This is a genomic window from Sphingobacteriales bacterium (genome assembly GCA_016700115.1).
GTDB lineage: Bacteria > Bacteroidota > Bacteroidia > Chitinophagales > UBA2359 > UBA2359.
This window is the reverse complement of record CP064999.1, coordinates 1095756-1153426: the sequence shown is the minus strand read 5'-3', so window position 1 is coordinate 1153426 and position 57671 is coordinate 1095756. Positions and strand designations below refer to the sequence as shown.

The 57671-nt window shown below is 43.1% G+C and carries 34 protein-coding genes and 1 pseudogene (2 of these 35 cut by a window edge); 11 read left to right on the top strand and 24 right to left on the bottom strand.

Annotation, left to right across the window (positions count from 1 at the left end):
• The 4 genes from IPM47_03845 to IPM47_03830 all read right to left on the bottom strand — a co-directional run.
• Nucleotides 1-58, bottom strand: partial view of a hypothetical protein gene (locus IPM47_03845; GenBank protein QQS30093.1) — the 5' end (the start) only. 569 nt of this gene lie to the left of the window's left edge; only the first 58 of its 627 coding nucleotides appear in the window; the start codon lies at nucleotides 56-58; the stop codon falls past the left edge of the window.
• Between the two features lie 499 nt (nucleotides 59-557).
• Nucleotides 558-1913, bottom strand: a complete 1356-nt coding sequence (locus IPM47_03840) for a peptidylprolyl isomerase (protein QQS30092.1) — start codon at nucleotides 1911-1913, stop codon at nucleotides 558-560.
• Between the two features lie 89 nt (nucleotides 1914-2002).
• Nucleotides 2003-2893 (bottom strand): hypothetical protein, encoded by an 891-nt coding sequence (locus tag IPM47_03835; GenBank protein QQS30091.1) that lies wholly within the window; start codon nucleotides 2891-2893, stop codon nucleotides 2003-2005.
• A 109-nt stretch (nucleotides 2894-3002) separates the two neighbouring features.
• The gene (locus IPM47_03830; GenBank protein QQS30090.1) at nucleotides 3003-5027 is read right to left on the bottom strand and encodes a peptidylprolyl isomerase; all 2025 of its coding nucleotides are present in this window, start codon (nucleotides 5025-5027) and stop codon (nucleotides 3003-3005) included.
• Between the two features lie 508 nt (nucleotides 5028-5535).
• On the opposite strand from IPM47_03830, the gene IPM47_03825 reads away from it, so the two are divergent.
• From IPM47_03825 to IPM47_03815, 3 genes are read left to right on the top strand one after another with little or no spacing between them, the layout of a single operon-like run.
• Complete coding sequence (locus IPM47_03825; protein ID QQS30089.1) at nucleotides 5536-6975, top strand: tetratricopeptide repeat protein; 1440 nt, start codon at nucleotides 5536-5538, stop codon at nucleotides 6973-6975.
• Nucleotides 6976-7030: 55 nt separating this feature from the next.
• Nucleotides 7031-7546: a hypothetical protein gene (locus IPM47_03820; GenBank protein ID QQS30088.1), complete on the top strand. Its 516-nt coding sequence runs from the start codon at nucleotides 7031-7033 to the stop codon at nucleotides 7544-7546.
• Nucleotides 7539-8612, top strand: coding sequence for a CHAT domain-containing protein (locus tag IPM47_03815; protein ID QQS30087.1), 1074 nt, complete (start codon nucleotides 7539-7541; stop codon nucleotides 8610-8612). The genes IPM47_03820 and IPM47_03815 overlap by 8 nt, the downstream gene beginning before the upstream one ends.
• A 52-nt stretch (nucleotides 8613-8664) precedes the next feature.
• On the opposite strand, the gene IPM47_03810 is transcribed toward IPM47_03815, so the two are convergent.
• Nucleotides 8665-8850, bottom strand: a complete 186-nt coding sequence (locus IPM47_03810) for an NfeD family protein (protein ID QQS30086.1) — start codon at nucleotides 8848-8850, stop codon at nucleotides 8665-8667.
• A gap of 373 nt (nucleotides 8851-9223) precedes the next feature.
• Here IPM47_03810 and IPM47_03805 point away from each other — a divergent pair, with 373 nt between their 5' ends.
• Nucleotides 9224-10324, top strand: a complete 1101-nt coding sequence (locus tag IPM47_03805) for a hypothetical protein (GenBank protein QQS30085.1) — start codon at nucleotides 9224-9226, stop codon at nucleotides 10322-10324.
• Between the two features lie 143 nt (nucleotides 10325-10467).
• Here the strand turns inward: IPM47_03805 and uvrA are convergent, their stop codons facing one another.
• A complete protein-coding gene (uvrA, locus tag IPM47_03800; protein QQS30084.1) occupies nucleotides 10468-13314 on the bottom strand; it encodes an excinuclease ABC subunit UvrA in 2847 nt (948 codons plus the stop codon).
• Nucleotides 13315-13899: 585 nt separating this feature from the next.
• Here uvrA and IPM47_03795 point away from each other — a divergent pair.
• Nucleotides 13900-14478: a sigma-70 family RNA polymerase sigma factor gene (locus tag IPM47_03795; protein ID QQS30083.1), complete on the top strand. Its 579-nt coding sequence runs from the start codon at nucleotides 13900-13902 to the stop codon at nucleotides 14476-14478.
• Nucleotides 14479-14720: 242 nt separating this feature from the next.
• Here IPM47_03795 and IPM47_03790 read toward each other — a convergent pair whose 3' ends face one another.
• The 6 genes from IPM47_03790 to IPM47_03765 all read right to left on the bottom strand — a co-directional run bounded on the left by IPM47_03790 (nucleotide 14721) and on the right by IPM47_03765 (nucleotide 18638).
• A complete protein-coding gene (locus IPM47_03790; GenBank protein QQS30082.1) occupies nucleotides 14721-15338 on the bottom strand; it encodes an IS1634 family transposase in 618 nt (205 codons plus the stop codon).
• Entirely contained in the window at nucleotides 15320-16024 is a 705-nt protein-coding gene (locus IPM47_03785; GenBank protein QQS30081.1) for an IS1634 family transposase, read from the bottom strand. The genes IPM47_03790 and IPM47_03785 overlap by 19 nt, the downstream gene beginning before the upstream one ends.
• 17 nt (nucleotides 16025-16041) lie before the next feature.
• Nucleotides 16042-16404, bottom strand: coding sequence for a hypothetical protein (locus IPM47_03780; protein ID QQS30080.1), 363 nt, complete (start codon nucleotides 16402-16404; stop codon nucleotides 16042-16044).
• A gap of 82 nt (nucleotides 16405-16486) precedes the next feature.
• Nucleotides 16487-16750 carry a rhodanese-like domain-containing protein gene (locus IPM47_03775; protein ID QQS31375.1) on the bottom strand — a complete coding sequence of 88 codons (264 nt, stop codon included), beginning with the start codon at nucleotides 16748-16750 and terminating at the stop codon, nucleotides 16487-16489.
• Nucleotides 16751-16797: 47 nt separating this feature from the next.
• Nucleotides 16798-17340 (bottom strand): DinB family protein, encoded by a 543-nt coding sequence (locus IPM47_03770; GenBank protein ID QQS30079.1) that lies wholly within the window; start codon nucleotides 17338-17340, stop codon nucleotides 16798-16800.
• Nucleotides 17341-17402: 62 nt separating this feature from the next.
• Nucleotides 17403-18638: an ABC transporter permease gene (locus IPM47_03765; protein ID QQS30078.1), complete on the bottom strand. Its 1236-nt coding sequence runs from the start codon at nucleotides 18636-18638 to the stop codon at nucleotides 17403-17405.
• Between the two features lie 632 nt (nucleotides 18639-19270).
• On the opposite strand from IPM47_03765, the gene IPM47_03760 reads away from it, so the two are divergent.
• Nucleotides 19271-19486 (top strand): hypothetical protein, encoded by a 216-nt coding sequence (locus tag IPM47_03760; GenBank protein ID QQS30077.1) that lies wholly within the window; start codon nucleotides 19271-19273, stop codon nucleotides 19484-19486.
• Nucleotides 19487-19533: 47 nt separating this feature from the next.
• Nucleotides 19534-20028, top strand: a complete 495-nt coding sequence (locus IPM47_03755) for a hypothetical protein (GenBank protein ID QQS30076.1) — start codon at nucleotides 19534-19536, stop codon at nucleotides 20026-20028.
• Nucleotides 20029-20144: 116 nt separating this feature from the next.
• Here the strand turns inward: IPM47_03755 and IPM47_03750 are convergent, their stop codons facing one another.
• The 10 genes from IPM47_03750 to IPM47_03705 form a co-directional block, all read right to left on the bottom strand.
• Entirely contained in the window at nucleotides 20145-25322 is a 5178-nt protein-coding gene (locus IPM47_03750; protein ID QQS30075.1) for a VCBS repeat-containing protein, read from the bottom strand.
• 135 nt (nucleotides 25323-25457) lie between these two features.
• Nucleotides 25458-27920: a T9SS type A sorting domain-containing protein gene (locus IPM47_03745; GenBank protein ID QQS30074.1), complete on the bottom strand. Its 2463-nt coding sequence runs from the start codon at nucleotides 27918-27920 to the stop codon at nucleotides 25458-25460.
• 87 nt (nucleotides 27921-28007) lie between these two features.
• Nucleotides 28008-30461 carry a T9SS type A sorting domain-containing protein gene (locus tag IPM47_03740; protein QQS30073.1) on the bottom strand — a complete coding sequence of 818 codons (2454 nt, stop codon included), beginning with the start codon at nucleotides 30459-30461 and terminating at the stop codon, nucleotides 28008-28010.
• A gap of 87 nt (nucleotides 30462-30548) precedes the next feature.
• Nucleotides 30549-33827, bottom strand: coding sequence for a PKD domain-containing protein (locus IPM47_03735; GenBank protein QQS30072.1), 3279 nt, complete (start codon nucleotides 33825-33827; stop codon nucleotides 30549-30551).
• Between the two features lie 23 nt (nucleotides 33828-33850).
• Nucleotides 33851-34156 (bottom strand): hypothetical protein, encoded by a 306-nt coding sequence (locus tag IPM47_03730; protein ID QQS30071.1) that lies wholly within the window; start codon nucleotides 34154-34156, stop codon nucleotides 33851-33853.
• Nucleotides 34153-37707, bottom strand: a complete 3555-nt coding sequence (locus IPM47_03725; protein ID QQS30070.1) for a VCBS repeat-containing protein — start codon at nucleotides 37705-37707, stop codon at nucleotides 34153-34155. Before IPM47_03725 ends, IPM47_03730 begins: the two co-directional genes overlap by 4 nt.
• Before the next feature lie 85 nt (nucleotides 37708-37792).
• Complete coding sequence (locus IPM47_03720; GenBank protein ID QQS30069.1) at nucleotides 37793-39712, bottom strand: PKD domain-containing protein; 1920 nt, start codon at nucleotides 39710-39712, stop codon at nucleotides 37793-37795.
• Between the two features lie 207 nt (nucleotides 39713-39919).
• Entirely contained in the window at nucleotides 39920-42787 is a 2868-nt protein-coding gene (locus IPM47_03715; protein ID QQS30068.1) for a PKD domain-containing protein, read from the bottom strand.
• A complete protein-coding gene (locus IPM47_03710; GenBank protein QQS30067.1) occupies nucleotides 42733-43794 on the bottom strand; it encodes a VCBS repeat-containing protein in 1062 nt (353 codons plus the stop codon). Before IPM47_03710 ends, IPM47_03715 begins: the two co-directional genes overlap by 55 nt.
• Nucleotides 43791-44945 (bottom strand): VCBS repeat-containing protein, encoded by a 1155-nt coding sequence (locus IPM47_03705; GenBank protein ID QQS30066.1) that lies wholly within the window; start codon nucleotides 44943-44945, stop codon nucleotides 43791-43793. The genes IPM47_03710 and IPM47_03705 overlap by 4 nt, the downstream gene beginning before the upstream one ends.
• A 285-nt stretch (nucleotides 44946-45230) precedes the next feature.
• Between IPM47_03705 and IPM47_03700 the strand changes: the two are divergent.
• Nucleotides 45231-46692, top strand: a pseudogene (locus tag IPM47_03700) (IS1182 family transposase).
• A gap of 37 nt (nucleotides 46693-46729) precedes the next feature.
• Here IPM47_03700 and IPM47_03695 read toward each other — a convergent pair.
• Both IPM47_03695 and IPM47_03690 read right to left on the bottom strand, forming a co-directional pair.
• Nucleotides 46730-50812 carry a PKD domain-containing protein gene (locus IPM47_03695; GenBank protein QQS30065.1) on the bottom strand — a complete coding sequence of 1361 codons (4083 nt, stop codon included), beginning with the start codon at nucleotides 50810-50812 and terminating at the stop codon, nucleotides 46730-46732.
• A gap of 93 nt (nucleotides 50813-50905) precedes the next feature.
• Nucleotides 50906-54097 (bottom strand): VCBS repeat-containing protein, encoded by a 3192-nt coding sequence (locus IPM47_03690; GenBank protein ID QQS30064.1) that lies wholly within the window; start codon nucleotides 54095-54097, stop codon nucleotides 50906-50908.
• A 505-nt stretch (nucleotides 54098-54602) separates the two neighbouring features.
• Here IPM47_03690 and IPM47_03685 point away from each other — a divergent pair.
• The 3 genes from IPM47_03685 to IPM47_03675 form a co-directional block, all read left to right on the top strand.
• A complete protein-coding gene (locus tag IPM47_03685) occupies nucleotides 54603-55202 on the top strand; it encodes a PorT family protein (protein ID QQS30063.1) in 600 nt (199 codons plus the stop codon).
• Nucleotides 55203-55281: 79 nt separating this feature from the next.
• Nucleotides 55282-56274 carry a tryptophan 2,3-dioxygenase gene (locus IPM47_03680; protein QQS30062.1) on the top strand — a complete coding sequence of 331 codons (993 nt, stop codon included), beginning with the start codon at nucleotides 55282-55284 and terminating at the stop codon, nucleotides 56272-56274.
• 180 nt (nucleotides 56275-56454) lie between these two features.
• Nucleotides 56455-57671, top strand: the 5' end (the start) of a protein-coding gene (locus IPM47_03675) for a serine hydrolase (GenBank protein QQS30061.1). It continues 1756 nt past the right edge of the window; the window shows 1217 of its 2973 coding nt (coding positions 1-1217); its start codon is at nucleotides 56455-56457; its stop codon lies beyond the right edge, outside the window.

The window sequence follows — 57671 nt, the reverse complement described above, 5'->3', positions numbered from 1 at the left end:
TTGCTGTAAACACTCCGAAAACTAACATAAGCACAAACAAAACTACAAGTCTGTACATTTGTTTTAACATAGCTTTAAAAGTTTAAAAATTATGGAATGAAGTTGAACTTTATGAGAGCAGGGTATTTCCGGTTTCTTTTTTGTTATATATGGTATATGCAATGGAACTACAAACTCGAGGTTAATACCTAAGGCGGGCATATCAATAAAAGACAACGGACAGGTAAATTCTTTAATGGTTGGTTGTTATATTCGTAGTTATTAACAGTTTAAAAAAAACAGAAGCGTTTAAACCGTTGTTTGAGATGATTTTTTGAAAATGTATGGGTTAAAACTTTTTACAAACAATAGACTTAGACTCGATAAAGGTTAAAAGTTTAACAAAAGAATTCACTTTTTTTAACCTTATTTAACAAAAGGGCAAAAAAGGGTTCGTTCGGTGTGGTTAAACCCGAATACGGCAGTTTATTTCCGAATTTGTAAAGCTACAAGCAGATAGTTAACCCCAAGCGAGCAGGGTCAACAATACGGTTGGAAGTAAAGAAAGCACTGTCTGGTTATTCAGAAGTATTGGGGGTCCATTTTTGGACGGTAGGGCAGTCGAGAAACCGCTCATCAACGCGGATATAGGTTTTCGGAATCCGCCGTTGCATCCATTTTAGCATGATTCGTTCTTTTTCTCTTTCTTCCACTATGATTTTTATGCGGTTATAGTCGTCCTGCAGGTTGGCTTTATGGGGTTTTGTCCGGGTTTGAACATAAAAAATGCGGTACCCCTTTGTGCCGTCTCTCATTTCGTAGGGAACAGGCTTGGAAATTTGCCCTTCGCGGATAGTATCAATGGTAAAGTAGATGGTCGGATCTAATTCGTTCATTTCAAAAAAACTGCTTCCTTCGGGACTATACATCAGCCCTCCGGTGGCTTTGCTTTCTTCATCTTCCGAAAATTTTTCTACAGCCTCTTTAAAGCTGAGTGTCGTATCGGTCAAAATTGCAGTTCGGATACTGTCTAATCTGGAAAGGGTAGCTTGTAAATCTTCTTCAGTTACTTTGGGTTTAATCAGGATATGACGGGTATGAATTTTTTCCCCTCTGCGCTCAATCATCTGAATCAAGTGAAACCCAAACTTGCTTTCTACGGGCAGCGATATTTCGTTGTTTTTCAGTTTATAGGCTGCTCCTTCAAATTCGGGCACAAAATCCCCTCTGTTGGTCCATCCCAAATCTCCTCCCTGTTGTGCAGAACCCGGGTCTTCGGAATACAAAGATGCCAACCTCGCAAAATCTTCGTTTTCTTCTTCTATTCGTTGCTTCAGTTTTAATAAAGTTGTTTTTACCGCATCTTTTTGTGTGCGGCTGGTTTTTGGCTGAATGGCCAATTGTAACAATTCAATTTCGGCATTGTAATAAGGAATGCTGTCGGGAGGCAGGCTTTCAAAGTATTTTTTGACCTCGGCAGGGGTAATTGCTACATTGCTCAAAATCTGCCCCTGCATTCTTTGCGCCATTAAAATGCCCCGCACTTCTTCCCGAAAATCGTCTTTTATTTCAAGGATGGTTTTGCCGTAATAGGCTTCGAACTTAGCGACATCGCCCCCAAACATGCTTAAAAAATAGCGCATCCGGTTGTCTATTTCCCGTTCCACCTCTTCATCCTGCACCTCAATACTGTCAATTTCGGCTTGTGTCTGAAACATACGGTCTAATAAAAGCTGATCCAAAACAATACACTTCAGATTTCCGTCATCGGCAGTACCGCTGTTCCGATACTGATTGTACTGATTTTCTATGTCAGAGATTAAAATTATCCGGTCGCCTACAACTGCCGCTATTTCGTCAACAACCAACGCCTGAGAAAAAGCAGGAGTTTGACTAACCAAAAAGAGCGCTATAAAAAAGGTGAAGTATCGCATGTTTGTAAAGGAATTGTATAAAAGAACAAGAATGTCAATGGTTTGAAGCAAAGAGATAAGCTTTGGTATCAGGAAAAAAATAAACAACTTTAAGGTTGCCTGAAAATTTCTATCAGACCTTTGTTTAATGCCTCTTTGTAGTAACGGTTTTTGGTTTGGCGGAGGTATTCAAGGCTGCGTTTATGTACAATTATTTTTTTGATTTCCGTCATACAATAATCCAAAGGAGCCGGTTCGCCGCGGGAAACAACCGCTTCTGCTGAAAGAAAATAGGAGTTGACGGCATCAGAGTTTTGGTAAAAACGATTTCTGGAAATCAGGTTGAAATCGTTGTCTTCAAGCGGAATTTGCTTTTTTAGGTCATCCCAGGTTTTCCAGCTATGGGGTAATGAAGACGGCCATTGATGTTTTTTAGTGAGGTTGTCAAGGGTTTGCTGCGAGAACTCGTCTGTTTTTTTGAGCAAAAGTTTGACCGAATCTTTACGGGTTTCGCCTTTGGGGGTGATCACAAATGCAGCTTTCAGGATATTGTCTTCAAGCAGAAAATTTGTTTTGTTTTGTTCATAATAGCTTGCGATTTCATCCTGATTGATGAGGGTATCTGCAAATGCCCCGAGCATTTGTTGTTCAAAATTATGGATGAGCAGCGACTCTTTATAATCCTGCAATTGTTGTTCAATTCCGGGCATCTGGTTGTTAGGTTCAAATTCGGCTTGCTGTAGTAAAATTTGCCGCCGGACCCAGTTTTCAACATATTGGTTGATGATTTGAATACTGTCCTGTGCCGTTGTTTCCGGATTTACCATTCCGGTTAACTGAGACCGGTAAAGTTTGGCGTTTCCCGAACGTGCAATCAGCAGATCGCCTGCTTTTTTACCCGAAAAATATCCACATCCGTTGAACAGCAACAACCAAACTGCCCCATAGAGCAAGATGGTTGAAACGGTACAAAAAAAAGAAGATACTTTTGGAAAACACATAAGCACAAAAAGTAAGAGAGCCTTGATTACGGAGGGTTAAAAATTAAATAAAAAGCCGTCAAAACAGGGGGTCCGAAAACGGAAAAGACTGTTTTGACGGCCAAAAAATTTACTTGGATTTATACAAACTCTCCTGAACGTCTTTGTTTATTTTAACGGCATATTTGGTGCGCAACTCTTTAACCCATTCAGCCTCTAACTTGCTTTGATAATCGGCAATAACATAACCGCGGGATTCTTCCAATTTTTTAGGACCGGCCGGCATTATTTCGGTAATGACCACAAAGCTATGGGTTCCGTCCGGACTGTCTATCATATCTGAAATCCCCTTTTTCCACGCTATTCCATTGAGTACGGCGCGTTGCCCTTTTTCGTAAGCGCCGCTTTCCACCTTGAATTTTTGAACTTTTCCGGATTTTGCCTCCATTTCCATAGCTGCAAGCTCTTCAGGTGTAGCGTTTTCTGTCTTAGCGCGCAGTTCTTTTGCGGTTTCGGTGTCGGTAAATGTAAAAATATAGGCATTTGCCCGCTCCTTCCATACATATTTGTTGCTATTGGAATTGAAGAAGTTGCGCAAACCAACGGTATCTTCCATCGCTTTGTTCCAGACTTTTTTGCTCATCAGTTCGTAGAGCAAATTGCCGTCTCTGAACTCTTTCAACAAGCGCGCAAATTCGGGATATTTGGTTTCAAGCACCGATTCTTCAGCCGACATGAGCAATTCTTCCATATACAGGTTGTACAACCTTCCGGCAGTTTCTTCGGTGTTGCGGCTTCTTGCACGGAACTGATTTTTTTCGGCAAAGGCAGCGAAATCGGCCACAGTATAGGTGCGGGGATGGTTTTCTTTTGGAAAAGCAATGGTAAACAAAGGTTTGTTCAAAACAATGTTATTGCCTAAACTGTCAGCCTTCCACTGTCCTTTTTGCAAAGAGGGCGATTTGGCCATTGCATAAAGAACGCCGGTTTTTTCGTCTGCCATTTCGGTAAACTGATAATCTTTTTTAAGTCTTGCAACAAAATACTGCTGAGAAACCCGGGATCGGTTATCCCGTTCAATCCGCTTTTTGAGTTCGTCTTTTAGTTCATCATAAGAAGGAACTCCCTTTTTTTCCAACAGTTTTACAATATGCCAGCCCAATTTGGTTTTAAATGGCTTGGTGATGTCGCCGGTTTTTTTGAGCGCAAAGGCAGCCTCCTCAAACTCGGGAAGCATTTTTCCGCTTTTAAACCAAGGAAGTTCGCCTCCGGATTTAGCAGTAGTTTTATCGTCCGATTCGGCCAAGGCAGCCGCTTCAAAAGTTACTTTTTTCTTTTTGAGGCGGTTGTAAACATCCAAAGCCCGTTTTTCGGCTGCTTTTTGTTGTGTAATCGTGTCTTTTTCGGTAGATTTAATCAGGATATGAGCCACATGAACCGAACCGCGAGCGGGTCGAATATCATCTACTTTTACGAGGTGATAGCCAAACTGTGTGCGAACAGGAGGTGAAATTTTACCTTTTGGTGTGGTATATACGGCAGTTTCAAACGGATAAACGGTTTGAAAAGCGGAGAGATATCCCAAATCGCCTTTATTGTCTTTAACCGAAGGATCTTCAGAATACTTTTCGGCGAGTTTGCCAAAGTCCTGACCTTGTTCTGCATAAAGGCGGTAGATGCTCAAAGCTTTGTTGTAAGCTTTCACGGTATCATCGGGCGAAGCCTGTTCGGCAAGTTTCACTAAGATATGAGCGGTTTTTACTTCTGTTTTCATGCGCTCATAAGCCTCCCGCATCAATTGTTCGCTGATGTCTTTGTCGTAGAGGTAGGTTTTTGCAAGTTGTTTGTAATAGTCGCTGATTTGTGATTTTATTCCTGCAAGCGTATCTAATCCCAGGCTTTCGGCTTCTTTTACCTTCAACTTAAAATTGATGAACAATTCGAGGTATTCATCAATAGATTTTTTAGTGAAACGCGCGCTGTCCTGCGCATTGTGCTTTTCATACACATACAAAAACTCCGATTTTGTAACCTTTTCATTGGCATAACTAAACAAAACAGGGTCTGTCAGATTGGACGAAGTAAATACAGCAAAAAACAACATTCCTAAGAAAACAAACAGAAACCTGCCGGCAAGTACAAGATGTTTATTCATAATTTTAACAGGGATAACATGTAAGAATGAAACCAAAATATCAGAACATCAAAGCAATATCCTGATTTGAGGGTGCAAAATTAGTAAAACCCTTTTTATTTATTGTGTTGTTTTGGAAAGGTTGGCAACTGATTGACAAAAAGACCTGGAGGTGCAGGGATATGAGGGTTAAATAAAACGACAAACAATCTTGGATGAAGTTAAGAAATAGAATCTTTCAATTACCTGACTTTTTATCAGTGCAGTTTAGAACATATCCATCCTTTTTTGACCCGCCTCATAGCTTCTTATTAGATAGAATCATTGCGTTTTAGGTCAGAATTTAGAACAGAGTAAAAAATTTAAAGCTGTGCTTTAAAGAATTTTATAGCGGAAAGGATAATAAATCGGATACTTTCATTTTTCTCTCATAGCAAAGAAAAAATGGACAATCACACAAACCAATTTTTTTTCATAAGCGAAACGAAATAGTTGTTTTTTTATTAGCTTTGCAAACAATCTGTTTTACATGAAGGGTGGAAAAAAAATGATTGGGTTGGAAGAAGCCAACCTGCAATATGACAAGGCAACAGAACTGCTTAATAAAGACCTTCTTGCTGATAGTCTTAGTATTTTTGAGCAGATAGAGTTCGTATATTTTCATCACAAAGATTGGGAAAAGTACGCCCTCACCTTAAACAAGATATGCGAGTGTTTAAGGAAAAAGGGGCAAAATGAGATGGCTTTGTCTTATGGAGAAAAAGCATTAAAAATCTGTATAGAAATTTTTTCGGAGGTTCATTCTTTAACAGCAACGTCTTATTATAATATAGGAACTATCTATCGTTTTAAAGGCAATCAGGAAGAAGCATTGTCTTATTACCAAAAATCGCTGCAAATATATATTAGTTTGTATGGTGAATTAAATTTTAATGTAGGCCGAATGTATGGAAATATAGGTTCTGTTTATTTGCAATTGGGCGAATATGCCCAAGCATTAGAGTGCCACAAAAAAAACCTGAATATTGTCCTTCAGGTTACCGGAGAATATTCTTCAAATTTAGGCGATGTCTATAATAACATCGGGGCAGTACTTTCCACAACAGGAAAACATGGCGAAGCATTGCTCTATTTTACCAAAGCCTTATACATCAGAGAGCAGATCTACGGTAAATTAAATAACCTGACCGCTTACAGCTATGGAAATATCGGGGTCTCTTATTACAAAACCGGCGATTTTAACCGGGCAATTACCTATTATGAACAATGCCTTAACATTCAACTCCAATTGTTGGGCGAACTTCATCCCGATATAGCGTGGAATTATAACAGTCTGGGGGCGGTGTATAATAATTTAGGTAAAAACAGCGAGGCCATTGCCTGCTATGAAAAAAGCTTAGATATTTGGAAACATAACTGGGGCGAAACTCATCCTGATATTGCAAAATCGTACACAAATATAGGAATGGTCTATTCCGAAACCGGAGACTACAAAACCGCGTTAACATATCATCTCAAAAGTCTGGAAGTCAGGGAAAAGATATTGATCGAAAAACACCCCGAAATGTCGGTCAGTTTTAACAATATAGCCAATTGTTATCGCCATCAGGGACAATATTCTTTAGCTATGGCCAACCACATAAAATCACTGAATTGTCTGTATAAAAACTATATAGAAGCCGACCAATATTATAATCCGGTGTTGGAAGACTACTCATCGCCGGTAAGACTTTGGGAAACGTTAGAAGCAAAAGCCCGCACACATCGGGCAGCAAAAGAAGCCTATGCTGCTTTTTGTACCTACCAAACTTCTTCCAAACTTTTAGAAAAACTGCTTCCTGACTTAAACGACACTCAAAGCCAGCTCCATTGGTTGGGATTGGGTGCAGATTTACACAATGATGCCATAGAGGCCGCTTTTGAAATGGCAGTAATTCACCATCAAAATGCAACCCAATCAAACCAATAAAAAAATCTGGTTACATCGGTTATCTTAGTCTATTATATTATGAAATAGATATGCTATGCAAATGCCCGATAATGAATTTAGCCGTGCGGCGTTCTCTTTTTCAGAAAAAAGTAAAGCAGTACAATTGTTTCTAAGACTTAGAAATAAAGACACCCTTCTAAGTGCCGGAATTCCCGATGACTTGATTGAGAACGAAAAGCATCTAACCAAAGAAACTGCCGTGCTTGTTCGGAAAGTAAACGACGAAAAAAACAAACCGGTCGAAACGCGAAACACCGAATTAATTCATGAATGGCAAAACAACCTGTTTGAATTGAATCAACAATACAAGACCCTGATCAGGCTTTTTGAACAGGAATTTCCCGACTATCATCAGGTAAAATATCAAACCGCGATAACTTCGGTCGAAAACGTTCAGGAAATGCTTCAAGAAACCCAAACAGCGATGTTGGCCTACAATGTTGGTAAAAAATACATCCATGTGTTCGGCATCACAGCTTCAAAATTCGCACCTTTTCAAATACTAAAACCGGAAAACTTTGAAGAGTTGATAGAAGATTTTTTTGTTTGATATTGAAACTAAAGAAAAGGAAAACTATATACAAGTTGCCCATGAATTGTATCTTTTGTTGCTCGAACCTGTTTTAAATGTCCTGTCATTGCCATCAAAAAGCCGGCTAATCATCATCCCCGATGGAGCACTTGCATTGTTGCCTTTTGAAGTTTTGCTGACCAAATCCTCCAATGTTTATTCCCCGTTCTCAAAATTGCCATATCTGATTGAGTTATTTTTAGTTACTTATCATTCCTCAGCAACTCTTTGGCACTATCACCGCAAAAAAAATCCAACTTGGATTTCCGACATGGAACCCTCTTTTATAGGGTTTGCGCCGGTATATTCCAATTACAGGCAAAACACCATGTCAACCCTTGAAGAAGATCTCTGGGCTGATGGACTTTCTCCCGAAGAAATTAAAGCGGACATTCAACCCGGAAGCAGCAATACAAACTACCGCAAAATATTAGAGACGGATAGCCCTCAGGTTTTTCGGAAAATCACCCTGAATGGATTGGACTATACAGAACTAATGCAAACAGAAACTGAAGTTTGCAAAATTTCGGCATTGTTTTCACAACATCAGTTCAAATCTCAAACAGTATTACATTTGGACGCAACCACCAAGGCCTTTAAGGAGCAGATTTCAGGATATAAGTATGTTTTGTTTGCCGGGCATGGAGATTACAACACAGATAATCCAGAAGAAACCGGGCTGATTTTTTCACCATTACCCGAAACCTCCGGCAACTCGGTATTATATATATCAGACGCTTTCCAGCTAAAACTGCAAGCCGATCTGGTCGTTTTGAGTTGTTGCGAAAGTGGAATTGGCAATCATAACAAAGGAGATGGGATGAACAGCATGAACAGAGGTTTTTTATATGCCGGAGCTAAAAATGTCATCTATACCCTGTTTAAAGTTTTAGACGAACCAAGTTCTTTGTTTACACAGGCGTTGTTTCGGCACATTTTGTCGCAAAAGTCATACATAGAAGCTATCGCAGCCGCCAAAACCGAATTGATAGAACAGGAATTCCCCCCTTTGTATTGGAGTGGTTTTGTTTTGATGGGGAATTAAATCGCTTTGTAGAACTTCTAAAAAAAGCTCACTGAAGAATAGACCTGTACACTTAGACGAGCGGAGAAACAATCAGCTGATTAAACTCTACTTTGCGAACAATTACAATCGTACCAGCTTCAATCCATACCTGTGAACGGGCTACATAACGTTCATTATCAATAATGATATAGCCATTAAATCGTAAAACAGTAGCAGCCGTTCCTGTCAAACCAATAAGTAAGTTTAAGTTTTTCATAGCGCTTTTTTTTAAGTATGATAAGAATATAACACTATAAATTCTCTTTATTTGTTTGTTTGTACTTGCACTTTAAGTCCTGTCTCTGCAATTTGTCTGTTTTTACTTTTTTAAAAAATAGGAATAATACGTTTTTAACAAATATAGCTTTTGTTGAGTACAAAAGCACAAACAAATTGCATTTTGTTTTTACTTTTTTTATCTTTATTCAAACCTATTCTGTAATATTTTGCATTTTTTCGACTTAAATTTGCGGACACAAGTAAAAAAATGCTAAAAAAATGCAGAGAAAGCTGATTGCCTAACAAATTCCAAAGCAATGTGTCGAAAATATTGTTCTTCTTTAAATTGAAACCAACGTAGTTTATTAAGTATGCCAAGCTATCCCATTCCCTTTTTCAGAAAACTTATCAATGATGTCTTTTTAAAATACGACTCTACTCAGTCTAAAAAAAGAGTTGAAACAGGAAAAAACGGTAAAGCTATACTGAAAAATAATGAGCCTATGGGTATTTTTTTTGAAGATTTGGCCGACGATATTTCCAAAAAGGTCAAAGGAAAACAAATTATACCAGAAACATTTCAGAAAAAGTATAATCTTTTACTAAAAGAAGAGTCTGAAAATGAAGAGGGTATGGTAATCGCAAATGCCGGATTTATTGACAAGCTTTGTCAATATGCGGTAAATTTGGACGGAGAGAGTGCTGAAAGGCTATGGTTTGGAACTAATAAGGAGAAAATAATTACGCTATTAGACCAACTGGATGAGCGTAAAATAGAGGGGCTGCTCCGGTTGTCAGAAAAACTTGCAGGCGTAGGAATTAATGTCAATATTAAACCTGATAAAGGTGCAGCCACTTTTACTGTTGCCTTGAACTATATTCTCAACGAGCAATTGGAGATGTTGGATAAAATGAATCAAAACGAACAGATGTTTATTACCGGCAAACCCATGTATGAACTGTATAAATATATAGCTGAAGAATTCGAAATGAAAAGATGTTTTGCTATGAGCTATAAAGATTTGGATTATTGGAGTACTCCCGCTGCAAAACATTGGCTATCAGCCAATGAAAGAATGGTTCAGCGTGGAATTCATGTAGAACGTACTTTTATCATCAGTAGCCGAGCTGAAATAGATCACTCTGAAAAAAACAAATTAGTTCTAAGAAAACATATTCGTGATTTGGGTATTAAAATAAGATTATTGTTAGATTTAGAAGGATTTAGCAGACAATTTTCCAATCCCGGAAAAGAACTTGAATTTTCGGTGTATGATCATAAATTAGCTCTTTATTGGAATCATGAATGGGGCATATATTTAGACGTTTGGTTTAACGAAAGGGAAGTAAAAAGGTGTTTAAAAAATTACAACAATGCAATCGAATATTGCCAATTTGTGCCGCTTAAAACAATTGGCGACAAAAGGTTAATAGAAAGCGAAAAGGAACTGGATGCTTGGCTTAATGGCTAATAATAGGTATTGCAAATTCGTATTAATCCATTATAATTGCTCTATACAGTTCAAATTTTATGCGTTCTAAGATATTTGTTTGGGTTAAAGTAAGCGGATGTTTTATATAACAGAACAACTTGCTTTTTTATGCCGCCATTTCCCTAAACACTTCCTCCCCCCCCTTCCATCTCATACTTAACTTTCAAGTATTTGGCGGTATAAGATTTCGCGCAATGTTGCAGTTCTTCGGGCGGGCCTTCAAATAATAAATAGCCTCCTTCATCACCTCCGTCAGGTCCTAAATCTATCACCCAATCGGCACATTTTACAATATCGAGATTGTGTTCTACCACAACGATGGTATGCCCGTTTTCTACCAAAGAATTAAATGACTGCAACAGTTTATTGATGTCGTTGAAATGTAATCCGGTTGAGGGTTCGTCGAAAATAAATAAGATGGGGGTTTGAGATCTTCCTTTACTTAGAAAGGAAGCCAATTTTACCCGTTGTGCTTCTCCTCCACTTAAAGTACTGGATGATTGTCCTAATTTAACATAACCCAAACCAACATCTGCAAGGGGCTTTAGTTTGCCGCTGATGTCTTTCAGGTCTCCGAAAAAAATCAATGCTTCATCAACACTCATTTCCAGCACATCGTAAACAGACTTACCCTTATATTCCACGTCCAAGACCTCTTGTTTAAACCGTTTGCCATTGCAATCTTCGCAAGTCAGATGCACATCTGCCAAAAACTGCATTTCCACAACGGTTTCACCATCTCCCTGACAAGATTCGCAGCGCCCGCCTTCAACATTAAACGAAAAATGCTTGGGTTGAAAACCTCTGGCTTTTGACATAGGAAGATGGGCAAACAAATCCCTGATCGAGTCATACGCTTTAATATAGGTAATCGGGTTGGAGCGCGAAGATTTGCCCAAAGGGTTTTGGTCAATAAGTTCGATGCGCGAAATTTCGGACAACTCCCCACTCAGTTTTCCAAAAATACCCGGAATATCGGCCGGTTCTTTCAGGGTTAGCTTTAGCGCAGGGTAAAGAATGTTTTTGATTAAGGTAGTTTTTCCCGACCCGCTTACTCCTGTAACAACGGTAATTGCCTGAAGCGGAAAACGTGCGGTGATGTTTTTAAGATTATGTTGCCGGGCTTGTTCAATGACAATAAACCGGTTAGGCACCCTTTTTTTACCGGGCAATGAAACAGTTTTTGTTCCTAATAAATATTGAGCCGTCAGACTCTCGGGATAATTGGGCAATTCCTTTGGCGCTCCGTCAAAGATCACCTCACCTCCTAAATGACCGGCTAATGGACCCATGTCAATCAAATAGTCTGCGGCGCGCATAATTTCTTCGTCATGCTCTACAATAATTACTGTATTGCCGAGATTTCGCAATTGTTTCAAAACTTCAATCAGTTTTTCCGTATCTTTTGAATGAAGCCCGATACTGGGTTCGTCCAGGATATACATAGAATTGGTCAGGTTGCTTCCCAAAGAGCGGGTCAGGTTAATGCGTTGAGTTTCTCCGCCTGATAAAGTTGCAGAAACCCGGTTGAGCGTCAGATATCCCAACCCTATTTCGGTCATTACCTTTAACCGGTTGTTTATTTCCATCAGGATTCTACTGCTGACCACTTTGTCGTGATCGTTAAGTTCTAATTGTTCAAAAAAGGCTTTTACCTCTTTTATTGGCAGGTTCACCAAGCCGGTAATTGCTTTGCCTCCTATTTTGATGTATTGTGCATCAGGCCTCAGACGGCTTCCCTGGCAGTTGCGGCAAACCGTTCTTCCCCGGTATTTTGCCATCATGATGCGGTAGTGTATTTTAAACGATTGTTCCTCCAAAAATCTGAAAAACTGATCTAACCCTTCAAAATATTCGTTTCCGGTCCATAATAATTGATATTCCTGTGGTGTGAGGTCGGCAATGGCGCGGTGGATCGGGAAATCAAATTTATGGCTATGCAAAATCAATTCATCCTTCCACGCTTTCATTTTTTCACCATGCCAGGGGGCGATAGCTCCTTCATAGACCGAAAGGTTTTTATCAGGAAAGACTCTGTTTTCGTCAACCCCAATTACTTGTCCAAACCCCTCACAAACCGGACAAGCACCATAAGGGCTGTTGAAATTGAAAAAGTGTGCATTGGGTTCGTCAAAACTCAGGCCGTCCCGCTCAAAACGGTTGGAAAAACGTTTGGTTTCGCCATTTCCGGTTATAAGAATACATTCTCCATGTCCTTCAAAAAAAGCGATATTGACCGAATCGGCAGCTCTTGTCTGTATGTCGTAATCGTCCGGTTTTACTACCAATCTGTCTATTAAGATTTTTAGATCCGGCATATTAATTTCTATCTGCTCGGGGTCGGTATCTTCTATATTAAGTAATTGTCCACCGTATTGAATCCGGGTAAACCCTTTTCTAAGCAGGAGATCAAATTCTTTTTTAACCCCGTCTTTTGCCTGAGAATGAAGATGCAAAGGAATGAACATCTGAACCAAAGTGCCGGCAGGAAGTGAAAATATATAATCAGTTACATCAGAAACCTCATCTTTTCTGACCGGTTCGCCCGAAATTGGGGAATATGTGCGTCCTATTCTCGCATATAGCAATCGCAGGTAATCGTAAATTTCAGTCAAAGTTCCTACCGTTGACCGGGAAGTGCGGGTAACCACCTTTTGTTCTACCGCAATAGCCGGGCTAATACCTTTTATATAGTCCACATCAGGTTTATTCATCCGGGTCAGGAACTGCCTTGCATAAGAAGAAAGGCTTTCAACATAGCGACGTTGCCCTTCGGCATAAAGCGTATCAATGGTAAGGGTAGATTTACCGCTTCCCGAAACACCCGTAACCACCACTAAACGGTTTCGAGGAATGGCGACATCCACATTTTTAAGATTATGCTGACGGGCACCTTTTATAATAATAAAGTATCGGGGATCCAGGTCTTCGAATTGATGAGTAAGTAGGTTTTCGGGTCGAACGTACATATAAAAAGGTTGAAAACAAATTTTGCCGGTTAGAACTGCAAATAATTAAACGAAAAAACTAAATCTGATAAACCATGATTAAACAATATGGTCTGAATAGGAGTTTATCAATGCTCTGTAAAAGTATAAAGAAAAGCTATTTCTTAGTCAAAGGGTATTTGCGTGAAGACATCGCACTTTTATTTTTTTTAAAAATGAGCAATTAACAGGTTTGGCACGATTTTTTCAGATTGAAACAGCACTAAAACAAGATTTTACGAATTAGCTTTAAAATAGCATATAATGTTTTTCCAGAAATGAGATAGCGGGCAGATGAAGCCCATTTTATCGGAAAATATCCACTCAAACACCCGATACATGTTGTTTTGTTAAGTAAATGACATTAAAACGTTAAAATAATCAAAAAAAAAGAAAAAAAAATTTTGTGCGTTGGATGTTTTTACTAATTTTGTATAACAAAACGCCGATTTTATCGTTTTGCGCTTAATTTTTTTCTTCACCTCATAAAATTACGGTTTATCGAATAAAACTCTACGCCTTCTATTGATTGATAGTCAATCAATTTATGCCTTAAAACAAAAAATTATGACTTTGCAATTATTTGGCGATAGAGTGCTGATTCGGATGTACCGTTCAGGCGATGACAGGGCTTTGTCCGAATTGATCCGCCGCTACAAGGACAAAATCTATACCTCTATTCTCCTCTTTGTGAAAGACGAGGTGCTTGCTGAAGATGTGTTTCAGGATACCTTTATCAAGGTAATTGAAACCTTAAAACGAGGCAAGTACTCTGAAGAAGGCAAGTTTTTGCCTTGGGTGTTGCGTATTGCCTATAATCTTTGTGTGGACCATTACCGCAAAACCAAGCGCACTCCAACGATCACCAATGCAGACGGGCAAGATATTTTTAAGGTGCTCAAGTTTGCAGAAGAGACCGCCGAAGACAGAATGGAACGCAATGAAACCGTTGGCAAAGTGCGGGGCTTAATCGAGAGTTTGCCGGCCGAACAAAAAGAGGTGGTCATTCTTCGTCATTATGCCGATTTGAGTTTTAAGGACATTGCCGCTATTACAGATGTCAGTATCAACACCGCTTTGGGAAGAATGCGGTATGCACTGATCAATATGCGAAAAATGGTAGAAGAAAAACAAATTGTTCTCTGAGCTATAACTTTCTGATAAACACCTGTTACAAAAGGGTATTTAAAAAAGGCGCATTGTTCTAAAAATAAAGAACAATGCGCCTTTTGATTTTACTTAATGATAAGCTTGTATGCCTCCTTTCAGGTTATACAGATGTTGAAACCCTATTTTCCTGACTTTGACAGTTAAATTTCACAAACCATTGATAATCAGCGAGTTAAGTTTTCTCAAAATGGCATAGTTGCCACTACAAAACGGGTTATTTAGTTCGCTGGAGTTAAGTCTTTGAACGGAGGGATACGAAATGCCGAAAGGATTTTGTTGGTTAATGCTGTGTCAGCACCTTTCAGCAAGTACTTTTTATCATCAATTGTTAGTTCAGACAATTGCATTTGATTGAGTTCTTCTTTAATACTGCATGGACTTAAGTTGATGTTTGCAAACTTTAGGGTTAGTTCCACCGTCCGTTCGAGCATGAATGCTAAAAAACAGGTCATGAAATGTCCTTTTATCCTTTTGGGTGTCCAATGAAAAATTGGTCGAGTGGATAGGGTGGTCTTCAATACCCGGAAACTTTCTTCTATTTTCCATAATTGATGGTAGTTTGCCAAGACTTCTTCGTTCGTCATATCCGTTTTACTATACTGTATGCCGTAGTAACCATCCCATTTTGCATCTTCATCTATTCGTTCTTGGTCTATTTCAGCAGCTTTTGTATTGGTACTCTCCGCCATTTTCAGGAATCGGTTAGCCCCCTTTTTGTTTTGCAAGTCCGCTCCGTTGTCTAATTTGACTTTTGCTTTTTGTATTTGTCTTTCCCTGTCTCTTGCGTCTTTGGCTGCCCTTTTGGCACTCCAAGTAATTAGGAGTTTATCTTGCAATTTTTGTTTCTTTTATTGGCATCGCTGTAGGTTGTTTCGTAATCCAACACTTTCCAGCTAAATGTTACTTCACCCGTATCCTCGCACACAGTCTTTGTCTCCATATCATTAGTTGCCAAAATCTTTTGTACCAACTTTTGGGGCATCGATTTTAAGCGGGCACTAACAATGTAGTCATAGCCCGCTTGACGTATTAAATTAAAATTTTCTTTCGAGTTGAGACCTTTGTCGGCTACTACAATGACTTTTCTTATATTAAACTGCTTTTCTAACATTTTCAGCGCATCTACCATCGTCTGACCATCAAAAGTATTACCCGGAAAAAGATCGTAGCCTATCGGTCTGCCTGTGCTATCTATAAATAAGCCCATCACCACTTGTACTTCATTAAACTTTCCAGCTTTGCTAAACCCAAATTCGCGTAAAGCATCTGCTCTGTTTGTCTCAAAGTGATAATTCGTTACATCATAAAAAGCAACTTCGATGGGCTTAGCATAAACGCCTTTTTTATGGTAAAACAGTTGTGTCTCAATTGCCTGCTTTTTATCACACAAAAAATCTAAACTTCGGTAAATTTCTTGCAACCCAATTATGTTTCCTAGCCCATAAAACAATTTCTGATCTTTAAATGCTTGATGTTTTGATTTGCTTTTCAACAGACGATGAATCACACAATAGAAAATCACCTCTTCTATATCGAACTTTATCCTTGTTCCCTTAGCACATTTTTTGATAATTTCTCCGATGCCAAGTTGCTCCCATACTTTTTATAGACCAAATGACCATAACAGAAGCGTGCAGTTTCCTGCAAATTCTCTGCCCCAATGCAAGGCGTGTTATTCAATGACAGCAATTTCTGCCCAACTGATAGTAGGAATCCTGAATCACGCAACTGGTCAAGGCGACCAAAGTTGGCAATTACCTTGTGCTTGGTAGTCTTTCCTTCACGAAAAGATTCCACTAACTGAATATACGTATGGTTTTTAGATTTAGTGGCTTTTACAAACATACCGCAAATGTAAGCATATTGTCTTAAAAACAATAGCCTAAGAAAAAAAGTTGCCACTACAATTGCGGTTTCTTATTTCTTATTATCATTGATTATTAACGGGTTATCTCATTTAACTGTCAAAGTCAGGTGATTTTACTTAATGATAAGCTTGTATGCCTCCTTTCAGGTTATACAGATGTTGAAACCCTATTTTTGACATTAATATACAGGCGTTTACACTTCTTATACCTCTATTACAATAGACAAAATATTTTTTTTCAGGGTCTAATTCTTCAATTTCGCTGGTGAAATCACGGTCTTTGATGTCAATATTTAAAGCGTTTTGAAAATGAAAATCTGCAAACTCAGGATTTGTTCTCACATCAAGCAAAATGCAATTTGCTTGCTGACTTAATTCCATAAACCGGATTAAAGGCAGGTCGGTATATTTATCGGGCATAAGGAAAACTAAGAAGATGGGAAACCGGGCGTGTTTTTTATCCGCTCTAATTGAAAGAGATGATGAGTGGCATGTTCGTTTAAAAAGTCGAGCGTTTGAAAAACGTTAAACTTTCCGGCAACAGGATGTTTAAATACGATATGGTTGAGGTGTTCTGACGGGAAGTCTTGAAAATATTGACGCAATCCGTTTTGAATGTCCCTCCATTCGGCAATAATTTGTTCCCAGGAATGGATGTTTTTAGGATTTAACCCGGGGACATTGGGCACTTTGAATTTAAAGGGGGATTTAAGCGCGAGTGTTAAAACAAGAGATCTGACCACTCCCGAAACTTTGTCGGTCATTTTCACTTGTTTGGGTTGATATTTATTAAAAAACCGTAAGGTTCCGTTTTCAGACCCGATGATATGTTGAGCCACTTCCAACATACACCATTTGTCTGGCGCAGGTTTAAAATGGCGTTGTTCTTCTGACGCACCGTCAATGATTTGAAAATAGTTTTGCCAGATTTGTTCTAAACGGGTAAACTTTTGGCTAATTTCGGGAAGCATGTATTTAAGTTGTTTATCGGTGATTTGTGAAACTGGGAAAACAAGGCCAAAGAAACAGCGTTTTATTCATATCTCAAAGCCTCAATCGGATCTACACTTGCTGCTTTTATGGCCGGATATAACCCAGAAACAATACCTACAATAAAACAGATAACAATTCCACCGGCCATCCAGAACCAGGGAACGATAAAGGGCCCTTTGATAAGTAAAGATACACCGTTGCCCACAAAAATTCCAAACACAACTCCTAATAATCCGCCTATCTGACAAATAACAATTGCCTCTACCAAAAACTGGGTAACAATTGTTTGCCGTTTAGCTCCAATTGCTTTGCTGATGCCGATTTCCCTGATTCGCTCAGCAACGGACACCAACATGATGTTCATCAATCCTACAGCACCACCCAACAAAGTAATGATTCCGATAATAGTGGCTGCAGTGGTAATGTATTCTGACTGTTCGATGAGAATGCTCGCAAGTTTATCGCTTTTTGACACATCAAAATCTTCTTCGTCTCCTGCCCTGAGTTTTCTGATACTTCTCATCAAACCGGAGGCTTCGGCAATGGCTTCTTCTATTTGATAAGCGTTGTTTACACTAACCGTAATAACATAGGTGCTTTCGGATGTTGCAAACTCCTGCCGGGCATTCATAACCGGAATTATTACCACATTGTCGCTGCTGAAAATACTGCTGGATCCTTTTTCTTCCAACACGCCCACCACTCGGTATTTTCGGTTTTCAACCGATACTATTTTATCAATGGCATTTGAGGTTTTTTTAAACAACTTCAGGGCCAAGCCATTGCCCAAAATAATGAGGTTGCGGCCGCTTTGAACTTCCGGTTCGGTAAAGTTTCGCCCGTCAATTAGGCTCAATCCGGCCACTGATAAATAGTTGGCATCTCCTCCGGTTACACTGATGTTGGGATTGGTTTTTTCAGATTGGTATTTTACCGTTGCAGCAAAAGCTGCATTCATAGACAAGGAAACAGTAACCGGATAGTTAAAGCGCTCTTTAAAGTCTAATGCCTGAGTAATGGTAATGGGTTTGAACTCTTTTGGTCGTCGTCCTCTTCTGCCAACCTGTATGCCGGTTCCTTTTTTTCTGATGTCGAAATTATTTGCACCCATTGTGGCAAAATTGCTGCTCAAAGAGGCCTGAATACCATCTACTGCAGTTAAAATGCCAACCAAAGCCATGATGCCAAATGCAATAATCAGACAAGTCAGAGCTGTTCTGAGCAAATTACCTCGAATGGCATTGAGAGCGAGTAATATGGTGTCGAGCAAACTCATGTCAGCACTTTGTTTCAGCTATTAGTTCGTTGTAAAGCTCAAATATTACATCATCGCCCAAAATGGAATACTCCAAACAGGGCAAAGCAGGGTTGTTTCAAAAAAATGTTTCTATTCGGGTTGAGGTTGTGGTTTTGCAAGCTCTTTCGATTTGTATATTTTTCAGTTTTCCGCAATCCCTCGATGTTCTGGCAAACGCCCAATGCAAGCAAAAAATATCAGTGTTAAAGAATACGGAGCCTCTCATTATCTTTACCAAAAGCACAACCGTATTTTACAGGCACTCCAATCGCACTTTCCGAATTGGCATAAGGAACTGTTTTCATTATCTATCTTTCGCTTATTGTATCACGCTCCCTTAAAAAACATGCCCTTGCATTATGAACAGTTCTATCTATCGGAATTACTGCCGGGATCTTGATTAAGTGATAAGAAGATTACTGTCCTATTACGTTCGGTTGGCTCACAAAAGGAGCAGATAGTTTACTGCCTCAAAAAACCCTCATGGCAGGCAATAGTTTTGTTTTGTTAGATGTTACACACAGCACTTCATTTTCTGACGATTTAGACTTAGCACAACTAGGTGTTATAATAGCCTGCGAAGTTTTGACCTATAGGTGAACTTGTTTTTCATGTTTTCCACCGATTTGTCCCTGCCTGTTTATTATCGCCTTCTGCCTGGTAATGTGCCGGATGTTTCTGCCATGAAATTAAACATTCTGAAAAGCGGACTTCAACAGGTTACCATCGTTGCCGGCAAAGGCTTTTGCGCTCAAAAAAACATTGATTATCTTGACCAGGCACAATGGAAGCACCTACTGCCGTTGAGAGAAACTCAAACCTTATAGACTATAGAGTCTTGCACGCCAACCATGGCAGGCAACTTCGGTATTTTATGTATAAAGAACAGCCGGTTTGGTACTACACCATCCAACAACCAGACCATAAACGAGTCATCTTATTTATTAATGACTACCTTAAAGCCGCCGAAAAACAAGACTTTATCCGAAGAATAGAAATCCAGACAGAGGGGTATAGCTTGAACGCTTTTTATCTAAAGCAAGATACTTTTGGCACTTTGGCTTTGCTGACTAACCTTGCCGCCGACCGGCAACCTGAACAGATTTACCAACAACACAAAACCCGTACCCACATTGAACAACTCTTTGATGTGTTTAAAAACATTTTACATGCTGAACGCACTTATATGAGAGGAGGTACAGAAATGGAAACATGGATGTTTGTTAACTTTTTGGCATCTATTTATTACTATCAACTCTTCAGAAGATATACTCCTCTGTTTATCCACTATTTAGGCATTAAACATAAATCAGCAGTGGGAAATCATCGAAATACTCAAGAAAACAGCCCATATAACCAAACAAATTGATAACCCTATTGCCTAAATCTTTCGGAGTTACAGGTTAAACAATAATTGGTATTATGTCATATATCTCCTGCCTTATCTCTTACGTCTTTCGTCTCATGTATTTAGTCTATAGACATTTATCTTATTAAAGTTACATTGCCTTTTGCTTCTCTTGGTTGGACATCGCCGGTAAAACGGTAATTGACAAACCAAACATAAACGCCTATGGGTGCTTGCCTGTCTTGGTAAGTACCGTTCCAGCTTTGGTCTATATCGGTAGATTCAAATACTTTTTGCCCCCAACGGTTGTAAACCGCCAAATAAAATTCGGTAACGGCATAATTGGAAACAGCTTGAAAGAAGTCGTTTCCGTTATCCCCGTTAGGGCTGAAAGCATTGGGCAACAACATCACCGGCAAGGGTTGCGTATGTTCGCAAACACAGGTTTGAAGGTTGTAGGTATCGGTTGTTAAGTCATTGTTATCGTCGCAATCGGGCAAGGGAACGGAAGTAAATTCGCAAAGGCAGGTTTCGGCATTAAGGGTGTCGGTTGTACTGCAATCGAAGTCGTTGCAAACAGGAGGGGGATCAATATGCAGATGGATTGTTCTGCCGGTTTCTCCGCAATCGTTCAAAACAGTGATGCTGATGGGTATAATACCTTGAATGGTGTCGGCAGAGCCGGGAATATAGGTGGTTTGCGGTGCATGAGGGTTGGTAAAATATCCGTCTCCGGCACTTACCCAGTTAATGGATTCGCTTCCGGTAACGGTGGCAGTAAGATGGGCCTGTTGACAGGAGGTTATATACACATTCGGTTGCGTAAGTATGACCGGTAGTGCCGTTACGGCAACATCCGGCGATTGGGCGGCGAGGGCGGCACCGTTACCGTTTGCAAAAACTGGCAACCCTGCAAGCGTAGCAGTGTTGGACAGGCTGCCTGTATTTGCCCAATTGTTCAAATATACGTCTAAGCTGAACGTTGCAACCGTATTTGGTTGAATATATGCTATGTTAAACACAGCAGATTGAGTACCGGCAATGGTGGTTTGCCCTATGCTTAACCCACTAAGTTGGTAAGGTTCGGCTGCCCAAATACAAGGCGGGGGCAATATATCGGCAAATTGAACACCAAGTAGTGCTACATTGGTTTGGTTGTGAATACTAAAGGTATAGGTTAAGAAACCTTCCTCGCATATATCGGTAACCGATACCGACTTTTCAAACAACACAATATCTGAAGGACAGTTGATATCCCCATTGACGGTTACATCTTCCGAAGAGGTAGTTGCGCCGTCAAAATTAAGGTAAGTTTGTCCGGACGGACCCCATAGCAACACGTCCTGGTCATTATAAAAACCGTTGTCGGCACCCGACACTTCATATTGGTAAACAATTGACAGGCAACAGCCGGCAGGAATAAGGTAGCTTCCCGCAGCATTGATGCTTTGCGTTGCACAGTTATTAAGAAATGGATTTTCCGCAACAAGAACGAAACCTGCCGGAACTTGATTCGCTACCACCACATCCACCGCATCGGCATTACCGATATTGCAAACATCTGCTACATAAAAAACGGTGTTGCCGCATACCGGTTGCGGTGTGGTCGTATATAGATGTGCCGACAAAACGGGATAATCGCCGGTACAGACAGAAATATCGGCGATATTATTGCTGTAAATGCTTTCGGAAATATCGGTTATAGGAAAACTGACGGGAGGATATTGGCTTCCGTTATCGTTCAATACTGCCCATATATTGGCAGGCGTTGTTACCGGCAGGGTAATGGTGAAAGTTTCCGATTCGCCGGCAGGTATGGCACAGGGAATAAGCGTAGTCAATATGGGAGTTGAGCTAAACATTGCGGGGTTGTTGAAATAAAAAGTAACGGGCGTACCGGCAGGTAAGGCAAGTTGTTGTTGGGCGGCAACCGTGTAAGTAATCGTAACGCCGTTGGGATTAGGACAGTCGCCTATTGGGGTAATGTCTGTCAGCGTAATGGCACCATCGCGCGAAAAATAGTACGAATTGCTGCTGCCCGGGTCGGAAGGGCAAACATAAAGGTTCACAATATTATTTGCCAAAGTATTGTCTAACAGCGAATAAGCGGGTGCGCCGGGTGCCAATAATGGCAAGGACGCTGTTTGGGTGAGGATATTGCGGGTATAATCATTGCTGAAAGCATCATCAAAAGCAATGGTAATTATTACATAGCCTTGTGCTTTGTAAACGTCTGCCAAAGCAATCAGAGAGGAACTTATCTGATAGGAAAAAGCATCGGTAGAAAGTATTAAAATAGGCGTTGCGAAAGGTCTTAACACACCTGACAAATAGTCTTTTCCATAAGTTAAGGCTGCATTGGGATTGGTGCCTCCTTCAAAAAGCCGGTTGTACGAAACGTAGTCTTGCAATTCGCTTAAATTTCCGGTCATAGGAATGCGTACTTCTGTTGTATCGTGCGACCATTCTATGACCGCTACCCTGCTTTGAGAGTCGGCCATGCCGATATTCAGCGCGTTTATTAAATCTACAAAAAACAGTTTAGCCTCTTCGTATTCTATAACATCCACCGAGCCTGAAGCATCGTTTAAAATAACTATATCGAGCGGAGAACTGCAAGTATTCGGGGGAGTTGTTTCATCGAGCAGAGAAACGGTGTATTGAATCAAACTATTGGTTGCGTCCGTAATGGAAATATCGTAAGTTCCCGCAAACAAGTTTGTAAGGGTATATGTAGAATCGTCGGCTTCACCGGTTCCGGAAACTAACCCTTCCCATTGAAACAGATATGGCGGTTGCCCTCCCGATAAGGTAATCTGTATAGAGCCGTTTGGCAGTGAATTAGAGCTGTTTGTGGTAACGATTCCCTGAACCTCAAACACATTGCCCTGAACGGCATCTAAAATAATGGAAGTATAAGCCGCACTGCCTGCTGCGTTAGTAACCGTTATGTCGTAATTGCCGGCAGCCAGGTTGTCAATGGTGAAATTGTCTGTATCGGCAACGCCGCTGCCGGTATCTGCTCCGCCGTTTAAACTCCATTGATAGGTATAGGGAGCATTTTGCAGCGCCGTTACAAATACAGAAATGGAGCCGTTGCTTGCATTTACGCAAGGGGCGTTGTTGATGTATGTTTGTATCGCTAATCCTAAATTTTTAAACCAGGAAAGGATATAGCTTCTCGCAACAAACAAGTCTAAGTCATTATCATAATCAATATCATCAAAACAGAAATCCCTGACATTTGACATAGTAGGAGTAATAAATACCGGGGATGCAAAACTGCCGTTACCCTCATGTGAAAACCATAACAGTTGCCCATAAATATTAGCAATAACAATATCTTTTGTGCCATTTTGATCAAGGTCAATGATAGATATACCTTGATTAAATAATTGGATGTAAATTATTTGAGCCGGTGCAAAAGTGCCATTTCCGTTGTTGCTGTACCAAACTAATTTATTGGTATAGACTACACATAGATCCAGATAACCATCGTTGTTAAAATCATTCATATCCATATCCCTAAAACCCGTACTGGGAGATGTTATAAATTGCGGGGGCGAAAAATTATTAGCACCATCATTAAAATACAAATAAATAGTTGAGGTAGAAGTTGTTGAAACAACTGTACCGGCAATCACATCTAAATACCCATCATTGTTAATATCAGTGGCAAGAACTTTGATCACACCGGTACAAAGCGTATCTATCACTTGTTGAGCAGAAAATGAACCAGCTCCGTTGTTTAAGTTGAAAGCTATTTTTTTTTCCGATGATGAGGAGTATAACACATCATTTGTGCCGTTGTTATCTATATCTGCAACAGTTATATAGTTTGGACCAATAATAGATGTAGTAATGATCTGCGGGGGACTGAAATTCCCCAAACCATCATTTTCATTCCACATTATATTATTGTTGGTTTGCGCAACACTTGCAATATCGTTATCTCCGTCGTTATCTAAATCGGCAGCAAAAAACGATACCGCTCCGGTAAGAATAACAACAGGATTTGGAACTCCGAAATCAGGTGATCCGTCGTTTTTAAACCATGCCAAACTTCCTGTATTTGCAGAAACAACATCTTTCATCCAATCTCCATCTATGTCTATTACTTGCACTTCTCTGGAAGAAAAATCAGGTAACCCAACCACATAATTCGGTAAACTAAAAATACCGCTCCCATTATTTGCAAACCAAAAAGCAGAATAATCAGTTTGTGATATTGCAATTATATCCAAAAAACCATCGCTGTTTAGGTCTGATGTGCACATTTCTCTATAATTATCGGCATAAGTTTCTGTACTAACGGTTATATCACTGCCAAAGGAAACCCCTCCTGAACTTGGCAGCCAAGCAATTTTGTTTGATGCCGAATAAAACAAATCTGCCCATCCATCTGAATTAATATCTGCAACTTCAATCGAATAGGGCGAAACACCTGAAATGGGAAATGAACCTTGGTAAAACAATGGGACAAAGGCTCCATTATTCCGATAAGTTTTGATAACATTTACACCCAAGGATATTTCATAAATCACAGCAATGTCTAAATCTCCATCATTGTCTAAATCATACACTGTAAAATCTCTAATACCGTACACCGTACCAACATTAAGAGCAGAGCTGTATGTAGTGCTACCAATGTTAAGAAACAATTGTATATTAGAATCAGAATAACCGGTTACCAATATATCAGTCAATCCATCGTTATTCATGTCTATAACATCCAATCTTATTGGATTATTTACGTTAGTTGTCAAAACCTGTTCACTCCCAAAATTGCCCCCCCCAATATTTGGAAACCACGAAACTTTATTTCCCAGAGAAGAAGTGGCAACAATATCAATCGTTCCGTTTCCATCTAAATCATACAAACAAATACTTGTGGTGGTAAGAAACGAATCGCTTATTGTTACTGGCGGACTAAAATAACCGGTGCCATTGTTCAGGTATAAACAGATTTTATTGGTTGAATAAGACCCTGCCACAATGTCCATGTCACCATCATTATCCAAATCTGCAACACCCAAACGCATATATGACAGTTGATTAGCAATTAGATGATATTCAGGATTAAATATGCCCAAACCCAAGTTCTCATACCAAACCACTTTATGGTCAGCTAAGGTACATATCACTATATCCAAATCATCATCCCCATCTATATCTGCCAGTTTTATATCCGAGGGAGAATATATCTTGGGCATAATAAACGTTTCAGCCCCGTAGTCCCCCTGAGCTTGTACAATGTACCCAACTGAAGAAATTATATGAAAAACACAAAGAGCGATAAGTTGAGAAAGTTTCATAGCAGTAGATTTATTGGTGTAAACGTGATGGATTCAATAGTCGTAAGGCATAAAATGTCAATTTTTAAAGTAGAAAACCCACCCCTTGCCACTCCTAGGAGGGGAAAAAGACTAACTATCGTCAATCACACCCCCCTACTCCTTCACCACCTTTCCTGTAACCATCTCATCCCCGTTGTTCAGTTCTACGATATACAAACCTTGCGCATAGCGGGTCATATCCAAGACACATTGGTTGTTGCCCACAGTTGCTTGTAAAGATTGGGCTTGAAGCAGTCTTCCGTTTAAGTCGTACAGTTGTAAGGTGACTAGGGTGACGTGATGGCTGTAGTAGGTAAGTATAGTCTTTTGTAAAACCGGATTGGGGCGTATTTGTGTCAAATGTAGGGTATTGTTGGCAGTATTATAGGGCGGTTTGATGGTTTCTAAGAGGTTTTCATACGAGGCTATTTTGTCATCATACCAAGAAGAAGACAGCACATCTATATCCCCATCACCGTCCAAATCGGTGGCATACACAGAATTTGCACCATAAGCATTGTTCGTAATGATTTGTTCTGTGTCAAAGTTGCCCATTCCATCATTGGCATACCATGCTATTTTAGCGTATCCTGCAGAAGCCGATAGGATGTCTAAATCCCCATCGTCGTCTAAATCGGCAGCATACACAGACCCTCCTGCATAATAGGTGTAAGTGGCGAAAATCTGTTGGGATATAAAGTTTCCCATTCCATCATTGGCATGCCAAGCTATTCGACCATTTCCAGAGGAAAATGACAGCACATCTTTATCACCATCACCGTCCAAATCAGTTGCAAATACTGAAGTCGCACCTTCAGCAACAATGGAGATGATTTGCTGTGATCCAAAACTGCCAGTACCATCATTCTCGTACCATGCAATTTTATCGTCACCATAAGAAGCAGACAACACATCTATATCCCCATCTCCGTCCAAATCGGCGGCATATACAGACCTTGCGCCATTTGCAGCAGTTGTAATGATTTTTTGTGCGCCAAAGTTGCCGCTGCCATCATTTTCAAACCAGTCTATTTTATCGTCAAGTTGCGAAGCTGACATCATGTCTATATCCCCATCACCATCCAAATCGGTGGCAAAAACAGAAGTTGAACCATATCCAGCAGTGGAAATAATGTGTTGAGTGCCAAAGTTGCCCATTCCATCATTGGCATACCATGCTATTTTATTGTCCCCTTCGGAAGCCGACATCACATCAATATCCCCATCGCCATCCAAATCGGCGGCAAAAACAGACTTTGCACCTTTTGCATTAGTGGAGATAATGTGTTGAGTGCCAAAGTTGCCCATTCCATCATTGGCATACCATGCTATTTTATTATCCCCTGTGGAAGCCGACATCACATCTATATCCCCATCGCCATCCAAATCGGCGGCAAAAACAGACTTTGCGTCACTGGCAGCTATGGAACTGATTTGTCGAGCACTGAAATTACCTGCGCCGTCGTTTACATGCCAAGCTATTTTATCATCCAGTATGGAAGCCGACAGCACATCTATATCCCCATCGTCGTCCAAATCGGCGGCATAAACAGAAGTTGGGTAATTGACATCGGTAGTTATGATTTGCTCTTGACTAAAATTACCTTTGCCATCGTTTACATACCAAGCTATTTTATTATTCCCTACAGAAGCCGAAAGCACGTCTATATCTCCATCGCCATCCAAATCAGTGGCATACAAAGCGTGTAAAACTCCATTGGTGGTTGTAATGGTTTGCTCTGGTCCAAAATTGCCTGTGCCGTCATTTTCATACCATGCTATTTTATCATCCAGTATGGAAGCCGACAGTACGTCTATATCGCCGTCACCATCTATATCGGTAGCATATACAGAAACTGCATAAAAGGCAGCCGTACTGATGATTATCTGCCCGCCAAAATTGCCCAAGCCATCGTTTTCATACCATGCTATTTTATCATCACCTTGGGAAGCCGACAACACATCTATATCCCCATCGCCATCCAAATCGGCTGCATATACAGAAACTGCTAAAATGGCAGAAGTAGAGATGATTTGCTCTACCCCAAAAACGCCCATTCCATCATTGGCATACCAGGCTATTTTATTGTCAAGTTGCGAAGCCGACAGCACGTCTATATCTCCATCGCCATCCAAATCGGCAGTATATACAGAATATGCGCCATTGGCAGCGGTAGTGATGATTTGCTCAATTCCAAAATTGCCTGCACCATCGTTTTCATACCAGGCTATTTTATCATCCCATATAGAAGCCGACAGCACATCTATATCATCATCGTCGTCCAAATCAACGGCATATACAGACCTTGCGCCACCAGCAGTAGTAGAGATGATATGCTGTATGCCAAAGTTGCCCATTCCATCATTGCTATACCAAGCTATTTTATGGTCATGTGTGGAAGCCGATAACACGTCAATATCCCCATCGCCGTTTAAATCAGCAGCATATACAGAAGTTGGACCTCCTGTATTACTTTGTATTATCACCTGCTGCGGCCCAAACACCGTTTGTGCCTCTACCCCACCATAAACCAAAATCATTAAAAAGGTAATCAACAAAGTATTTCGCACTTTCATGTTGTAAAATTTAAAGTTTTAAAAGCAAATTGTAAATACCCCTTTATCTGATATTTAGTCGTCTTGTTCTGCTTGGGTTGATAATACCTACTCCTTCACCACCTTTCCGGTAACCATCTGCTCGCCATTGTTAAGTTCTAAGATATACAAACCTTGCGCATAGCAACTCATATCCAAAACACATTCGTTGTAGCCCACCGTTGCTTGCAAAGATTGGGTTTGCAGCAGCCTGCCGTTTAGGTCGTAGATTTGTAGGGTTATGGGCTTGGGGTGGAGGCTGTGGTAGGTAACTACGGTTTTTTGTGTAGCCGGGTTGGGGTTGAATTGAGTTAGTTGTAGGGTGGTGGTGGTGGTATTGGGAAGCGGGTTGATGCCTACGGTTTCTAAGAGGTTTTCGTGCCAAGCTATTTTGTTGTCGCCCTCAGAAGCCGATAGCACGTCTTTATCCCCATCGCCGTCCAAATCAGCGGCATAAACAGATTGTGCGCCTTTGGCAATGACTGTAATAGTAAACTGCCCTCCAAAATTACCGGTTCCGTCATTTTTATACCAAGCTATTTTGTCGTCATCTTTAGAAGCCGATAACACATCTATATTGCCATCATTATCCAAATCGGCGGCATAAACGGATTTTGCACCAAAGGCGTATGAAGTAATGATTTGCTGTGCTCCGAAAATACCGCTACCGTCATTTCTATAACAAGCTATTTTGTCGTCATCTTTAGAAGCCGACAACACATCTATATCGCCATCATTATCCAAATCAACGGCATAGACAGATTGTGCTCCGATGGCCATATTGGAAATAATTTGCTGTGTGCCAAAAATACCGCTTCCATCGTTTTTATACCAAGCTATTTTGTTATCATAAGCAGAAGCCGACAACACATCTTTATCGCCATCACCATCTAAATCGGCGGCATAAACAGATTGTGCGTTATAGGTTGAATTAGAAATAATTTGCTGCACTCCAAATATACCGTCTCCTTCATTCTCATGCCAAGCTATTATACTGCCACCACCGGCACCAGCCGATAAAACATCTAAATCCCCATCTCCATCCAAATCTTCAGCATACACAGAAGTTACGATACTTGATAGCATTGATATAATTTGTTGCTCTCCAAAATTGCCTGCTCCATCATTCTCAGCCCAAGCTATTCTAGGCGTACCCCAATACACATCCATATCGCCATCACCATCTAAATCGGCAGCATTAACACAAGTTGCACTATAGGCTGTTAATGTGATGATTTGCTGCAAGCCAAAACCGTCGGTTCCGTTGTTTCTATACCAAGCTATTTTACCATCTAAGTTAGATGCTGACAACACATCCATATCGCCATCGCCGTCTAAATCGGCAGCATAAGCATATCTTGCATAATTGACCGATGTGGTAAGAAATGGCGCTTCTATAAAATTGCCGCTACCGTCGTTTTTATACAGATCTATAGTATTGTCGTTGTAAGAAGCCGATAAAACATCTATATCCCCATCGCCATCCAAATCGGCAGCATAAACAACGTTTGCGCCATCGGCGGTTGTTGTGATAATTTGTTGATATCCAAAATTGCCTATGCCGTCGTTTTCATACCAGGTTACGTTATCACCATTTATAGAAGTTGACAACACATCTATATCGCCATCGCCATCCAAATCGGCAAAATAGACAGATGATATTTCATATACACTCTCAATAATTTGCGGCGACCCAAAACTTCCTGCTCCGTCATTTTCATTCCAGGCTATTTTGTCATCATTAAAAGAAGCAAAAAGGACATCTGTATCGCCATCATCATCCAAATCGGCCGCATAAACTTCTGATGCACCGTCAGCAGTGGTGATAATTTGCTGTGTGCCAAAATTGCCTGCTCCGTCATTTTTATACCAGGCTATTTTGTCATCATTAAAAGAAGCAGAAAGTACATCTATATCGCTATCATCATCCAAATCGGCCGCATAAACAGACTTAGCACCATAAGCACTTGTGGTGATGACTTGCTGTACGCCAAAGTTGCCGGTTCCATCATTTTCATGCCAAGCTATTTTGTTAACCCAAGAAGAAGCCCACAAAATATCCATATCCCCATCACCATCCAAATCGGCAGCATACACGGAACTTGCGTCATATACTTCTGTAGTAATAATTTGTTGCGTTCCAAAATTGCCACTTCCATTATTCTCATACCAAGCTATTTTGTCGTCTATATAAGAAGCCGACAATACATCCATATCGCCGTCGTTGTCTAAATCGGCGGCAAAGACGGATGTTGCACCATTGGCAACTGTACTGATGATTAGTTGCCCCCCAAAATTTCCTGCTCCGTCGTTCTCATACCAAGCTATTTTGTCGTCTTCATAAGAAGCCGACAAAACATCTAAATCCCCGTCTCCATCCAAATCAGCAGCATATATGGACTGTGTATAATTAGACAGGGTTTCTTGTATAATCTGCTGCGGCCCAAACACCGTTTGTGCCTCTACCCCACCATAAACCAAAATCATTAAAAAGGTTTTCAACAAAGCATTTCGTGTTTTCATGTTGTAGATTTTTCAGTTTTAAAAATAAATTGTCAACCCCCAGTTGTCTGATACTTAGTCCCCTTGTCTTGTTTGGATAGATAATACCTACTCCTTCACCACTTTCCCCGAAACCACCTCAACCCCGTTGTTGAGCGTTACCACATACAAACCATTTGGATACTTTGTCATGTCCAAAACATGGTTGTTTGTGCCAATAGTTGCCTGCAACGTTTCATGTTGCAGTAGCCTTCCGGTTAGGTCGTAAAGGTGCAGGGTGATGGGTTGGGTGTTTGGGGTGGTGTAGGTGAGGGTGGCGGTGTGTTGTGTGGGTGTGGGGATGATATGGGTTAAGGCAAAGCTGCCTGTTGTCTGTGAGCGGAGGAGGGTGATGACATTACCTGCTTGTCGGGTACTGCCGTCAAAATCGGTTTGCATCAGGCGGTAGTAGGTGAGAGGGTAGGGGTTGGAGTCTAAATGCTCATAATTCTTTGCCATCGAACTGTTGCCTGCGCCGGTCAATTGGGCGAGGGTGGTAAACCGGCTTCCGTCCGGTGAGTGTTGTAGGGTAAAGAAGGCGTTGTTTACCTCCGCTGCCGTTGTCCATTGCAATTGATTGGCATGGGGGAGGACGGTTCCGGTAAAGGTGATAAGGGAAACGGGGAGAGGGCCGGGGCAGTCGGCGATAAATACTAATTGTAACACATCAGAAGTAACGGTACAATTGCCGTTGCTCATCACTACCCAATAAGCTCCTTCGGCTTCGGGTATCCAACTGCTGCCTGTAATGCCCGACAGGGGGTTGCCGTTGTAATACCACTGGTAGTTTTGGGCGGTATTGGGTGGAATGCTGACAACATCACCCGGACATAAGGCGTAGCAACCCGCCGGAAAAATGCCGGCATCGGGCAGGGGATTGACCACCACATTCAACAACAACGAAGTGTCAGAACTGCAACCAAACTGGTTTTGCGCCCAAACGCCGTAGTTGCCGGAAGTAAACACAGAAATGCCTGTGCCGGTAGCTCCGGTAGTCCAATGATAAGTGTGTAAGGGGTCGGTGGACGAAGCAATGGAAAAATTGACCGATTGCCCTTCGCATATTTGTAGGGCGGAGGCGGTAATGATAGGCTTAGGTGGCGAAGCATTGTCAATCAGTTGGGCAGTGCCGATGGCAGTGCAGCCGGTTAGGGTATCGGTCACGGTCACGCCGATATTGCCAGATAGGTTGTAGGTATTTTGTGCTTGCCCGTTGTTGTTTTCCGACCATTGGTAAATATAGTTTTCGTTAAACGGCACTTGCAGGGTGACACTATCGCCTATACAAAAATTAATTGGCGAGGTGGGACTAATATCGGCAGTCGGGTTGGGTGTAACTTGCACCTGCACAAGAGGTGAGGTATAAGCACAGCCGTCCGGTAGCGTAACCTGCACGGTGTAATTTCCCGATGTGGAAACGTTTATTTCCGGCGTTGTTTGCCCGTTCGACCATAGATAAGCTACTCCGTCCGGTGGTGCGGTAAGGGTGGTGCTAAGTCCGGCGCAAAAGATGGTATCGGCAGCAGTAACGGACTGTGTCGGAGGGGCATCAAGCACGATTAGGGTTTGTGTTTGTATGTCGGAGGAGCAACCTTTATTGTCTTGCACTTGTAAACTCACTTGGTACTCGCCCGCCTGTGTATAGGCAAAAGCAGGGTTGTGCTGAGCTGTAGAAGCACCATTGCCAAGTTGCCAGAAATAGGAGGAAAGGTTAGGTACATCGGGTAAAAACTGTAAGGAACTACCCACGCATTCACCCCCCGAAATAGTGAAACCCGCATTAGGCAACGGGGCGACGGTGATGGTTTTACTGCCGGTGGTTACACAATCGCCGTTGGTAATGGTGAGGGTGGCGGTGTAAACACCCGGGTTGGCATAAGTATGTCCTTCGGTTTGAGTGCCGATGAAGGGGGGCGTACCATCTCCAAAATCCCAGGTCCATTGGGTAATGCCGGTAGTGGGCAGGTAGTAAGAGCGGCATTGAAAAACCCAATTTTCACCCACACAGGCCGGCTCAACATCAAAGCGAGCCACCAAAGGTAGAATATGGTTTTTTATCCTACCCAACGTGCAGGAGTTGCCGGTAACGGGGTGAATATAGTTAGCATAAGCAGTAATCTGATAAGCCATAATCAATCCGACAGGATAAGTGTGTGTAGCCGTAACGCCGTCGAAAGCCTCCGTAACGCCATCGCCCCAGTTTACCGTAAAACTGCTGAAACTACCCGATGCCGAGGCATTGAGGGTAACGGTATTGCAGTTGTTGGCGCTGGAATTGAGGGTAAAATTAAAGAAATAACCGGCAACAGACGGGCATTGCAAGGGTGGCGGTGGCGGCACAATGGTATCGCCCGGATTGCCGGTACCGCCTCCCGTTTGACACAGAAGGTGGTTAATGTTTTGGGGGGGTGATAGTTTAGTGCAGGTGTTTTGGGTGTCAGTCACCAATACCCGATAGACAAAGCTACCCTCAACATCATTGCCCAAGTGGGTGAGAAATGGCGTATTCGCACTTGAAATGACGGAGCCGTTTACTATCCACATAAAAGCGTAATTTGTTCCGTCAATGGCAATTAGGTCAACATCATCCGGGTTTTGAATACAAACGACATGACTTGACACAAAAGCCTGTGCCTCGGGCGAAGTGTATTGGTTAACCCGATGCGAAGCAAGCCCAACACAACCCGATGTATTGGTAACCTGTACGCTGTAAACACCTTCGGTGGTTATAAAAGTCGTTGGATTGATCCCTATCGCACTGCCGGCACTGTTTTTCCAGAGATAGCCGGTATAGGGTTCTGTGCCAACAAGGTCTGAAACGGAAAGCTGGACGGAGTTGCCTGTACAAAGGGTATCTGTTTGAGTGATAAACGGAACAGGTTTTGCTCCGATGCTGATGGGCAAAGTGGCAACAATATTACAATAAGCAGCGGATAGCGTAACCGTTCCGGCAGCCGAATTGCCGAACAATAGCGAAACTGTTCCCGAATTTTGACCCTGCACCAATTCCACTTCATCGGATGGTATGACCGACCATGTATATGTTGCATTCGGCAAAATGGGGGTAATCAGATAGGTTGGTTGGGAATTGGGGCATACGGTGGTTGCACCGGATATGGTAAAAGTCGCATCGTCAATAGTCGAAACCGAAAGCGTGGCGGGTAGCGAGGTACAAACCGGAGAGGTGAGCGTTTGTCTAACAACCGACAGGCTGTTCGGGACGGAGTCGTTCCATTGCACCTGCACGGTGGGGCTGTTTTGTCCGGCGATAATGGTGCCGCCTGTAACCGTCCATATAAACTGGGTATTGGGTTGGAGTGGGGCGGCGGAATAGGTATAGGTTTGCAATGGGCAGATTTGGGTCTTGCCGTTTATAGTAGCAGGGGTTTGGGGTACGGAACTACGGTAAAGGAGGTTTGGGCAGAGGCATTGCAAAAAGTATTGGGATTAACCGGCGTTGCCGATACAGTCATGCTGCCCGATGCAGAGCAAAGCAGCAATATCTGAGAACTGTTTTGTCCCGATATGATTTCACCGCCCGAAACAGACCAAACAAACGATGCCATTGAATTGGCACTGATAGACATGCTATTGCCCTCGCACACCGGAGATACAGGGTTTAGGGCAAAGGCAGGCTTAGGCTGTACTGCCAAACTTGCTGAGCCGCCGCAATTCAATAGGTTGTTTTGATAATTGAGTTGTAGGGTAGCAGCCGATGCCCCCACTGCACGGTAATTAGATTGCCGCCCTGCCCGCTCAGGATAGTACCTGCTGACGGCGGAACAATACTCCATTGGTACGCTGTGCCGCCAAAATAGGGAGCAGTATATTGAAGCGTTTCGTTGAGGCAAAAATTAGATTGCCCCTCAATAGTCACCGTGCCACCAATAACCGGTACCGCCGCCACCGTAGGTTGGTTGCAAGTTTCCTCGCCACATCCGGCACTTAGACTTATGCTGCCCAAGGGCGGGGTAGTCCATTCAACGGAAATAGCCGGCGTGCCTTGTCCACTTAGAATTTGCCCGCCCGAAACCTCCCACAGGTACGTTTCACAATCGGCATCGGTGCTATAATCGGCAATTGTACCTTGGCAAACGGTCGCCACACAACTGATTTGCGGAGCAAAGCCGGGTTCTATTACTATGACCATGGATGCTGTACTTTCACCGTCTTTTTGAGCGGGGCGGGGGGAGGTATCGGGTATAGTAATAAATGTATCGCAGATAAAAGAAGGGAAAAAATCGGTACATATAGAATTGAAACACTCTTGAATAAGAAGTTCATACACTTCTCCAGGCTGTGTGTTAGGTATTGTAATAGCAAAACAATTGTTGTCAAAGATTCCATAGTCAGTTACTACAACCCCACTATCATCGCTTGCTGTAAGTTTTAAATAGGTGATTACAGGAGGAATTTTACAAACTTCTATTTCAGTATTGTAAACTCCGGTAATTTCATCTAAATAAGTTGTAACATTTTCCTGTAGGTACCCACAAAAAGTTAATGTATCTATATCCATACAGGATGAGATATTGAAAAAGTCTATTACGGGATTCTCCTCTTCGGGTTTATATGAAATAGAATATACAGAATAAAAAGCCCCATTAAATATACCTTGGTAATAATAATTGACAATGGTTTGTTGGTCAACCAAACTAAGAGGCATCATAAATGTTTGTACAACTGTGTTTTCATAAGAAACAACCACAATATTCACATAATCTGGATTTTGAGTATAACCCACCACATTACCCCAAACCCACTCTCCCGCATCAGCCTCGCAAACATCGGGCTGCGGAAAATTGCTGTAAGCAGTCAGCGTTACCTCATAAGTACCCGGTTCGGGATAGGTATAGGAAGGGTTAGCGGTGGTAGAAGTTGTGCCGTTGCCAAACTCCCACATAAAAGCATTGGCATTTTCCGATTGGTTTAAGAACTGCACCGGTTGCCCTTGGCAGACAATTAAGGTATCGGTTGTAGTGGCATTTGGTGTGGGAAGGGTGGTGAAGGCGGCTATAGGGGGGAGGGGGTCGGATACGGAGGGAGAATATAGGAGGTTTTCGTACCATGCTATTTTGTCATCAGCAATAGAAGCAGATAACAAGTCCATATCTCCGTCACCGTCCAAATCAGCGGCATAAACGGACCATGCGCCATTGGCAACGAGGGAGATAATTTGCTGTACGCCGAAATTGCCTAACCCATCGTTTTCGTACCAAGCTATTTTATCGTCAAATTGGGAAGCTGACAAAACGTCCAAATTGCCGTCTCCGTCTATATCGGCAGCATAAACAGACCTTGCGCCATTAGCAGCGGTGGTAATGATTTGCTGCGCACCAAAATTGCCTGCTCCATCGTTTTCATACCATGCTATTTTGTCATCACCGCTCGAAGCCGACAAAATATCTGCATCGCCATCGCCGTCTAAATCAGCAGTATAAACAGCAGTTGCATTAATAGCTGAAGTTGTAATGATTTGTTGTGTGCCGAAGTTGCCTGTTCCATCGTTTTCATACCATGCTATTTTATTGTCCCAATAAGAAGCCGACAACACATCTAAATCTCCATCTCCGTCCAAATCGGCGGTATAAACAAATATGGGGATATCGGTAGCGAGAGAGATGATTTGCTGTGTACCGAAGTTGCCTGCGCCATCGTTTTCATACCATGCAATTTTTTCATCACTAGAAGCCGACAATACATCTAAATCTCCATCTCCGTCCAAGTCGGCAGCATAAACAGACCTTGCACCATTAGCAGCAATGGAGATGATTTGTTGTGTGCCGAAATTGCCTGCGCCATCGTTTTCATACCAAGCTATTTTGTCATCACCGCTCGAAGCCGACAAAACATCTGCATCGCCATCGCCGTCTAAATCAGCAGTATAAACAGCAGTTGCATTAATAGCTGAAGTTGTAATGATTTGTTGTGTGCCGAAGTTGCCTGTTCCATCGTTTTCATACCATGCTATTTTATTGTCCCAATAAGAAGCCGACAACACATCTAAATCTCCATCTCCGTCCAAATCGGCGGTATAAACTGACCTGGCAGAAGTGGTAGCGGAAATGGAAATCAATTGCTGAATGCCAAAAATTCCATTGCCGTCGTTTTCATACCATGCTATTTTGTCATCATATTGAGAAGCCGACAACACATCCATATCCCCATCGCCATCTACATCGGCGGCATAAACAGATATTGGGGTATGGGCAGAGGTAGAGATGATTTGCTGTTGACCAAAGTTACCTGTGCCATCGTTTTCCTGCCATGCTATCTTTTTCTCAGAAAGAGCGGTGGATATTATATCCAAATCCCCGTCGCCATCCAAATCAGCGGCATAGGCGGCATAAATGCCTTGGGGATAACCGGGAGAATTAAAAATGATTTGCTGTATGCCGAAATTGCCAAAACCATCGTTTTCGTACCAAGCTAATTTGTCGTCATTGAAAGAGGCAGATAACACGTCAATATCCCCGTCACCATCTAAATCGGCGGCATAAACGGAACGGGCACCATCGGCAACGGTGGATATGATTTGCTGTGCCCCGAAGTTGCCCGCTCCATCGTTTTCATACCAGGCTATTTTGTTATCATTCTGAGAAGCTGATAACACATCCATATCACCATCACTGTCCAAATCGGCAGCATATACGGATATTGCGTAATCGGCAGTGGTGGAGATGATTTGCTGTGTACCAAAGCCGCCTGCCCCGTCGTTTTCATACCATGCTATTTTATCGTCTTGTGAAGAGGCAGATAATACGTCCATATCCCCGTCCCCGTCTAAATCGGCGGCATAAACAGACCTTGCGCCACCTGCTGTAGTAGTGATGATTTGCTGCGCTCCGAAGTTTCCTGCCCCGTCGTTTTCGTACCAAGCTATTTTGTTGTCAGACCAAGAAGCTGACAACACGTCTGTATCCCCGTCCCCGTCTAAATCGGCGGCATAAACGGCATGTGCACGATGGGCAGCAACTGAGATGATTTTCTGTGTGCCAAAATTGCCTGAGCCGTCATTTTCATACCAGGCTATTTTGTTGTCATCCTGAGATGCTGATAATATGTCTAAATCCCCGTCTCCGTCTAAATCGGCAAGATAAACGGAAGTTGCACTAGCGGTTTCGCTTTGTACTATCACCTCTTCATAAACAAAAGTAGTTTGTGAATAAACATTGTCGGCAACTAATATCTCAAGTACGATAAGCATATAAACGTATAATCTTTTCATCATTGTTGAATTTTAGTGCGAAAAATTTAGTTATTTGGCTTCACCTTAGTATAGGGTTTAAACCCTACGTTACGAAGTTACCCCCCTATTCCTTCACCACCTTCCCAGAAACCACCTCAACCCCGTTGTTTAGTGTTACCACATACAAACCATTTGGATACTTTGTCATGTCCAAAACATGGTTGTTTGTGCCAATGGTTGCCTGCAATGTTTCATGTTGAAGTAGCCTTCCGGTTACATCGTAGAGACTAAGGGTAACGGGTTGGGTGTTTTTGGTGGTGTAGGTAAGGGTGGCGGTGTGTTGTGTGGGGGTGGGGATGATATGGGTTAAGGCAAAGCTGCCTGTTGTCTGTGAGCGGAGGAGGGTGATGACATTGCCTGCCTGCCGCGTACTGCCGTCAAAATCGGTTTGCATCAGGCGGTAGTAGGTGAGAGGGTAGGGGTTGGAGTCTAAATGCTCATAATTCTTTGCCATCGAACTGTTGCCTGCGCCGGTCAATTGGGCGAGGGTGGTAAACCGGCTTCCGTCCGGTGAGTGTTGTAGGGTAAAGAAGGCGTTGTTTACCTCCGCTGCCGTTGTCCATTGCAATTGATTGGCATGGGGGAGGACGGTTCCGGTAAAGGTGATAAGGGAAACGGGGAGAGGGGGGCAGTCGGCGATAAATACTAATTGTAACACATCAGAAGTAACGGTACAATTGCCGTTGCTCATCACTACCCAATAAGCTCCTTCGGCTTCGGGTATCCAACTGCTGCCTGTAATGCCCGACAGGGGGTTGCCGTTGTAATACCACTGGTAGTTTTGGGCGGTATTGGGTGGAATGCTGACAACATCACCCGGACATAAGGCGTAGCAACCCGCCGGAAAAATGCCGGCATCGGGCAGGGGATTGACTACCACATTCAACAACAACGAAGTGTCAGAACTGCAACCAAACTGGTTTTGCGCCCAAACGCCGTAGTTGCCGGAAGTAAACACAGAAATGCCTGTGCCGGTAGCTCCGGTAGTCCAATGATAAGTGTGTAAGGGGTCGGTGGACGAAGCAATGGAAAAATTGACCGATTGCCCTTCGCATATTTGTAGGGCGGAGGCGGTAATGATAGGCTTAGGTGGCGAAGCATTGTCAATCAGTTGGGCAGTGCCGATGGCAGTGCAGCCGGTTAGGGTATCGGTCCTGGTCACGCCGATATTGCCAGATAGGTTGTAGGTATTTTGTGCTTGCCCGTTGTTGTTTTCCGACCATTGGTAAATATAGTTTTCGTTAAACGGCACTTGCAGGGTGACACTATCGCCTATACAAAAATTAATTGGCGAGGTGGGACTAATATCGGCAGTCGGGTTGGGTGTAACTTGCACCTGCACAAGAGGTGAGGTATAAGCACAGCCGTCCGGTAGCGTAACCTGCACGGTGTAATTTCCCGATGTGGAAACGTTTATTTCCGGCGTTGTTTGCCCGTTCGACCATAGATAAGCTACTCCGTCCGGTGGTGCGGTAAGGGTGGTGCTAAGTCCGGCGCAAAAGATGGTATCGGCAGCAGTAACGGACTGTGTCGGAGGGGCATCAAGCACGATTAGGGTTTGTGTTTGTATGTCGGAGGAGCAACCTTTATTGTCTTGCACTTGTAAACTCACTTGGTACTCGCCCGCCTGTGTATAGGCAAAAGCAGGGTTGTGCTGAGCTGTAGAAGCACCATTGCCAAGTTGCCAGAAATAGGAGGAAAGGTTAGGTACATCGGGTAAAAACTGTAAGGAACTACCCACGCATTCACCCCCCGAAATAGTGAAACCCGCATTAGGCAACGGGGCGACGGTGATGGTTTTACTGCCGGTGGTTACACAATCGCCGTTGGTAATGGTGAGGGTGGCGGTGTAAACACCCGGGTTGGCATAAGTATGTCCTTCGGTTTGAGTGCCGATGAAGGGGGGCGTACCATCTCCAAAATCCCAGGTCCATTGGGTAATGCCGGTAGTGGGCAGGTAGTAAGAGCGGCATTGAAAACCCAATTTTCACCCACACAGGCGGCTCAACATCAAAGCGAGCCACCAAAGGTAGAATATGGTTTTTTATCCTACCTAACGTGCAGGAGTTGCCGGTAACGGGGTGAATATAGTTAGCATAAGCAGTAATCTGATAAGCCATAATCAATCCGACAGGATAAGTGTGTGTAGCCGTAACGCCGTCGAAAGCCTCCGTAACGCCATCGCCCCAGTTTACCGTAAAACTGCTGAAACTACCCGATGCCGAGGCATTGAGGGTAACGGTATTGCAGTTGTTGGCGCTGGAATTGAGGGTAAAATTAAAGAAATAACCGGCAACAGACGGGCATTGCAAGGGTGGCGGTGGCGGCACAATGGTATCGCCTGGATTGCCGGTACCGCCTCCCGTTTGACACAGAAGGTGGTTAATGTTTTGGGGGGTGATAGTTTAGTGCAGGTGTTTTGGGTGTCAGTCACCAATACCCGATAGACAAAGCTACCCTCAACATCATTGCCCAAGTGGGTGAGAAATGGCGTATTCGCACTTGAAATGACGGAGCCGTTTACTATCCACATAAAAGCGTAATTTGTTCCGTCAATGGCAATTAGGTCAACATCATCCGGGTTTTGAATACAAACGACATGACTTGACACAAAAGCCTGTGCCTCGGGCGAAGTGTATTGGTTAACCCGATGCGAAGCAAGCCCAACACAACCCGATGTATTGGTAACCTGTACGCTGTAAACACCTTCGGTGGTTATAAAAGTCGTTGGATTGATCCCTATCGCACTGCCGGCACTGTTTTTCCAGAGATAGCCGGTATAGGGTTCTGTGCCAACAAGGTCTGAAACGGAAAGCTGGACGGAGTTGCCTGTACAAAGGGTATCTGTTTGAGTGATAAACGGAACAGGTTTTGCTCCGATGCTGATGGGCAAAGTGGCAACAATATTACAATAAGCGGCGGATAGCGTAACCGTTCCGGCAGCCGAATTGCCGAACAATAGCGAAACTGTTCCCGAATTTTGACCCTGCACCAATTCCACTTCATCGGATGGTATGACCGACCATGTATATGTTGCATTCGGCAAAATGGGGGTAATCAGATAGGTTGGTTGGGAATTGGGGCATACGGTGGTTGCACCGGATATGGTAAAAGTCGCATCGTCAATAGTCGAAACCGAAAGCGTGGCGGGTAGCGAGGTACAAACCGGAGAGGTGAGCGTTTGTCTAACAACCGACAGGCTGTTCGGGACGGAGTCGTTCCATTGCACCTGCACGGTGGGGCTGTTTTGTCCGGCGATAATGGTGCCGCCTGTAACCGTCCATATAAACTGGGTATTGGGTTGGAGTGGGGCGGCGGAATAGGTATAGGTTTGCAATGGGCAGATTTGGGTGCTGCCGTTTATAGTAGCAGGGGTTTGGGGGTACGGAACTACGGTAAAGGAGGTTTGGGCAGAGGCATTGCAAAAAGTATTGGGATTAACCGGCGTTGCCGATACAGTCATGCTGCCCGATGCAGAGCAAAGCAGCAATATCTGAGAACTGTTTTGTCCCGATATGATTTCACCGCCCGAAACAGACCAAACAAACGATGCCATTGAATTGGCACTGATAGACATGCTATTGCCCTCGCACACCGGAGATACAGGGTTTAGGGCAAAGGCAGGCTTAGGCTGTACTGCCAAACTTGCTGAGCCGCCGCAATTCAATAGGTTGTTTTGATAATTGAGTTGTAGGGTAGCAGCCGATGCCCCCCACTGCACGGTAATTAGATTGCCGCCCTGCCCGCTCAGGATAGTACCTGCTGACGGCGGAACAATACTCCATTGGTACGCTGTGCCGCCAAAATAGGGAGCAGTATATTGAAGCGTTTCGTTGAGGCAAAAATTAGATTGCCCCTCAATAGTCACCGTGCCACCAATAACCGGTACCGCCGCCACCGTAGGTTGGTTGCAAGTTTCCTCGCCACATCCGGCACTTAGACTTATGCTGCCCAAGGGCGGGGTAGTCCATTCAACGGAAATAGCCGGCGTGCCTTGTCCACTTAGAATTTGCCCGCCCGAAACCTCCCACAGGTACGTTTCACAATCGGCATCGGTGCTATAATCGGCAATTGTACCTTGGCAAACGGTCGCCACACAACTGATTTGCGGAGCAAAGCCGGGTTCTATTACTATGACCATGGATGCTGTACTTTCACCGTCTTTTTGAGCGGGGCGGGGGGAGGTATCGGGTATAGTAATAAATGTATCGCAGATAAAAGAAGGGAAAAAATCGGTACATATAGAATTGAAACACTCTTGAATAAGAAGTTCATACACTTCTCCAGGCTGTGTGTTAGGTATTGTAATAGCAAAACAATTGTTGTCAAAGATTCCATAGTCAGTTACTACAACCCCACTATCATCGCTTGCTGTAAGTTTTAAATAGGTGATTACAGGAGGAATTTTACAAACTTCTATTTCAGTATTGTAAACTCCGGTAATTTCATCTAAATAAGTTGTAACATTTTCCTGTAGGTACCCACAAAAAGTTAATGTATCTATATCCATACAGGATGAGATATTGAAAAAGTCTATTACGGGATTCTCCTCTTCGGGTTTATATGAAATAGAATATACAGAATAAAAAGCCCCATTAAATATACCTTGGTAATAATAATTGACAATGGTTTGTTGGTCAACCAAACTAAGAGGCATCATAAATGTTTGTACAACTGTGTTTTCATAAGAAACAACCACAATATTCACATAATCTGGATTTTGAGTATAACCCACCACATTACCCCAAACCCACTCTCCCGCATCAGCCTCGCAAACATCGGGCTGCGGAAAATTGCTGTAAGCAGTCAGCGTTACCTCATAAGTACCCGGTTCGGGATAGGTATAGGAAGGGTTAGCGGTGGTAGAAGTTGTGCCGTTGCCAAACTCCCACATAAAAGCATTGGCATTTTCCGATTGGTTTAAGAACTGCACCGGTTGCCCTTGGCAGACAATTAAGGTATCGGTTGTAGTGGCATTTGGTGTGGGAAGGGTGGTGAAGGCGGCTATAGGGGGGGGGGGTCGGATACGGAGGGAGAATATAGGAGGTTTTCGTACCATGCTATTTTGTCATCAGCAATAGAAGCAGATAACAAGTCCATATCTCCGTCACCGTCCAAATCAGCGGCATAAACGGACCATGCGCCATTGGCAACGAGGGAGATAATTTGCTGTACGCCGAAATTGCCTAACCCATCGTTTTCGTACCAAGCTATTTTATCGTCAAATTGGGAAGCTGACAAAACGTCCAAATTGCCGTCTCCGTCTATATCGGCAGCATAAACAGACCTTGCGCCATTAGCAGCGGTGGTAATGATTTGCTGCGCACCAAAATTGCCGGCACCGTCATTTTCGTACCAAGCTATTTTATCATCTTGCGAAGAAGCGGACAAAACATCTGCATCGCCATCGCCGTCTAAATCAGCAGCATAAACAGCAGTTGCATTAATAGCAGAAATTGTAATGATTTGTTGTGTATCGAAGTTGCCTGTGCCATCGTTTTCATACCATGCAATTTTATTGTCCCAATAAGAAGCCGACAACACATCTAAATCTCCATCTCCGTCCAAATCGATGGCATAAACGAATATGGGGTTATCGGTAGCGAGAGAGATGATTTGCTGTGTACCGAAGTTACCTGCGCCATCGTTTTCATACCATGCTATTTTGTCATCACTAGAAGCCGACAATACATCTAAATCTCCATCTCCGTCCAAGTCAGCAGCATAAACAGACCTTGCACCATTAGCAGCAATGGAGATGATTTGTTGTGTGCCGAAATTGCCTGCGCCATCGTTTTCATACCATGCAATTTTGTCATCACTCTCAGAAGCCGATAGCACATCTATATCCCCGTCACCGTCCAAATCGGCAGCATATACGGATAATGCGTAATCGGCAGCGGTGGAGATGATTTGCTGTGTACCAAAGTTGCCTGTTCCATCGTTTTCATACCATGCTATTTTATTGTCCCAATAAGAAGCCGACAACACATCTAAATCTCCATCTCCGTCCAAATCGGCGGTATAAACTGACCTGGCAGAAGTGGTAGCGGAAATGGAAATCAATTGCTGAATGCCAAAATTCCATTGCCGTCGTTTTCATACCATGCTATTTTGTCATCATATTGAGAAGCCGACAACACATCCATATCCCCATCGCCATCTACATCGGCGGCATAAACAGATATTGGGGTATGGGCAGAGGTAGAGATGATTTGCTGTTGACCAAAGTTACCTGTGCCATCGTTTTCCTGCCATGCTATCTTTTTCTCAGAAAGAGCGGTGGATATTATATCCAAATCCCCGTCGCCATCCAAATCAGCGGCATAGGCGGCATAAATGCCTTGGGGATAACCGGGAGAATTAAAAATGATTTGCTGTATGCCGAAATTGCCAAAACCATCGTTTTCGTACCAAGCTAATTTGTCGTCATTGAAAGAGGCAGATAACACGTCAATATCCCCGTCACCATCTAAATCGGCGGCATAAACGGAACGGGCACCATCGGCAACGGTGGATATGATTTGCTGTGCCCCGAAGTTGCCCGCTCCATCGTTTTCATACCAGGCTATTTTGTTATCATTCTGAGAAGCTGATAACACATCCATATCACCATCACTGTCCAAATCGGCAAGATATACGGATATTGCGTAATCGGCAGTGGTGGAGATGATTTGCTGTGTACCAAAGCCGCCTGCCCCGTCGTTTTCATACCATGCTATTTTATCGTCTTGTGAAGAGGCAGATAATACGTCCATATCCCCGTCCCCGTCTAAATCGGCGGCATAAACAGACCTTGCGCCACCTGCTGTAGTAGTGATGATTTGCTGCGCTCCGAAGTTTCCTGCCCCGTCGTTTTCGTACCAAGCTATTTTGTTGTCAGACCAAGAAGCTGACAACACGTCTGTATCCCCGTCCCCGTCTAAATCGGCGGCATAAACGGCATGTGCACGATGGGCAGCAACTGAGATGATTTTCTGTGTGCCAAAATTGCCTGAGCCGTCATTTTCATACCAGGCTATTTTGTTGTCATCCTGAGATGCTGATAATATGTCTAAATCCCCGTCTCCGTCTAAATCGGCAGCATAAACGGAAGTTGCACTAGCGGTTTCGCTTTGTACTATCACCTGCTGCGGGCCAAAAGTAGTTTGTGAATAAACATTGTCGGCAACTAATATCTCAAGTACGATAAGCATATAAACGTATAATCTTTTCATCATTGTTGAATTTTAGTGCGAAAAATTTAGTTATTTGGCTTCACCTTAGTATAGGGTTTAAACCCTACGTTACGAAGTTACCCCCCTATTCCTTCACCACCTTCCCCGAAACCACCTCCACCCCGTTGTTGAGCGTTACCACATACAAACCATTTGGATACTTTGTCATGTCCAAAACATGGTTGTTTGTGCCAATAGTTGCCTGCAACGTCAGCCTGTGAAAAAACTGCCAACAAATATACAATAATATTCTAAAAAGTAACAAAAAATGCGTAATTTTATGCTATGGCATACTTACAAGGAACACCCCGCCTGCAGATGCAAATAGTCTGTTTGGAGAGCGAGATCAGAGCTGATAACCTGGTTCGGTTTATTGACGCATTTGTTGAACATCTGGATTTATTAAAATTGGGTTTTGGAAGTACAAACATTAAAGCCAGAAGGGAGACCACCTTTTGAGACCTCTTTGTTTCTGAAAATATATTTATACGGCTATTTAAATGGCATCCGCAGCAGCCGGAAGCTCGAAAAGAGTGTATCCGCAATATAGAAATGCAGTGGCTTTGTCACAGTTTGGTGCCTAACTACCACAGCATTGCCGATTTTCGCAAAGACAATCCGGATGCGTTGCGCAAAACCTTTAAGTTGTTTTTGCTTTTTTGAAAGATGCCGAATTGGTGAGTGGTGAAACAATTGCTATAGACGGCACAAAGATTAGGGCGAACAACAGCAAAAAAAATAACTACAACCCGAAGAAGATAGAGCGTCACTTAGCCTACATTTCACGTCAAACGGAGCAATACATAGCAGAATTAGAGCAAAACGACCAAAGCGACCGTCAAGCTGAGATAAAGCAGATACAAGAGAAAATCAATCGCCTGCAAGCCGGCAAGCTGAAATACGAAGCGTTGGCATCCCAAATAGAGAAAACAGGCGCTACACAAGTGAGTACGACTGATACAGATGCCCGTTCCTTGCTCATTCATGGTCAGGTGGTAGAGGTAGCCTATAATATACAAACAGCAGTGGATAGTAAACATAGCCTTGTGGTGGCAACCCATACGATCAACCAAAACGACAGAAATGCCCTTAGTGGCATAGCCACCGAAGCAAAAGAAAACTTACAATTGGAAAACACGACCATTTTAGCCGACAAAGGCTACCACAATGCCCGGCAACTAAGCGAGTGCAAAGAAGCCGGCATCACCACCATCGTTGCCCAACAGGAAACGGTAAACAGCAACGCACACGGCACCACTGAAGCCTACTTGGTCACTCAGTTCACCTACAACCAGGAAACAGACACCTACACTTGTCCGCAAGGCGAAACGCTTTCGACCAAAGGCAGATGGCACAACAAAGCAAGAGATTACACCCCCTACAAGTTTAAAAAATATAGAACCTCTGCTTGCAAAAACTGCCCGGTAAAACACCTCTGTACCGGCAGGCAAAAAGGGGGTAGGGAAATAGAACGCAGCGAATTTGCCGAAGTAGTAGCCCAAAACAGCGAACGCTATCAAACCCAAAAGCACAATACCGCAAACGGCAGGAAATCAACGAACATATTTTTGGAACTATCAAACGGCAATGGAACTACTACTACACCAACCTCCAGGGGTTATCAAAAGTAAACGGAGAACACAGTTTGATTTTGTTGGTCTATAACATCAAACGCACTATCAACATACTTGGGATGGAAGAACTATTGATAAAGCTCAAAAATTGGCAGCCCGACTATCCAAAGTAGTCTTGTTTGCTCAAAAAAACGACTTTTATATTGCCTCTCAGCACTCTTTTTCATTTTGAACAAAAGTTGTAACCTCAAAAACATCTCCGCTCCAATCAAAAGTATAGGCTTTGGGGATTATTCTATAGCCAGTTTTTATGAGAGTTTTTGCAAAAAAACAAGTTTTTTCACAGCCTGACGTTTCATGTTGCAGTAGCCTTCCGGTTAGGTCGTAAAGGTGCAGGGTGATGGGTTGGGTGTTTGGGGTGGTGTAGGTGAGGGTGGCCATGTGTTGTGTGGGGGTGGGGGTGATATGGGTTAAGGCAAAGCTGCCTGTTGTCTGTGGTCGGAGGAGGGTGATGACATTACCTGTTTGTCGGGTACTGCCGTCAAAATCGGTTTGCATCAGGCGGTAGTAGGCGAGTGGGTAGGGTTGCCCGTGTAGGGATTCGTAGTGGCGGGCAGAACTGCTATTGCCTGCGGCGTTGAGGCGTGTCAGGTCTTCAAATGTGTTTCCATCGGCAGAGAACTGAAGGGTAAAGAAAGCACTGTTGAGTTCGGAGGCGGTTGTCCATTTCAGTAGGTTGCCGTCCGGTTGTATGGTTCCGGTAAACGAAACGAGGCTTACGGGCAATGGACCCGTGCAATCGCTAAATTCTAATTGTAACACTTCTGTTGTTACCGTACAATTTGGGGAATTGGTCATTACTACCCAATATGCGCCTTCGGCTTGTGGCACGATGGAATTTCCTGTTGCGCCATCCAAAGGCAAGCCGTTGAAGTACCATTGGTAAGTTTCGGCGGTATTTTGCGGCAGGGTTATGGGTTCACCAGGGCATATAGCATAACATCCGGCCGGAAAAGCGGCGGCATTGGGCAGCGCGACAAAGTTGATGTTGGCAAGGAACGAGGTATCGGAAACACAACCGTTCGAATTAACCGCATACACTCCATAAGTGCCCGTAGTATTTACCGTAATAGCTGTGCCGGCAGCTCCTGTAGTCCATAAATAAGTGTTTTGTGGTGAGGGGGCGGTAACAGATATATCGGCAGTTTGCCCTTCACATAGTTGGGTTGCCGAGGCGGTTATCGAGGGAACGGACGGGTTGTTGTGGACGATGATTTCCACACTGCCGGAAGCGGTGCAACCGGTAATGGTGTCGGTAACAGTAACGGTTTGGATGCCGTTGTTTATAAAGGTATTGTAGGGCAGTCCGTTGTCGTTTTGCGACCAAACGTAGGTATGGTTTTCGTTTGCAGGGGCTTGAAGCGTAACGCTGCTGCCCAAGCAGATGTTAACCGGAGATGCAGGGCTGAGGGTTGCCGAAGGAGCGGGTATGACCTGAATATTGACAGAGGGTGAAGTATAAACGCATCCCGACGGCAGCGTTACCTGTACCGAATAATTGCCGGAAGTACTGACAATTATTGAAGGCGTGGTTTGCCCCGACGACCAAAGGTAAGAAACTCCGCCATCGGGAGCGGTAAGGGTGGCGTTGAGTCCGGCGCAAAACAGCGTATCGGAAGCGGTAACGGGTTGCGGCTCGGGCGCACCGGCAACCGTGATGCTTTGGGTTTGCAGAGCGGAGTAACAGCCCTGCTGATTTAGGGTTTGTAAAGAAACGGCATAATCTCCCGGTGCCGCATAAGTATAAACCGGATTGGACAGACCGGAAGTGTTCCCGTCCCCAAACTGCCAGAAATAAGCGGCAAGGCTATTCTCATCGGGCACAAAGTTTTGAGCATTGCCGGCACATTCGCCACCGGATACGGTGAACTGGGCATTGGGTAGAGCGGCTACCGTATAGTTGTTACTGCTCGAAACAGTGCAATTGCCATCGGAAATGGTGAGCGTGGCGGTGTAAGTGCCGGAGTTGGTAAAGGTGTGCATTTCGGTTTGCGTGCCGTCAAGCGGCGGGGTACCGTCTCCGAAATCCCAAAGCCATTGGGTGATTCCGGTGGTAGGCAAGTAGTAGGAACGGTCTTGAAACTTCCATGCACTGCTTAGACAAGCCGGTTCTATGTCAAACCGGGCGGCAAGCGGCACTTCGTGTGTTTTCATCAATGTTCTAAAACACGGCTGTCCGGTAACCGGATGGATAAAATACCCAATTAAAGTTATTTTATAAATATTTACCTGCAAACTTGAATAAGTATGGGTTTCCGAAATGCCGTCGAAGGGTTGTAAACTACCCTCTCCCCAGTGAACGGAAAAGCCGGTAAAATCGCCCGATGTAGTCGCATTGAGGGTTACGGTATTGCAATCGGTGCCCGTTGTAGATAAGGTAAAGTCAATGTTAAATCCGGCAACCGGAGGGCAGTTCATCGGCGGCGGCGGCGGTACAATCACCGTATCAGGAGGAGCAATGCCGCCACTGCAATCAACTTGATGTATGGTGACCAAGTTCGACCAAACCGAACAGGTGTTGGAAGTATCGGTAACTAATACTTGGTAGGGATAATTGCCCACAATGCCGCTGCCCGAATGTGTCAAAAATGGCGAATTACTGCCCGAAACCGGCACATCGTCCACCGTCCACTCAAAAGCATAGTTGGTGCCATCTATGGCATATAGCTCAATTTCCGGGGGGAATTGGATACAGATATTGGTATTGACCGCAGTCAGTATTTTTGCCACCGGCGAAGTGTATTGATAGACGCGGTGCGTGGTAAAGCCCGTACACCCCGATTCGTTGGTTACTTGGAGGCTGTACACTCCTTCGCCGTTGATTGTTGCAGTCGGGAGGTTGGAGATAGTAGTATTGGAGGCGTTTTTCCAAAGATAGCCGGTATAGGGTGGACCGCCGCCCAAGTCTGCCGCGCTCAATACAATGCTGCTTCCCGTGCAGAGAGTGTCAGCCTGCAAAATGCCCGGCTGGGGCAATACACCGATGTTTATGACCAATTCGGCAGTCAGGTTGCAATAAGCGGCAGAGAGGGTAAGGCTTGTAGCAGGCATGTTGCCGAACAAGACACTAACCTGTCCGGTGCCTTGCCCCTGGGCAATGAGGGCAGCATCGGGCGGACTGACCGTCCATGTATAGGTTGCTCCGGTCAGTGCGGGGGTTATTTGGTAGGTTTGAAGGCTGCCGGGGCAGGCAGTGGCATTGCCGGTGACGGTAAAAGGCGAATCGGCAAGCGGGGTGGGGCTTAATGCAGCAGGTTCGGATGTGCAAACGGTGCCGGTCATGGTTTGGCGGACAACGCTTAACAAATAGGGCGGGGCTTCGTTCCATTGCACCGAAACGGTCGGGCTGTTTTGACCGGCGGTAATTGTACCTCCCTCTACTGTCCAGACAAATTGGGTATTGACTTGCTCAGAGGAAGCGGTATAAATATAGGTTTGAAGCGGACATACAGTTTCTGCCCCGCTAATCGCAGGTGTTTGCGGGTAAGGCACGACCGTTGCCGTAGTTTGGGCAGTTGCGTTGCAAAAATCATCGGGATTGACCGGTAATATAGATATGTTTGCCGTGCCGGGCACATTCCAAAGTATGGTAACAGTGTTGGTATTTTGACCCGACACCACTTCACCCCCCGAAACAGACCATACAAAAGGAAGCAGCGAGTTGGCGGAAACAGTAGTGGTACTACCCTCGCATACAGGGGCAATGGGATTGATAGCAAAAGAAGGTTTAGGAGTAACGATCAAAGCCCCAACGCCGCCGCAGTTGAGCAGAGTGTTATGGTAAGAGAGGGTAAGGGTAGCAGGGGCATCGTTCCATTGTATGGCAATGAGGTTGGTGTTTTGTCCGGTCAGGATGGTGCCGGCAGTGGGTGGGTTAATCGTCCAAACATATTGGGTGCCGCCAAAATAAGGGGCATTGTATTGCAACACATCGTTTGCGCAAAAAAAGGTTTGCCCTTGTATGTCGGCACTACTACCGATGATGGGTATGGCAACAATTGTAGGCATGCTGCAATACTCCTCACCACATTCGGCACTTAGGCTGATACTGCCCAAAGGTGGGGTAGTCCATTCAACGGTAATGGTAGGAGTACCTTGCCCGCTGATGAGGTTGCCTCCGGTAACCGTCCATTCGTAGGTTTCGCAATCTGCAGAGGTACTGTATTCTGCTATCGTTCCTTCACAAACGGTGGCGGCACACGAAATATCGGGCGCAAAACCGGGTTCTACCACTATAACCAACGATGTGCTATCGGAAAGCCCGGAGGGTTTACCGGCAGGACGGGGTGCTTCTACCGGCGGTGGGCCATCGGGGATGGTGATGGTTCAGCAGCATTGAATCCCGAAGTCTATGATACAAAAATTGACATCAGCACCAAATTCTCCATGCCATGTGAGCGTTGCTGTAGCACTTACCTCTGAAAAATGACAGGTTGTAGCACCTACATATAGTGTATATGGATCGTCTACAATGGGATTAGAGGTGTAAGAACCCGCAGCAGAGATACCATTCCATCCTCCCCAAGCGCAAATATGTATAACATACAAGCCAATATCTCCATTGAAGATAACATCGGCTTCAAAATTGATGATTTCACAAGGTTCAAATGTTTCATAATCTATGCAGGTAAAACCGGGCGGAGGGAAGGAATCTTCTGAGGGGTCAATAACCGCCCCTGTCAGAAGTATGTTATATGCCTCTATAATTCGCTGATTAAGTGTAACATTTAGATAGTGATCTCCCAAAGCAAATTGGTCTGCTTCACTCAGAGGGGGAATAAATGTTTGTATAACCGCATTGGTTGCCTTGTCCCTGACTATCACTATTGTTGCAAAATCGGGGCTATTGTTGTAACCCGTTAAGTCCACTTTTAAAGGAAAACTATTATTAAATACCAACTCCCCTGCATTTGCTTCGCAGTTATAAGGCAGGTTGTTATAGGCGGTGAGTTCAACGTTGTAGGTTCCGGGTTCTGGGTAGGTGTAAGTAGGATTGGCGTTTGTGGAGGAAGCTCCGTTGCCGAAGTCCCACCAAAAGGCATTGCTGTTTTGTGACTGATTGAAAAACTGAACGGGCTGCCCTTGACAGATAGTGAGCGTATCGGGGTTAGCGACAGGAGAGGGGAAAGTGGTAAATTCAGCAATAGGCATGAGCGGTTCGCCTGAAGTGAGGTTGGTGTTTTCATACCAAACAATTTTGTTTGCCGGCGAACCATTTGCTTTACAAACAACGGCAATATCCCAATCACCATCGCTGTCTATATCGCCCACTCTCACCAAATCGGATAGGTAGGTCATATCGGGCGTGGCATTGGCTATAAATTGAGCAGTTGAGAACAATGCGTTTCCGTTGTTGGTGTGCCAGTTGAGTTGATTGTTGCTGCCGGTTACTATATCTATATCGCCATCAATGTCTATGTCTTCGAGGGCTACTATAGTATTGGTAATGGTTGGTATTACGACCGGCACTGTAAAGTTGCCGTTCCCGTCTCCTTCCAACCAAACCGTTTCGCCGGATAGGTTGCGCCCTATAATATCAATATTGCCATCGCCGTTGAGGTCGGCAGTTTTCCGGTCGAATACATCATAGCCAATTAATTGCATAGGACCAAATTCTACTTGAAAGGGTGAAAAGTCTGTATCCCCCAGATTGGCAACCCAATAAAATGGGTTTCCGCTCGAAATTAAGTCGGGTAAGTTATCATTATTGATATCGACAACAAGGTTAGCAGATAGGAAGGGATCATAAACATACAATTCATAAGGCATGTAGTATAGGTAATCAGGTTCTGAAAATCCTCCGAAACCGTCATTACGATACCAAATCGTGTAACTATCTACATCTATTGTATTATAACACAACAAGTCTAAGTCGCCATCATTGTCTATATCAACGGCGTGAGCACCGGAGTAACTGGCTGTATATAAATCAATTTCAGATCCATTTCCATTCGAAAAGCTTCCACCTCCATAATTTTCAAGAAACATCACAGTTCCATCTCCTTCTTGAAAAACAAAATCAATTGCCCCATCTCCGGTAAAATCGGCAGCACATAATATGTTTTTGTGAGTAGCGTTAAACATGTCACACGAATAATCATAAATTGAATTATTCGTTAGGAAGTTTCCCGAATTATCGTTTGACCTCCAATACAAATCACCCGTATATACATCTACATCTTCTACAGCTTCCCTTTGATACTGACTCAATAAAACCGCATCAAGGCTATTGTCGTTATTAATGTCTGAAAGTTCAAAATATTCAATATGTTTGGCTTCCTGAGTATTTACTAGGTTTATTACAGGCAACCCTGTAGGAATAACAATCACATGGTCTTTTTGAACTTTTGCGCTTGCCAAATCAACCGAACCGTTGTTGTCAAAATCGGCGGCATAAAAAGTATGGTCTATGCAATCGCTAAACCCGATAGATGAGTTAACGCTTGTAGTATATAAATTACTGCCGTTGTTATACCACACAGAAAATACAGAATAGTTAAATGATTCAAATCCCCCCCATACAGTCAAATATAGGATATCCAAAAAGCCGTTATTGTTGTAATCAATTATTTGAAAATCGGTCAAATGGTGTGCCGAAGGTTCGTACCAAACAGGTTGGTCATATGTCCGTATGATATGAGGTGCGCCGAAATTGCTGGTACCATCGTTTTGCAGCCAAGCTAAATTTAACGTGTGATCAAAAAGTTCAGATCCATATACTGAATAGGAAAATACTAAATCCAAATCGCCGTCGTTGTCCAAATCGGCAATTGCTTGAAACTTTGTTTCACTATAAGGAGGTATGCTTATTGCCTGTTGTGTGCCAAAGTTTCCGACACCATCGTTGGCATACCAAACAAAACTCAAACCACTACCGGGCAACGATATATTACCCGCTAAAAGATCTAAAAAACCATCTCCATTAATATCTGCTGTGGTTACAAAATCGGTAGGAGCAGCACTGACCAATATTTGTGGTGCGGCAAAGTTACCTGCTCCGTCGTTGACAAGCCAAACGATATTGCCTGAAATAAGGGTGATTATGTCGGGATATCCATCTGCATTAAAGTCAACTATTTGGGGAGGGGCGGCAAATCCTATAATGAATTGTGGTAAATCAAAACTGCCAGCACCTTCATTCGGCAACCAATATAATCCCGTACCGGAAAGCACAAGTAAATCTTGGTCTCCATCGGCATCAAAATCGGCGAAATAAAAGTTTCTAAAAGTACCTGACAACATAGTTTCTTCCGACACAATTGGTTCCACTTTCTCATAATCATTCCCCCCATTGTTTTTAAACCATGACAACTTTTGTTCATGCTCTGAAAGCACAATAATATCTAAATACCCGTTGCCGGTAAGGTCGGCGGCTTTAATAGTAGTTGGAAGAACAATCTCCGAATGGGCGATCACCTTTTCCGGGGAGAAGCTGATTTGTGCATTGACAACAGTCATCTGTACAACAAACAACAGGGAAACAACAAGTACTAATCGGATAGTTTGGATGGCTTTCATCGGAACGTTTTTATAGTGTTGAGGTATTGATTTGCTATTTCAGGGAACTTTCACCGGTTACGACATACAGTAGTCGGGATGCGTATCTTTTTTGTTGCATATATTATGTTTGCCGCTCAAAAATATTCTTTCAACTATAGATGAGAAGTACAAGGTAAGAATATTTATCAATATAAACCTTTGTTTATTGTTTTTTAGGCGGGGTTTCAATCATCTGCGGGGGTATGCAAGTAGCAGAAACAACCGGAGAAACGAGTTCAAAACCCTCTTTTCGCAACCTTATGGACGGAACCTGTTTATTTCATTCACGTATTTTATGGCTCTTTTGACTATGCTTTTGATGTTTCCATCCGAACTTTGGTGCTTTCCGTTATTAAAAAACAGCTGACGTGACTATAAGCAAACCGATATGTCAAAAATATTCCGATATTTACCCCTTGTTCACGGGGGTAAAGTTTGTTTGTGTAAATTGCTTTATTATTTAATCATTCAATATTACTTTCTTATGAAAATGCGTACCTTTTTGTTTTCGATCCTGTTTCTTTTGGGTTTTTCAAGCCTTGTAAACGCACAAAATATTCGTTTGGGCTTATGTGTTACTCCGGGATTCAGCTGGATGAAGTTTAATGACGGTCAGGGATTTACCCAAACGGACAACAAGTTTGGGGTAAATTACGGGCTTGTTGTTGATATTGGATTTGCAGAGCGTTATGCACTTTCGACCGGAATTTTTGCCGAGCATGGAGGGGCAAATACCCAAACAATTCTTGGCGAGGTGAACACAAATTTGGTTTATGTAAATATTCCTTTGACATTGAAATTGAAAACCAATCAGTTTGGCAAATTCACACCCTATGGTCAGGTGGGATTTACTCCCGGAGTTGCGGTTCAAAGAAAGGTGGACAATATTAAAGCAAATGACGAGTTTTCAATATTTAATGTGTCTCTCACCGTCAATGCCGGTACAGAATTTGAAATCAGCGAAGGAACAAGTTTTTTTGCGGCCTTTCATATAGACAATGGTTTGATGAATGTGGCTAAAGATTCGGGCGATGTTACGCTGCGCAAATCATTTGCAGGGCTTCGGGCAGGCGTTCTATTTTAGACATCAGATAAATTCCGTATCATAGGACAACTGTTGGTATTATTAACTTAAACAATCACCTTTTTAAACAGCTATTTTCATGTTTGATGCATCTCAGACTAACAGCCTTCCACCGGATATAGTAAACCGCATCAAACAGTTAGAGGCTAAATATGAAGCGATGGGCCAAGACCTTCGCTCCTATTTGGATGGACTTCTGTATGATGATTTTCTTACGTATTGGGACTATATCAACTTAGATGTATTGCTGCATCTTCAACGCCCCATCACTCCTTTTAAAGACGAGGTGATTTTTATTATTTACCACCAGATTACTGAGCTTTATTTTAAACTGATTGTCAATGCCCTGAAAGAAATAACCGATGCCGCTTCTCCGCTCAATGCCGAAGAGTTTACCAATTACCTTCAACGGGTAAACAGCTATTTCGATTCGCTGATCAAATCGTTCGAGATTATGATTAACGGCATGGATAAGGAGCAGTTTCTAAAATTCAGGATGTCGTTACTTCCGGCAAGCGGTTTTCAATCAGCTCAATACCGGCTGATTGAGTTCTACGCTACGGATTTGGATAACCTTGTTGCATTGGCGGCCCGAGGACAGATTTTACCCGATACCGGAGTCGAAGAAAAAATGGAGCTTTTATACTGGAAACAAGGGGCAAGCGAATTGGCAACCGGGAAAAAAACACTGACCCTTAAGCAGTTTGAGCAAAAGTATAATGCCTTGTTTTTAGAAACAGCACATCACCACGCTACCCGGAATGTGTGGCAAACTTATAGGAGGCTGCCGGAAAAAGAGCAGGAATTTCCGGCTTTGATTGAGCAGTTGAGATTGTTTGATCATCACGCCAACGTTCTTTGGCCTTTGATGCACTATAAGTCGGCAGTGCGATATTTGCAACGAAATCCCGAAGATATTGCTGCAACAGGCGGAACAAATTGGCAGAAATACCTTCCCCCTAAAAACCAAAATATTATTTTTTTCCCCGCAATTTGGACAGAAACCGAAAAAAGCGAATGGGGTAAAAAAGCACAAACTGAGGTTTTATCTTCGGCATATTTACAAAAGTAGAGAAAGGGTTTGATGAGTCAGATTCAGGTAAAACCCGGCAACTGATTATCCCTGTTTTTTCCCGCTTCAGGCATATTTTTTAGCTGTAATTTTCGTTACAGGTATAATTTCTGTTTATATTGTGCCCTATTAAATGCAACTTTTTATCAAGTATTTGGACTTGTGTAAATCTGGACAGCTATGCCTTCTTTTTTAAAATTCCTTTTTCGGTTGTCATTTGCCCTGATGTTGATATTCTGGGTACCAGACAATTTGCATAACACCTTAACAGGAAATGTTACACATTTAGAAGGATTATGGAGGCAAACGGATTGGGTTGAGCAGCAAATGCAAATAATGACCCCTGAAGAGCGCATCGGGCAATTGTTTATGGTGGCAGCTTTTTCAAATAAAGACGATACACATGAAACAGCAATCAGATACCTGATTGAAAACTACCACATCGGAGGAATGATTTTTTTTCAGGGAACGCCTCTAAAACAAGCAGAACTCACCAACAGATATCAGGCAGCTTCAAAAACGCCCTTGCTAATAGCTATAGACGGGGAGTGGGGATTAGGTATGAGGTTGGAAAATACGCTCAAATTTCCTAAACAACTGACCCTTGGTGCTATTCAGGACAATAACCTGTTGTATGAAATGGGCGTGGAGATTGCCCGTCAGTGCAGAAGAGTGGGGATTCAGATGAATATGGCTCCGGTGATTGATGTAAACAATAATGCCAACAACCCGGTCATTTACGACCGGTCATTTGGAGAGGACAAATACAATGTGGCCAGAAAAGGCATAGCCTATATGGAAGGGATGGAAGCCAATGGTGTAATGGCTTGCGCCAAACATTTTCCCGGGCATGGGGATACAAATTCAGATTCTCATTATTCACTGCCGGTCATTAATCACAATATTGAACATTTAAAAAACATTGAACTCTACCCTTTCAAGGAACTCATCAGCAAAAAGGTAAGCGGGGTGATGGTTGCACATTTATCAATCCCTGCATTAGACAATTCAATAGTGAAACCACCGGTTACTCAAACAATGCCGACTACGCTGTCCAAAAAAGTAGTAACCGATTTGCTTAAAAAAGAGATGAAATACGAGGGTTTGGTCATTACCGATGCGCTCAATATGAAAGGGGTCAGCGAATTTTTTTCGCCCGGTATTTTGGATGTTAAAGCATTACTGGCAGGGAATGATATTTTGCTTTATCCTGAAAATGTCGGAAAAGCCTTTGATGAGATTAAAAATGCTATTGCAAAAGGTGAAATTACTCAGTCCGAGATAGATTCACGGGTTCGCAAAATACTTAAAGCCAAATACAAAGTTGGATTAGATAAGTTTGAACCCATTAAAACCGAAAACCTTAGCAATGACTTAAATACCGCAAATGCAGAACT

What these genes read in the sequence shown, in the direction of transcription:
- IPM47_03705 (QQS30066.1), bottom strand. Translation starts at nt 44,945, where the DNA reads ATGAAAAGATTATACGTTTATATGCTTATCGTACTTGAGATATTAGTT.
- IPM47_03795 (QQS30083.1), top strand. Translation starts at nt 13,900, where the DNA reads ATGACTTTGCAATTATTTGGCGATAGAGTGCTGATTCGGATGTACCGT.
- IPM47_03755 (QQS30076.1), top strand. Translation starts at nt 19,534, where the DNA reads ATGTATAAAGAACAGCCGGTTTGGTACTACACCATCCAACAACCAGAC.
- IPM47_03825 (QQS30089.1), top strand. Translation starts at nt 5,536, where the DNA reads ATGAAGGGTGGAAAAAAAATGATTGGGTTGGAAGAAGCCAACCTGCAA.
- IPM47_03820 (QQS30088.1), top strand. Translation starts at nt 7,031, where the DNA reads ATGCAAATGCCCGATAATGAATTTAGCCGTGCGGCGTTCTCTTTTTCA.
- IPM47_03690 (QQS30064.1), bottom strand. Translation starts at nt 54,097, where the DNA reads ATGAAAGCCATCCAAACTATCCGATTAGTACTTGTTGTTTCCCTGTTG.
- IPM47_03765 (QQS30078.1), bottom strand. Translation starts at nt 18,638, where the DNA reads ATGAGTTTGCTCGACACCATATTACTCGCTCTCAATGCCATTCGAGGT.
- IPM47_03740 (QQS30073.1), bottom strand. Translation starts at nt 30,461, where the DNA reads ATGAAAACACGAAATGCTTTGTTGAAAACCTTTTTAATGATTTTGGTT.
- IPM47_03840 (QQS30092.1), bottom strand. Translation starts at nt 1,913, where the DNA reads ATGCGATACTTCACCTTTTTTATAGCGCTCTTTTTGGTTAGTCAAACT.
- IPM47_03725 (QQS30070.1), bottom strand. Translation starts at nt 37,707, where the DNA reads ATGAAAAGATTATACGTTTATATGCTTATCGTACTTGAGATATTAGTT.
- IPM47_03750 (QQS30075.1), bottom strand. Translation starts at nt 25,322, where the DNA reads ATGAAACTTTCTCAACTTATCGCTCTTTGTGTTTTTCATATAATTTCT.
- IPM47_03680 (QQS30062.1), top strand. Translation starts at nt 55,282, where the DNA reads ATGTTTGATGCATCTCAGACTAACAGCCTTCCACCGGATATAGTAAAC.
- IPM47_03805 (QQS30085.1), top strand. Translation starts at nt 9,224, where the DNA reads ATGCCAAGCTATCCCATTCCCTTTTTCAGAAAACTTATCAATGATGTC.
- IPM47_03760 (QQS30077.1), top strand. Translation starts at nt 19,271, where the DNA reads ATGTTTTCCACCGATTTGTCCCTGCCTGTTTATTATCGCCTTCTGCCT.
- IPM47_03810 (QQS30086.1), bottom strand. Translation starts at nt 8,850, where the DNA reads ATGAAAAACTTAAACTTACTTATTGGTTTGACAGGAACGGCTGCTACT.
- IPM47_03685 (QQS30063.1), top strand. Translation starts at nt 54,603, where the DNA reads ATGAAAATGCGTACCTTTTTGTTTTCGATCCTGTTTCTTTTGGGTTTT.
- IPM47_03770 (QQS30079.1), bottom strand. Translation starts at nt 17,340, where the DNA reads ATGCTTCCCGAAATTAGCCAAAAGTTTACCCGTTTAGAACAAATCTGG.
- IPM47_03830 (QQS30090.1), bottom strand. Translation starts at nt 5,027, where the DNA reads ATGAATAAACATCTTGTACTTGCCGGCAGGTTTCTGTTTGTTTTCTTA.
- IPM47_03775 (QQS31375.1), bottom strand. Translation starts at nt 16,750, where the DNA reads ATGGAATTAAGTCAGCAAGCAAATTGCATTTTGCTTGATGTGAGAACA.
- IPM47_03715 (QQS30068.1), bottom strand. Translation starts at nt 42,787, where the DNA reads ATGGTACGAAAACCTCCTATATTCTCCCTCCGTATCCGACCCCCCCCC.
- uvrA (QQS30084.1), bottom strand. Translation starts at nt 13,314, where the DNA reads ATGTACGTTCGACCCGAAAACCTACTTACTCATCAATTCGAAGACCTG.
- IPM47_03745 (QQS30074.1), bottom strand. Translation starts at nt 27,920, where the DNA reads ATGAAAGTGCGAAATACTTTGTTGATTACCTTTTTAATGATTTTGGTT.
- IPM47_03835 (QQS30091.1), bottom strand. Translation starts at nt 2,893, where the DNA reads ATGTGTTTTCCAAAAGTATCTTCTTTTTTTTGTACCGTTTCAACCATC.